The organism is Curtobacterium sp. VKM Ac-2889 (assembly GCF_015350855.1).
Classification (GTDB): Bacteria; Actinomycetota; Actinomycetes; order Actinomycetales; family Microbacteriaceae; genus Curtobacterium; species Curtobacterium poinsettiae.
On sequence record NZ_JADKSC010000006.1, the window covers coordinates 1 to 54,490 of the forward strand.

Annotated in this window: 59 protein-coding genes (1 of these 59 cut by a window edge); 35 read left to right on the plus strand and 24 right to left on the minus strand. The window is 72.0% G+C overall.

Annotation, left to right across the window (positions count from 1 at the left end):
- Positions 1 to 47: 47 nt before the first annotated feature.
- Positions 48 to 1,772 carry a ubiquinone-dependent pyruvate dehydrogenase gene (gene poxB / locus ITJ50_RS16600; RefSeq protein ID WP_194590964.1) on the minus strand — a complete coding sequence of 575 codons (1,725 nt, stop codon included), beginning with the start codon at positions 1,770 to 1,772 and terminating at the stop codon, positions 48 to 50.
- 98 nt (positions 1,773 to 1,870) lie between these two features.
- Here poxB and ITJ50_RS16605 point away from each other — a divergent pair, with 98 nt between their 5' ends.
- Positions 1,871 to 2,578, plus strand: coding sequence for a phosphatase PAP2 family protein (locus tag ITJ50_RS16605; protein WP_194590965.1), 708 nt, complete (start codon positions 1,871 to 1,873; stop codon positions 2,576 to 2,578).
- A gap of 12 nt (positions 2,579 to 2,590) precedes the next feature.
- On the opposite strand, the gene ITJ50_RS16610 is transcribed toward ITJ50_RS16605, so the two are convergent.
- Positions 2,591 to 3,835, minus strand: coding sequence for a multidrug effflux MFS transporter (locus ITJ50_RS16610; protein WP_194590966.1), 1,245 nt, complete (start codon positions 3,833 to 3,835; stop codon positions 2,591 to 2,593).
- Positions 3,836 to 3,881: 46 nt separating this feature from the next.
- Between ITJ50_RS16610 and ITJ50_RS16615 the strand changes: the two genes are divergently transcribed.
- Positions 3,882 to 4,322, plus strand: coding sequence for a MarR family winged helix-turn-helix transcriptional regulator (locus tag ITJ50_RS16615; protein ID WP_040419831.1), 441 nt, complete (start codon positions 3,882 to 3,884; stop codon positions 4,320 to 4,322).
- Here ITJ50_RS16615 and soxR read toward each other — a convergent pair.
- The 3 genes from soxR to ITJ50_RS16630 form a co-directional block, all read right to left on the minus strand.
- Positions 4,319 to 4,828, minus strand: coding sequence for a redox-sensitive transcriptional activator SoxR (gene soxR / locus ITJ50_RS16620; protein ID WP_071251755.1), 510 nt, complete (start codon positions 4,826 to 4,828; stop codon positions 4,319 to 4,321). The genes ITJ50_RS16615 and soxR overlap by 4 nt on opposite strands.
- 79 nt (positions 4,829 to 4,907) lie before the next feature.
- On the minus strand, positions 4,908 to 5,954 hold the full coding sequence (locus ITJ50_RS16625; protein WP_323749920.1) for a YdcF family protein: 1,047 nt from the start codon (positions 5,952 to 5,954) through the stop codon (positions 4,908 to 4,910).
- 2 nt (positions 5,955 to 5,956) lie between these two features.
- Positions 5,957 to 6,412 carry an iron chaperone gene (locus ITJ50_RS16630; protein WP_031259984.1) on the minus strand — a complete coding sequence of 152 codons (456 nt, stop codon included), beginning with the start codon at positions 6,410 to 6,412 and terminating at the stop codon, positions 5,957 to 5,959.
- A gap of 91 nt (positions 6,413 to 6,503) precedes the next feature.
- Here ITJ50_RS16630 and mgrA point away from each other — a divergent pair, with 91 nt between their 5' ends.
- Both mgrA and ITJ50_RS16640 read left to right on the plus strand, forming a co-directional pair.
- Complete coding sequence (gene mgrA / locus ITJ50_RS16635; RefSeq protein ID WP_194590968.1) at positions 6,504 to 7,547, plus strand: L-glyceraldehyde 3-phosphate reductase; 1,044 nt, start codon at positions 6,504 to 6,506, stop codon at positions 7,545 to 7,547.
- Between the two features lie 588 nt (positions 7,548 to 8,135).
- Positions 8,136 to 9,389: an MFS transporter gene (locus ITJ50_RS16640; RefSeq protein ID WP_071251758.1), complete on the plus strand. Its 1,254-nt coding sequence runs from the start codon at positions 8,136 to 8,138 to the stop codon at positions 9,387 to 9,389.
- A 77-nt stretch (positions 9,390 to 9,466) separates the two neighbouring features.
- Here ITJ50_RS16640 and mnhG read toward each other — a convergent pair whose 3' ends face one another.
- The 7 genes from mnhG to ITJ50_RS16675 form a co-directional block, all read right to left on the minus strand.
- Complete coding sequence (gene mnhG, locus ITJ50_RS16645) at positions 9,467 to 9,814, minus strand: monovalent cation/H(+) antiporter subunit G (protein WP_228499857.1); 348 nt, start codon at positions 9,812 to 9,814, stop codon at positions 9,467 to 9,469.
- A 5-nt stretch (positions 9,815 to 9,819) separates the two neighbouring features.
- Positions 9,820 to 10,158 carry a hypothetical protein gene (locus tag ITJ50_RS16650; RefSeq protein WP_083389355.1) on the minus strand — a complete coding sequence of 113 codons (339 nt, stop codon included), beginning with the start codon at positions 10,156 to 10,158 and terminating at the stop codon, positions 9,820 to 9,822.
- Positions 10,155 to 10,736 (minus strand): Na+/H+ antiporter subunit E, encoded by a 582-nt coding sequence (locus tag ITJ50_RS16655; RefSeq protein WP_017887555.1) that lies wholly within the window; start codon positions 10,734 to 10,736, stop codon positions 10,155 to 10,157. Before ITJ50_RS16655 ends, ITJ50_RS16650 begins: the two co-directional genes overlap by 4 nt.
- A complete protein-coding gene (locus ITJ50_RS16660; protein ID WP_017887554.1) occupies positions 10,733 to 12,424 on the minus strand; it encodes a Na+/H+ antiporter subunit D in 1,692 nt (563 codons plus the stop codon). Before ITJ50_RS16660 ends, ITJ50_RS16655 begins: the two co-directional genes overlap by 4 nt.
- Positions 12,421 to 12,831, minus strand: coding sequence for a Na(+)/H(+) antiporter subunit C (locus ITJ50_RS16665; protein ID WP_017887553.1), 411 nt, complete (start codon positions 12,829 to 12,831; stop codon positions 12,421 to 12,423). The genes ITJ50_RS16660 and ITJ50_RS16665 overlap by 4 nt, the downstream gene beginning before the upstream one ends.
- The gene (locus tag ITJ50_RS16670; protein ID WP_194590969.1) at positions 12,828 to 15,740 is read right to left on the minus strand and encodes a Na+/H+ antiporter subunit A; all 2,913 of its coding nucleotides are present in this window, start codon (positions 15,738 to 15,740) and stop codon (positions 12,828 to 12,830) included. Before ITJ50_RS16670 ends, ITJ50_RS16665 begins: the two co-directional genes overlap by 4 nt.
- 101 nt (positions 15,741 to 15,841) lie before the next feature.
- Positions 15,842 to 16,594, minus strand: a complete 753-nt coding sequence (locus ITJ50_RS16675; RefSeq protein WP_042539867.1) for an SDR family NAD(P)-dependent oxidoreductase — start codon at positions 16,592 to 16,594, stop codon at positions 15,842 to 15,844.
- Between the two features lie 45 nt (positions 16,595 to 16,639).
- Between ITJ50_RS16675 and ITJ50_RS16680 the strand changes: the two genes are divergently transcribed.
- From ITJ50_RS16680 to ITJ50_RS16705, 6 genes are all read left to right on the plus strand, one after another.
- A complete protein-coding gene (locus ITJ50_RS16680; protein WP_056073227.1) occupies positions 16,640 to 17,362 on the plus strand; it encodes an SDR family oxidoreductase in 723 nt (240 codons plus the stop codon).
- Complete coding sequence (locus ITJ50_RS17975; RefSeq protein WP_140449187.1) at positions 17,359 to 18,018, plus strand: FadR/GntR family transcriptional regulator; 660 nt, start codon at positions 17,359 to 17,361, stop codon at positions 18,016 to 18,018. Before ITJ50_RS16680 ends, ITJ50_RS17975 begins: the two co-directional genes overlap by 4 nt.
- Before the next feature lie 68 nt (positions 18,019 to 18,086).
- Positions 18,087 to 18,707: a DedA family protein gene (locus ITJ50_RS16690; RefSeq protein WP_042539863.1), complete on the plus strand. Its 621-nt coding sequence runs from the start codon at positions 18,087 to 18,089 to the stop codon at positions 18,705 to 18,707.
- A gap of 10 nt (positions 18,708 to 18,717) precedes the next feature.
- On the plus strand, positions 18,718 to 19,614 hold the full coding sequence (locus ITJ50_RS16695; protein WP_140449188.1) for an SMP-30/gluconolactonase/LRE family protein: 897 nt from the start codon (positions 18,718 to 18,720) through the stop codon (positions 19,612 to 19,614).
- Between the two features lie 7 nt (positions 19,615 to 19,621).
- Positions 19,622 to 20,773 (plus strand): 23S rRNA (uracil(747)-C(5))-methyltransferase RlmC, encoded by a 1,152-nt coding sequence (gene rlmC, locus ITJ50_RS16700; RefSeq protein WP_017887546.1) that lies wholly within the window; start codon positions 19,622 to 19,624, stop codon positions 20,771 to 20,773.
- A gap of 302 nt (positions 20,774 to 21,075) precedes the next feature.
- On the plus strand, positions 21,076 to 21,780 hold the full coding sequence (locus tag ITJ50_RS16705; protein WP_140449189.1) for a transglycosylase family protein: 705 nt from the start codon (positions 21,076 to 21,078) through the stop codon (positions 21,778 to 21,780).
- 73 nt (positions 21,781 to 21,853) lie between these two features.
- On the opposite strand, the gene ITJ50_RS16710 is transcribed toward ITJ50_RS16705, so the two are convergent.
- Positions 21,854 to 22,897: an LCP family protein gene (locus ITJ50_RS16710; protein ID WP_194590970.1), complete on the minus strand. Its 1,044-nt coding sequence runs from the start codon at positions 22,895 to 22,897 to the stop codon at positions 21,854 to 21,856.
- Positions 22,898 to 22,977: 80 nt separating this feature from the next.
- A complete protein-coding gene (locus tag ITJ50_RS16715) occupies positions 22,978 to 23,385 on the minus strand; it encodes a MarR family winged helix-turn-helix transcriptional regulator (protein WP_194590971.1) in 408 nt (135 codons plus the stop codon).
- Positions 23,386 to 23,461: 76 nt separating this feature from the next.
- Between ITJ50_RS16715 and ITJ50_RS16720 the strand changes: the two genes are divergently transcribed.
- From ITJ50_RS16720 to ITJ50_RS16735, 4 genes are all read left to right on the plus strand, one after another.
- Entirely contained in the window at positions 23,462 to 25,576 is a 2,115-nt protein-coding gene (locus ITJ50_RS16720; protein WP_194590972.1) for an MMPL family transporter, read from the plus strand.
- A gap of 12 nt (positions 25,577 to 25,588) precedes the next feature.
- Entirely contained in the window at positions 25,589 to 26,239 is a 651-nt protein-coding gene (locus ITJ50_RS16725; RefSeq protein ID WP_017887541.1) for a GntR family transcriptional regulator, read from the plus strand.
- A 145-nt stretch (positions 26,240 to 26,384) separates the two neighbouring features.
- Complete coding sequence (locus tag ITJ50_RS16730) at positions 26,385 to 27,881, plus strand: LCP family protein (RefSeq protein ID WP_017887540.1); 1,497 nt, start codon at positions 26,385 to 26,387, stop codon at positions 27,879 to 27,881.
- A gap of 38 nt (positions 27,882 to 27,919) precedes the next feature.
- Positions 27,920 to 28,702 (plus strand): endonuclease/exonuclease/phosphatase family protein, encoded by a 783-nt coding sequence (locus ITJ50_RS16735; RefSeq protein WP_052481908.1) that lies wholly within the window; start codon positions 27,920 to 27,922, stop codon positions 28,700 to 28,702.
- Between the two features lie 30 nt (positions 28,703 to 28,732).
- On the opposite strand, the gene ITJ50_RS16740 is transcribed toward ITJ50_RS16735, so the two are convergent.
- The gene (locus ITJ50_RS16740; protein WP_071251763.1) at positions 28,733 to 29,482 is read right to left on the minus strand and encodes a hypothetical protein; all 750 of its coding nucleotides are present in this window, start codon (positions 29,480 to 29,482) and stop codon (positions 28,733 to 28,735) included.
- Between the two features lie 198 nt (positions 29,483 to 29,680).
- On the opposite strand from ITJ50_RS16740, the gene ITJ50_RS16745 reads away from it, so the two are divergent.
- Positions 29,681 to 30,607 carry an SDR family oxidoreductase gene (locus tag ITJ50_RS16745; RefSeq protein ID WP_042540542.1) on the plus strand — a complete coding sequence of 309 codons (927 nt, stop codon included), beginning with the start codon at positions 29,681 to 29,683 and terminating at the stop codon, positions 30,605 to 30,607.
- A gap of 97 nt (positions 30,608 to 30,704) precedes the next feature.
- Here ITJ50_RS16745 and ITJ50_RS16750 read toward each other — a convergent pair whose 3' ends face one another.
- Entirely contained in the window at positions 30,705 to 31,022 is a 318-nt protein-coding gene (locus ITJ50_RS16750) for a hypothetical protein (protein ID WP_017887536.1), read from the minus strand.
- A gap of 85 nt (positions 31,023 to 31,107) precedes the next feature.
- On the opposite strand from ITJ50_RS16750, the gene ITJ50_RS16755 reads away from it, so the two are divergent.
- Positions 31,108 to 31,326: a hypothetical protein gene (locus tag ITJ50_RS16755; protein WP_194590973.1), complete on the plus strand. Its 219-nt coding sequence runs from the start codon at positions 31,108 to 31,110 to the stop codon at positions 31,324 to 31,326.
- A gap of 91 nt (positions 31,327 to 31,417) precedes the next feature.
- Positions 31,418 to 31,612: a DUF2795 domain-containing protein gene (locus ITJ50_RS16760; RefSeq protein ID WP_027467172.1), complete on the plus strand. Its 195-nt coding sequence runs from the start codon at positions 31,418 to 31,420 to the stop codon at positions 31,610 to 31,612.
- Between the two features lie 119 nt (positions 31,613 to 31,731).
- On the opposite strand, the gene ITJ50_RS16765 is transcribed toward ITJ50_RS16760, so the two are convergent.
- From ITJ50_RS16765 to ITJ50_RS16775, 3 genes are all read right to left on the minus strand, one after another.
- Positions 31,732 to 33,258: a threonine/serine ThrE exporter family protein gene (locus ITJ50_RS16765; protein WP_017887533.1), complete on the minus strand. Its 1,527-nt coding sequence runs from the start codon at positions 33,256 to 33,258 to the stop codon at positions 31,732 to 31,734.
- A 58-nt stretch (positions 33,259 to 33,316) separates the two neighbouring features.
- A complete protein-coding gene (locus ITJ50_RS16770; protein ID WP_042540548.1) occupies positions 33,317 to 33,571 on the minus strand; it encodes a hypothetical protein in 255 nt (84 codons plus the stop codon).
- A 96-nt stretch (positions 33,572 to 33,667) separates the two neighbouring features.
- Complete coding sequence (locus tag ITJ50_RS16775; RefSeq protein WP_042541027.1) at positions 33,668 to 34,108, minus strand: OsmC family peroxiredoxin; 441 nt, start codon at positions 34,106 to 34,108, stop codon at positions 33,668 to 33,670.
- A 123-nt stretch (positions 34,109 to 34,231) separates the two neighbouring features.
- On the opposite strand from ITJ50_RS16775, the gene ITJ50_RS16780 reads away from it, so the two are divergent.
- Positions 34,232 to 34,846, plus strand: coding sequence for a DUF805 domain-containing protein (locus ITJ50_RS16780; RefSeq protein WP_194590974.1), 615 nt, complete (start codon positions 34,232 to 34,234; stop codon positions 34,844 to 34,846).
- A 22-nt stretch (positions 34,847 to 34,868) separates the two neighbouring features.
- Positions 34,869 to 35,912 (plus strand): NAD(P)-dependent alcohol dehydrogenase, encoded by a 1,044-nt coding sequence (locus ITJ50_RS16785; protein ID WP_194590975.1) that lies wholly within the window; start codon positions 34,869 to 34,871, stop codon positions 35,910 to 35,912.
- A 69-nt stretch (positions 35,913 to 35,981) separates the two neighbouring features.
- On the opposite strand, the gene ITJ50_RS16790 is transcribed toward ITJ50_RS16785, so the two are convergent.
- A complete protein-coding gene (locus tag ITJ50_RS16790; RefSeq protein ID WP_194590976.1) occupies positions 35,982 to 37,856 on the minus strand; it encodes a gamma-glutamyltransferase in 1,875 nt (624 codons plus the stop codon).
- Positions 37,857 to 38,014: 158 nt separating this feature from the next.
- Here ITJ50_RS16790 and ITJ50_RS17980 point away from each other — a divergent pair, with 158 nt between their 5' ends.
- The 9 genes from ITJ50_RS17980 (at position 38,015) to ITJ50_RS16835 (ending at position 45,407) form a co-directional block, all read left to right on the plus strand.
- Entirely contained in the window at positions 38,015 to 39,211 is a 1,197-nt protein-coding gene (locus tag ITJ50_RS17980; protein ID WP_017887527.1) for a peptidoglycan DD-metalloendopeptidase family protein, read from the plus strand.
- A 320-nt stretch (positions 39,212 to 39,531) separates the two neighbouring features.
- Positions 39,532 to 40,335 (plus strand): sulfite exporter TauE/SafE family protein, encoded by an 804-nt coding sequence (locus ITJ50_RS16800; RefSeq protein WP_194590977.1) that lies wholly within the window; start codon positions 39,532 to 39,534, stop codon positions 40,333 to 40,335.
- Positions 40,332 to 40,967, plus strand: coding sequence for a DNA alkylation repair protein (locus tag ITJ50_RS16805; RefSeq protein WP_194590978.1), 636 nt, complete (start codon positions 40,332 to 40,334; stop codon positions 40,965 to 40,967). Before ITJ50_RS16800 ends, ITJ50_RS16805 begins: the two co-directional genes overlap by 4 nt.
- Before the next feature lie 176 nt (positions 40,968 to 41,143).
- Positions 41,144 to 42,337: a zinc-dependent alcohol dehydrogenase gene (locus ITJ50_RS16810; protein ID WP_017887523.1), complete on the plus strand. Its 1,194-nt coding sequence runs from the start codon at positions 41,144 to 41,146 to the stop codon at positions 42,335 to 42,337.
- On the plus strand, positions 42,337 to 43,446 hold the full coding sequence (locus tag ITJ50_RS16815; protein WP_194590979.1) for an NAD-dependent epimerase/dehydratase family protein: 1,110 nt from the start codon (positions 42,337 to 42,339) through the stop codon (positions 43,444 to 43,446). Before ITJ50_RS16810 ends, ITJ50_RS16815 begins: the two co-directional genes overlap by 1 nt.
- Before the next feature lie 274 nt (positions 43,447 to 43,720).
- On the plus strand, positions 43,721 to 44,023 hold the full coding sequence (locus ITJ50_RS16820) for an SHOCT domain-containing protein (RefSeq protein WP_156463926.1): 303 nt from the start codon (positions 43,721 to 43,723) through the stop codon (positions 44,021 to 44,023).
- The gene (locus ITJ50_RS16825; RefSeq protein ID WP_017887520.1) at positions 44,020 to 44,274 is read left to right on the plus strand and encodes a hypothetical protein; all 255 of its coding nucleotides are present in this window, start codon (positions 44,020 to 44,022) and stop codon (positions 44,272 to 44,274) included. The genes ITJ50_RS16820 and ITJ50_RS16825 overlap by 4 nt, the downstream gene beginning before the upstream one ends.
- Before the next feature lie 9 nt (positions 44,275 to 44,283).
- Positions 44,284 to 44,694 carry a DUF6314 family protein gene (locus tag ITJ50_RS16830; protein ID WP_056073193.1) on the plus strand — a complete coding sequence of 137 codons (411 nt, stop codon included), beginning with the start codon at positions 44,284 to 44,286 and terminating at the stop codon, positions 44,692 to 44,694.
- A gap of 47 nt (positions 44,695 to 44,741) precedes the next feature.
- A complete protein-coding gene (locus ITJ50_RS16835) occupies positions 44,742 to 45,407 on the plus strand; it encodes a pentapeptide repeat-containing protein (RefSeq protein ID WP_017887518.1) in 666 nt (221 codons plus the stop codon).
- Between the two features lie 60 nt (positions 45,408 to 45,467).
- Here ITJ50_RS16835 and ITJ50_RS16840 read toward each other — a convergent pair whose 3' ends face one another.
- On the minus strand, positions 45,468 to 46,463 hold the full coding sequence (locus tag ITJ50_RS16840; RefSeq protein WP_042541015.1) for an NAD(P)/FAD-dependent oxidoreductase: 996 nt from the start codon (positions 46,461 to 46,463) through the stop codon (positions 45,468 to 45,470).
- A gap of 58 nt (positions 46,464 to 46,521) precedes the next feature.
- On the opposite strand from ITJ50_RS16840, the gene ITJ50_RS16845 reads away from it, so the two are divergent.
- Positions 46,522 to 47,139 carry a helix-turn-helix domain-containing protein gene (locus ITJ50_RS16845; RefSeq protein ID WP_052481942.1) on the plus strand — a complete coding sequence of 206 codons (618 nt, stop codon included), beginning with the start codon at positions 46,522 to 46,524 and terminating at the stop codon, positions 47,137 to 47,139.
- 9 nt (positions 47,140 to 47,148) lie between these two features.
- On the opposite strand, the gene ITJ50_RS16850 is transcribed toward ITJ50_RS16845, so the two are convergent.
- Both ITJ50_RS16850 and ITJ50_RS16855 read right to left on the minus strand, forming a co-directional pair.
- Positions 47,149 to 47,778, minus strand: coding sequence for a hypothetical protein (locus ITJ50_RS16850; protein WP_140449202.1), 630 nt, complete (start codon positions 47,776 to 47,778; stop codon positions 47,149 to 47,151).
- Positions 47,779 to 47,889: 111 nt separating this feature from the next.
- A complete protein-coding gene (locus tag ITJ50_RS16855) occupies positions 47,890 to 48,645 on the minus strand; it encodes a glycosyltransferase (RefSeq protein ID WP_042538311.1) in 756 nt (251 codons plus the stop codon).
- Between the two features lie 93 nt (positions 48,646 to 48,738).
- On the opposite strand from ITJ50_RS16855, the gene ITJ50_RS16860 reads away from it, so the two are divergent.
- From ITJ50_RS16860 to ITJ50_RS16885, 6 genes are all read left to right on the plus strand, one after another.
- Complete coding sequence (locus ITJ50_RS16860) at positions 48,739 to 49,164, plus strand: MarR family winged helix-turn-helix transcriptional regulator (protein WP_194590980.1); 426 nt, start codon at positions 48,739 to 48,741, stop codon at positions 49,162 to 49,164.
- A gap of 58 nt (positions 49,165 to 49,222) precedes the next feature.
- On the plus strand, positions 49,223 to 49,864 hold the full coding sequence (locus tag ITJ50_RS16865) for an MBL fold metallo-hydrolase (RefSeq protein WP_042538315.1): 642 nt from the start codon (positions 49,223 to 49,225) through the stop codon (positions 49,862 to 49,864).
- Between the two features lie 54 nt (positions 49,865 to 49,918).
- Positions 49,919 to 50,608: an HAD family hydrolase gene (locus ITJ50_RS16870; RefSeq protein WP_071251776.1), complete on the plus strand. Its 690-nt coding sequence runs from the start codon at positions 49,919 to 49,921 to the stop codon at positions 50,606 to 50,608.
- Between the two features lie 91 nt (positions 50,609 to 50,699).
- Complete coding sequence (locus ITJ50_RS16875) at positions 50,700 to 51,182, plus strand: GNAT family N-acetyltransferase (RefSeq protein ID WP_231564055.1); 483 nt, start codon at positions 50,700 to 50,702, stop codon at positions 51,180 to 51,182.
- A 51-nt stretch (positions 51,183 to 51,233) separates the two neighbouring features.
- Positions 51,234 to 51,854 (plus strand): TetR/AcrR family transcriptional regulator, encoded by a 621-nt coding sequence (locus ITJ50_RS16880; protein WP_017887509.1) that lies wholly within the window; start codon positions 51,234 to 51,236, stop codon positions 51,852 to 51,854.
- The gene (locus tag ITJ50_RS16885; RefSeq protein ID WP_017887508.1) at positions 51,851 to 53,548 is read left to right on the plus strand and encodes an MDR family MFS transporter; all 1,698 of its coding nucleotides are present in this window, start codon (positions 51,851 to 51,853) and stop codon (positions 53,546 to 53,548) included. The genes ITJ50_RS16880 and ITJ50_RS16885 overlap by 4 nt, the downstream gene beginning before the upstream one ends.
- Before the next feature lie 220 nt (positions 53,549 to 53,768).
- On the opposite strand, the gene ITJ50_RS16890 is transcribed toward ITJ50_RS16885, so the two are convergent.
- On the minus strand, positions 53,769 to 54,490 hold the 3' portion of the coding sequence (locus tag ITJ50_RS16890; protein ID WP_040419828.1) for a LacI family DNA-binding transcriptional regulator. The gene runs 277 nt beyond the window's last position; only the last 722 of its 999 coding nucleotides appear in the window; its start codon lies off the right edge, out of view — the gene reads right to left on this strand; the stop codon is at positions 53,769 to 53,771.

Here is a 54,490-nt window from a genome sequence, read left to right on the forward strand (position 1 = left end):
CGCGGTGCCAGCTGGCACCGCGCCTCCAGTCCGTCGTCCGCTCGCGTCTACAGCAGCTGGCGCGCGTTGGTGGACGCGAGGTCCAGCAGCTCGTCGCCGCGACCCGACAGCACCGTGCGGATGGCGTAGAGCGTGAAGCCCTTCGCCTGCTCGAGCGTGACCGCCGGGGGCATGGAGAGCTCCTGGCGGTTCGCGCGGACCGACACGAGCGCGGGGCCGTCGTGCGCGAGCGCGGCGGCCATCGCGTCCTCGAAGTCGTCGGACACGTCGACCTGGAAGCCCTTGATGCCGATCGCCTCGGCGACCGCGGCGAAGTCCGGATTCTGCAGCTCGGTGCCGTAGTTCACGAAGCCGGCGGCCTTCATCTCGAGCTCGACGAAGTTGAGCGACGAGTTGTCGAAGACCACGATCTTCACGGGCAGCTTGTTCTGCACGATCGTGATGAGCTCGCCGAGGAGCATCGTCAGCCCGCCGTCGCCGGCCAGCGCGATCACCTGCCGGTCCGGGAAGGCGGTCTGCGCACCGATCGCCTGCGGGACGGCGTTCGCCATCGTGCCGTGCACGAACGAGCCGATCAGCCGACGCTTGCCGTTCATCGTGAGGTAGCGCGACGCCCACACGACGGGGGAGCCGACGTCGGGGATGAAGACGGCGTCCTCGGCGGCGAGCCGGTCGAGCACCCGGGCGACGTACTGCGGGTGCAGGGGCTTCTTCTTCCCGGCGGGGACCGCCAGGTCGTCGAGCTTCTCGCGGGTCTTCCGGTAGTGCTTCAGGGAGTCCTCGAGGTGCTTCGTCGGGTGCGAGCCGGTCAGCAGCGGGACGAGTGCGAGGGCGGTGTCCTTGACGGTGCCGACCAGGCCGATGTCGACCGGGTGCCGACGGCCGAGTTGCGAGCCGCGGATGTCGACCTGCACGTGCTTCGCCTTGGCCGGGAAGAACTGCTGGTACGGGAAGTCGGTGCCGAGCATGAGCACGACGTCGGCGTCCTCCATCGCGCGGTACCCGGAGGCGAAGCCGAGGAGCCCGGTCATCCCGACGTCGTACGGGTTGTCGTGCTCGATGTACTCCTTGCCGCGCAGTGCGTGCACGATCGGGGCCTGCAGGCGCTCGGCCAGGGCGACGACCTCGTCGTGGGCGTCCGCGACGCCGGCTCCGGCCAGGATCGTGATCCGGTCGGCACCGTTCAGCAGGTCGGCGGTGCGCTGCAGCTCGGCCTCGCTCGGCACGATCCGCGGGGTGGTCCGCTCGATGCGGGTGACGCGGTCGTCCTCCGCCTCGGCGAGCAGGACGTCGCCGGGGATCACGAGCACCGCGACGCCGCGCTTCTCGATCGCCTCGCGCATCGCGATCTCGAGCAGGCGGGGCATCTGCACCGGGTCGGCGACGTACTCGACGTAGACGGAGCACTCGCGGAAGAGCTCCTGCGGGTGGGTCTCCTGGAAGTAGCCGGAGCCGATCTCCGCCGTGGGGATGTGCGCGGCGATCGCCAGGACCGGTACCCGAGAACGGTTCGCGTCGTACAGGCCGTTGATCAGGTGCAGGTTGCCGGGGCCGCAGCTGCCGGCGCAGACGGTCAGGTCACCGGTCAGGGCAGCTTCGGCCGAGGCGGCGAACGCAGCAGCCTCCTCGTGACGGACGTGCTCCCACCGCATCGTGCCGTCCTTGCGCAGGGCGTCGGTGAAGCCGTTCAGGGAGTCCCCGGGCAGGCCGTAGACCCGGTGGATGTCGTTGGCGCGGAGGGTGGCGACGATGTTCTCGGCAACGGTTGGCATGCGTCCTGTCTACTCCCGACCGCTGCGCTGAACGCTTTCGGATGATCGTGAGGCTCGCTCGACCCCAGATGCCGAGGTCGGGCTGTCACGATGGTCTGATGACCGACGACGCGCCGCTCCTCCGTCCCCGCCGACGGGAGCCCGCCGCGTACGGGATCCTCGAGCGCTCGCCGTACCCGCTCGTCTCGGTGGCGATCGCCGTCGTCGCGGTCGTCGTCATCACGATCGTCGGGTTCACCCTGGGCACGGTGGACCTCGGGCTGTCCACGGCCCTCAACGCGTTGCACACCGGGTTCACCGGGGTGTTCACCACGGCGGTCTACCACGTGATCAGTCCGGCCCCGGCGATCGGGATCACGGTCGTCGTCGTCGCCGTGATCTGGTGGCGCACGCGCGACCTGCGCCCGGCGCTGGCGTTCGGCGGCACGATCGCGATCACGTGGGTGCCGTCCGCCGTCGTGAAGGAGATCGTGCACCGTGCCCGGCCCGACGTCGCCGTGCTGCCGCACCCGTTCCCGGTGCAGCCCGACCCCGGGTACCCGAGCGGGCACACGGTCTACATCACGGCGTTCGTCATCGCCCTGATCTGGCTGCTCCGCGAGACCCGGTGGCACCGACTGGCGTTGACGCTGGGAGTCGTGGCCATCGTGATCGTGTTCTTCGCGGTGTCGATCGACGCGGTGCACTACCCGACCGACGCCGCTGCCTCGATCCTGTGGGCGCTCGCCGTGGCGCCGGGGGTGCGGGTGGTGTGGGTCGACTGGCTCATGCCGCGGGTGCCGTTCCTGCGGCCGCGGCGGGGCTGACGCCGGGCTGGGTCAGCGGGCCGTGCTGGTCCGGCCCCGCGCCGCGAGCAGCGCCACGACGGCCACCACCGAGGCGGCGAGCATCACGATCGCCAACGGTGCCGCGGTGTCCGAGCCGCCGATGCTGACGAGCGGGGACACGAGCGCCGCGAGCCCGAACTGCAGCGCACCGAGCACGGCCGAGGCGCTGCCGGCGGCCGACGGAACCGCACCGAGGGCGAGCGCCGTGGCGTTGCCGAGCACCAGGCCGAGCGAGCCCACCGCGGTGAACAGCGGCACGGCGAGCCAGATGACCGGCGCCCCGGAGGCGACGAGCAGCGCGAACGCGACGGTCGACGCGAGCACGAGCACGATGCCGAGCGACAGCACCCCGGTGACCGAACGGGTCGCGGTGAGCTTGGCGGACAGGATGCTGACGCCCATCAGCGCCAGGGCGTTCAGCCCGAAGGCCAGGCCGTAGCCGACCGTGCCGAAGCCGATCATGTCCTGGTACAGGAACGGTGATGCGGAGATGTAGGCCATCATCACGGCGAACGCGAAGCCGAACACGGCCGTGTAGCCGAGGAACGTGCGGGAGCGCAGGGCTCGGAGTGCGGAGCCCGAGCCGCGGCGTTCCGCGCGCAGGGTGTCGCGGTGTTCCTTCAGGTGGGTCTCGCGGATCACGGCGAGGACCGCGACGAGCATGACGACCGACAGGCCGAGCACGATCGAGAGCAGGCCGCGCCAGCCGATCGGGCCCGTGAGCAGACCGCCGAGCAACGGTGCGACGACCGGGGCGACCCCGCCGACGATCATCATGAGCGAGAACGCCCGGGCGGCGGACTTGCCCGTGGCCAGGTCGGAGATGACCGCACGGCTGATCACCATGCCGGCCGCACCGCCGAGGCCCTGCAGCAGGCGGGCGGCGATGAGCACGCCGATGTTCGGCGCCAGCACCGCGGCGATGCTGGCGAGCACGCACACGGCGGCACCGGCGATGAGCGGCGGCACGCGGCCGAACCGGTCGGACAGCGGGCCGAACACGAGCTGGCCCGCGGTCACGCCCACCAGGAACGCGGTCAGGGTGAGCTGCACGGCGGTGGCGCTCGCCCCGAGCTCGGTGGTCATCTGCGGGAACGCCGGCAGGTACAGGTCGGTGGCGAAGGGGGCGACGGCGCTGAGCAGGCCGAGCACCAGGAGCAGCGCGGTCGTGATGCCCTGCTGCTTGGTCGTGGGTGTCGCGATCGTCGCGCGGATGGTTCCGGTGTCCGTGGTCATTGTTATGAAAGCATAACTCATCGCCGGAGATCGGTACAGTACGGACATGCACTCCGCCGTGTCCGACCACGTCCTCGCCGAGTTCGCGGATGTCCTGCTCAGGATCGCGCGTGACATCGATCCACACGGCTCCGAGACGCTCGACATCGTGCCGCTGACCGGCACCGAGGCGCTCGTGATGCGCTGGATCAACCGCAACCCGGGCACCTCGCCCAGCGCCACCGCCGAGGCCACCGCCCTGCAGCGCAGCAACCTCAGCGTCGCGCTCCGGTCGCTCGTGGCCAAGGGGATGGTCGAGCGGCGCCAGGACCCCGCCGACGCCCGTACCGTGCAGCTGCACTCGACCGCGCTGGCGCAGGAGAGCGTCGACCGGCTCTACCGGCACTGGTCCGGCAAGCTCCGGACGGCACTCGGCGGCGACGAGCGGGGCACGGCCGAGGCGCTCGCGCTGCTGCAGCGGATCGACGACGGACTGCGCGCGGGTTAGGCGACAGCGTCCTCGGCAGCGCCGGCAGCGCCGGCCGCGTCGTCCTCGATCGGCAGCAGTCGGCGTGCGCCGTGCCCCTCGTCGCCCAGGGTGTCGCCCGGGTTCACGACCGAGCAGGCCCCGAGCGAGACGCAGCCGCAGCCGATGCACTGCGTCATCTCCTGCTGCAGGCGCTCGAGCTCCAGCTGGCGGGCCCGCAGTCGTGCGCGCCACCGCTCGTTCAGCCGGTTCCAGTCGCGCAGCGAGGGCATGCGGTCGGCGGGCAGCGCCTCGAACTGCTCGGCGACCTCGCTGAGCGGGATGCCGAGGCGCTTGGCCACCTGGATGATCGCGATCCGCCGTTCGACGTGCCGCGGGTACATCCGCGTGCCACCGTCGGTGCGCTCCGGGTGGATCAGCCCCTTGCGCTCGTAGAAGTGCAGGGCCGAGGCGGCCACGCCCGTGCGGCGCACGATCTCGCCGATGGGCAGCAGGTCGGTGGGACGTGGCGGCTGGATCTCGACCATGGTCGAGATCTTACGGCGGCTCGGACCGGAGGCGCGTGGCGGGCCCGCCACGGGCCTCCAGTCCGTCCGTGGGTCGCGTCTACCGCTGCTGGAACGACTCCCAGAGCAGGAACCCGGTGAACAGCACGAACGGCGTGCAGGCGACGACGTTGAGCCAGCGGTGCTCGACGATCACGGCCGCGAACTCCCGCAGGAACGCGCTCGGGACGTAGTACGCGGCCGTGCGCGCGCCGACGACCTGGGCCGGCAGGTCGAGGCGACGGGCCAGGGTCGCGGCCCGCAGCACGTGGTAGTTGTTCGTGACCACGACCATCTGGCCGTCCCGTCCGGCGGCCGTCTGCACGTCCCGCGAGAACCGCAGGTTCTCGCGGGTGTTCCGGGACGCGGTCTCCGGCACCACGTCGTCCGGGTCGGCGCCGTTCGCCACCAGGTACTCGGCCATCGCGGTGCCTTCGGGGCGGGGTTCGTCGTCGCCCTGCCCGCCGGACGGCACGAGGAGCGGCCGGCGTCCGGCGCTCCGTTCGGCCCGGTAGACGCCGAGCGCCCGGTCGAGCCGGCTCTGCAGCAGCGGTGGGACCTCGCCGTGCACGAGCCCGGAGCCGAGGACGACGATCGTGTCGGGGACGATGCCGTGCCGCGTCCGCCCGTAGACCACCGAGTACAGGGCGAAGGCGACCAGGGACAGGGCGAAGTACCCGCAGACGAACACCATCAGGACGGCGACCGCGATCTTCGTGCCGTCCCAGAGCGTGAAGCCCTCACCGCTCCCCGAGACGAGCAGGGCGATGGCGACCGCCGGCAGCACGAACACGGCCACCCCGGCGGCGAGCGACAGCAGGTTGCCGACGCTGCGGCCCTCGGCCCGGAGCATCTGCAGGCCGTTCGCGACCAGGGCGACCCCGAGCACCACCACGACGAGCGGCACGAGCAACAGCACCACGGCGACGAGCAGGCTGAACCCGGGGACCACCGCGGTCAGCACGGACACGACCGTCGCGAGCCCGAACAGCACGGCCGCGGTCAGGAACACCCCGTTGCGGAGCATCCGCGGGTCCCGGCGTCGTCCGAGCAGGTACAGCACCAGGAACAGCAGGGCGAAGACGGGAGCGGCCCCCAGCCCGAGCACCGTCACCCGACCGCGCGGCGGATCAGCTCGGCCACCCGTGCCTCGTCGGCCTCGGAGAACTCCGGGCTGATCGCCCACGACGTCGGCCAGAACGTGCCGTCGTCGAGCGCGGCCGAGTCCTGGAACCCGAGCGTCGCGTAGCGGGCCTTGAACTTCGCGGCGTCCTGGAAGAAGAACACGGCCTTGCCGTCGCGCGCGTAGGCGGGCATGCCGTACCAGAGCTTCGGCGCGAGTTCGGGTGCGACCTCGAGCGCGAGGCGGTGGATGCGCTCCGCCAGGCCGCGGTCCGGCTGGGGCATCTCGGCGATCTTCGCCTCGACCGCCGCGGCGTCGGCCGCTGCCTTCTCGGCCTTGGTGCCCTTCGTGCTGCGGGTGCGCTTGACCTCGGCGGCGTGCTCCTGCATCGCCGCGCGCTCCTCGTCGGTGAAGGTGGTCTCGGTCTTCGTCGTCCGTGCCATCGTCGTCTCCTCGTGGTCTGGTGCACCCATCATGGGTCCGCGAAGCGAAGCACGCGAGGCCGTGGCCGTCTTCGAGTGCCAGGCTCGTTGCATGACCTACATCGCCAGTGACGACCGCTACGACTCGATGACGTACCGCCGGACCGGCCGCTCGGGCCTCGACCTGCCGTTGCTCTCCCTGGGCTACTGGCACAACTTCGGGGACGACATGCCGTTCGAGAACCAGCGCGCCATCAGCCGTCGGGCCTTCGACCTCGGGATCACCCACCACGACCTCGCGAACAACTACGGCCCGCCGTACGGCGCCGCCGAGGTGAACTTCGGCCGCCTGATGCGTGAGGACTTCCGGCCGTACCGTGATGAGATGGTCGTCTCGACGAAGGCGGGCTGGGACATGTGGCCCGGACCGTACGGGCAGGGCGGCGGCTCGCGCAAGTACGTGCTCGCCTCGCTCGACCAGTCCCTGCAGCGCACGGGCCTGGACTACGTCGACGTCTTCTACTCGCACCGCCTCGACGCGTCGACCCCGCTCGAGGAGACGATGGGCGCCCTGCACACCGCGGTCCAGCAGGGCAAGGCGCTGTACGTCGGGATCTCGTCGTACGACGCCGAGCGCAGTCGGCAGGCAGCCGAGATCCTCCGCGACCTCGGCACCCCGCTCCTCATTCACCAGCCCTCGTACTCGATGCTCAACCGTTGGATCGAGACCGAGGGGCTGCTCGACACGGCCGGCGAACTCGGCTTCGGCGTCATCGGCTTTACCGCCCTCGCGCAGGGGCTGCTGACCGGCAAGTACCTGAACGGTGTGCCCGAGGACTCCCGAGCGGCGGCGGGCAAGTCCCTCGACGCGTCGAGCATCACGCCCGAGGTCGTCGAGCACCTCCGCGCCCTGCACGACGTCGCCGCCGCCCGCGGCCAGTCCCTCGCGCAGCTCGCGCTCGCCTGGGCACTCCGTGACGAGCGGGTGACGTCGCTCGTGATCGGTGCGTCGCGGGTGTCGCAGCTCGAGGACAACGTCGCCGCGCTGTCGAACACGTCGTTCACCGACGAGGAGCTCCGCGTCATCGACGAGCACTCCGTCGGCATCACCGACGTCGACCTGTGGGCGGGAGCCCGCGCGGGCGAGGTCTCCTGACCCGAGCGACCCGCCGCAGCAGTTCCTCGGCTGGTCGCATCTCGTTGCCCGGTCATCTCAGCTGACTGGTCGCGACACGTCGCGGGTCGCCTGCCGACTGGTCGCGAACTGTCGGCTGGCGGCGCCGCAGGCGACGGTCTGCGACCGCGCCGCGGCCGGCCGACGGGGTGTCGTGACCGCTGCGGGGCCCTGGGCGTGCGGCACGGCGGACGGGAGGCGCGGGGCACGCCGCCACGCGCCTCCCGTCCGCCGTCCGGTCGCGTTCCGTCGCGTTCCGTCGTGGGGCCGGCCCGCGCGGCCCGGTCACGACACGTCGCGGGTCACCTGCCGACTGGTCGCGAACTGTCGGCTGGCGGCGCCGCAGGCGACGGTCTGCGACCGCGCCGCGACCGGCCGACGGGGTGTCGTGACCGGCGGGACCAAGCCCGGCCCGAACTCCTCCGGGGCCCGGACGCCCGCTTGGTACGATGGGCGCTGTTCAGAACACGCAGTGTGTATCTACCGGCCGCCGGCTCCCCGGCGGACAACGGCGGCACCCGATGGGTCCGCCCCCGCCGAACCGGGTCGGGCCGAGAAGGCACAACCCCGATGCTCCAGACCCGTTCCACCAGCGACACCGGCACCACTCCGGCCGCAGCCGACGCCTCACTCGTCTCCCTCGCCGGCCGTTGGTACTTCCCCGTCGCGTTCATCGCCCGGCTCCCGTTCGCCATGATGGTCGTCGGCGTCCTGACACTGGTCGTCGCCACCCGTGACTCCGTCGCCCTCGGTGGCGTCAACTCCGCCGCCGTCGGCATCGGCTCGGCGATCTTCGGCCCGATGGTCGGCGCCGCGGCCGACCGCTTCGGCCAGCGGGCGGTGCTCGTCCCCGTCGGCCTGGTGAACGCGGCGCTGCTCGGGTTCTTCCCGTTCGTCGTCAGCGGCACCGCGCCCGACCTCGCGGTCCTCGCGGTCGCGTTCTGCATCGGTGCGTCGGCCCCGCAGGTCGCCCCGATGTCCCGCACGCGGCTCGTCGCGATCATCGGCCAGCGGATGGCCCCGGCACGGCGCGAGAAGACCCTCAGCGGCACCATGGCCTACGAGTCCGCCGCCGACGAGACCGTCTTCATCATCGGGCCGTTCCTGGTCGGCATCCTCGCCAGCGCGATCGCGCCGTGGGTGGCCGTCGCCGGCGCCTCGGTCCTGACGTTCGTGTTCGTCACCGCATTCGCGCTGCACCCGACCGGCAAGCTCGTGGTCGGCCAGCACGCGGAGCTGACGCAGGCACCCGCGCGGCAGCTCCTGCGCCCGCGACTCGTGGTGGTGGTGGTCGGCATCCTCGGTATCGGCCTGTTCTTCGGCTCGACGCTCACTTCGCTCACCGCGTTCATGGAGACCCACGGCGAGGCCTCGCAGGCCGGTCTGCTCTACGGCCTGATGGGCATCGGGTCCGCCGGGTTGGCGCTCGGGTCGGCGGCGTTCCCCCGGGCGTTCGGCCTCGGTTGGCGCTGGCTCGTCTTCGGTGTCGTGCTCCTCGGCGGTGCGATCGCGTTCGCCAGCGCCGACTCCGTCGTCGCCGCGGGCGTCATCCTCGCGGTCATGGGCATCGGGATCGGGCCGACCCTGGTCGCCCAGTACAGCCTCGGCTCGGACCGGTCACCCGTCGGCCGCTCCGCCACCACCATGACGATCCTCGGGTCCGCGGTCATCGTCGGCCAGTCGATCGCCTCCGCGATCGCGGGTGACGTCGCCGAGCAGCACGGCACCGCAGCGGCGATGCTGCTGCCGGCGGTCTCCGCCGCCATCGTCGTGGTCGCCGCGGTCGGCAACCTGCTGCTGCCCCGCCGGGTCGCGACCGCCTGACGGCGAACGTGACCACCTGACGGACGGGAGGCCCGTGGCGACGCCGCCACGGGCCTCCCGTCCGTCAAGTGCCTGCGTTAGGACTCCGTGTCGTCGACGAGCAGGTCCTCGTGCCGGTAGTCGTCGGCTCGCAGGCCGGCGCGGGCGATCATGTGCGTCGAGACCGGCACCAGGAACAGCTGGAACACCATGATCGGCAGGACGACCCAGAACGCCGTCCACGTCCACACCGCGACGACGATCGCGGCCAGCGCGAGGGCGAGCCCGAGCACCTGCGGCTTCGCCATCGCGTGCAGGCGGACGAGCGGGTCCGGGAACCGGACGATGCCGACCCCTGCCCCGAGCGACAGCAGGGACCCGACGAGCAACAGCCCGACGGCGATCCAGGCCCGGAGGCCGGCGTCGTCGACGAACGACTCGATCATCTCGATCACGACTGGTCCTCCTCGGCGCGCTCGGGTGTGGTGGCGGTCAGGCCCTCGTCGGACGGGTCCGCCGAGGGGGTGACGGCCCGGGCGACAGCGACGGTGGCGAACACGCTCGTGGCCGAGATCACCACGAGCACGGGGATGCCGGTCAGGTCCTGGCGGACGACCATCGCGGCGGCGATCACCACGAGCACGGTCGTCAGCACCATGTCGGAGCCGATCATGCGGTCGAGGATGGTCGGACCGCGCACGATGCGGAACACCGCGAGGGCGAACGTCGCCCCCAGGAGCGCGAGCACCAGCGCGACGGCGACGGCCATCACCACGACGGCGGGGCTCACCGGGTCACCTCCGGCAGCGGCTCGGACAGCTCGGAGACGTCCTGCTTCGACCCGAGTGCACGGATCACCATGGCCTCGATCCGGAGTGCCATCCGGCGTTCGTCGTCGACCTGTTCCAGGCGCTCGGTGTCGAGCACGTGGAGCAGCAGCCGGCGGCGCCGCAGGTCGACGTCGGCGACGTACGACCCGGGCACGAGCGAGACCGCGAGGGTGGCGAGCGTGAAGGTCATCTCGGACGTGGAGTGCAGCTGCACGAGCGTGATCGAGCTGCGCCGCACACCGCGCGGGCGGAACGCGACCCAGGCGACCCGGAACGACGCCACGATGACCAGCCCGGACCACACCACCAGGAACCGCAGCACGTGCACGATCGAGAACCGTGCGGACAACGGGACCGGCGGGAGCGGCAGCGCCTGGGTGACGATGAGCGCCACGACGATGCCGCAGAGCAGCGTCAGCGGGGTCCACGACCCCCAGAGCAGCGCCCACAGCACGGTGAGCCCCGCGACCAGGGGCACGTCGTAGCGCCACGCCAGTGCGATCCGCCTGGCGTTCGAGATGCGGCGGACGTCGGTCATCGCTCACCTCCGAGCACGGCCTGCACGTAGCGGTCGGGTGACTCCAGCGACTCCGCTGCGCGGGTCGCGTAGCCGTAGAGCGGGCCGGCGACGACGGTCAGGGCGACGGACCCGAGCACCGCGACGGTCGTCACGCCGACGAGCATGCGCGGCAGGCGCACCTTCTCGGGGGCCTCGCCGACCGCCTCGGTCGCGCCGGTGGTCGGACTGGAGGCGGTGGCCGCGTGCGGTGCGTCGGTGACCGTCACCGAGCCTCCCGGGTGGTACGCCTCGCCCGTCTCCTCGGAGACGGTGAGCGGCGCCGGTTCCGGCGACCGCAGGTGGGCGTGCGGTTCGGCGCTCGTCGCGTGCGGGGCCGCGGCCTCGGCCGCGGGCTTCGGCCGCCAGAAGGCGGCGTCCCAGACCCGCATCAGCGCGTACAGGGTGAGCAGCGAGGTGACGACGCCGGCGCCGATGGTGACGTACGCCATCGGGGACCCGTCCTCGGCGGCGGCGCGGAACAGGCCGAGCTTGCCGATGAAGCCGGAGAACGGCGGGATGCCACCCAGGTTGAACGCGGGGATCAGGTACAGGGCGGCCAGCAGTGGTGCGGCCTTCAGCAGTCCGCCGAGCGACCGGGTCGAGGTCGTCCCGCCGACGCGTTCCATCAGGCCGGACACCAGGAACAGCGTGGTCTGCACGACGATGTGGTGCACCGTGTAGAACACCGCGGCCGCCGTGCCCGCGACGGTGCCGAGGCCGACGCCCATCACCATGAAGCCGATGTGGCTGATCAGCGTGAAGGACAGCAGTCGTTTCACGTCCGTCTGCGACACCGCGCCGAGCACCCCGACCACCATCGTCAGCGCCGCGACCACCAGCAGCACCTCGTTGAGCTGTGGCCGCGGGAAGATCACCGTCTCGAGCCGGATGATCGCGTAGATGCCGACCTTCGTCAGCAGGCCCGCGAAGACCGCCGTGACCGGTGCCGGGGCCGTCGGGTACGAGTCCGGCAGCCAGAACGCCAGCGGGAACACCGCCGCCTTGATGCCGAACCCGATCAGCAGCATCGTGTGCAGGAGCAGCTGCACGTGCTCCGGCAGGTCGGCGACGCGTTCGCTGATCTGGGCGATGTTCACCGTGCCGGTGGCGCCGTAGACCAGGCCGATGGCGGCGAGGAAGATCGCCGACGCGATCAGGCTCGTGACGATGTACGTCGTGCCCGCCCGGACACGCTGTTCACTGCCGCCCAGGGTGATGAGCACGTAGCTCGCCACCAGCAGCATCTCGAACGCGACGTACAGGTTGAACAGGTCGCCGGCGATGAACGAGTCGAGCACACCCGCCGCGAGCACCAGGTAGGTCGGGTAGAAGATCGTGACCGGGGCGTCCTCGTCGTCGGCGGCCAGGCCCTGCCCGATCGAGAACAGCAGGACGAGCAGCAGGACGCTCGCACTGACGGTGAGCAGCAGGGCGCTCAGCCGGTCGACGACGAGCGAGATGCCGTACGGGGCGTCCCAGCCGCCGACCTGCACCACGATCGTGCCGTGCCGGTCGACCAGGACCATGAGCGTGGCGGCGACGGCCAGGGCCACGACGAGCACCACGACGGTGATCGCGCGCTGGAGCTTCTGGTGCCGGAGGAGTCCGAGCGCGACCGCGGCACCGAGCAGCGGGACGAGGACGAGGAGCGGGACGAGCCAGGTCATCGGGTCGCCTCCTGTTCTGCGTCGGTGGTGGTCTCCGGGTCCTCGTCGGCCGGCTCGTCGCGGTCGCGGCCGATCGCGGCGTCGGCCTCGTCGACCTCGACCTCGTCGGCACGGGACAGCTGCCACGACCGGTGGATCAGGGCGAGCAGGAACGCGCTGACGGCGAAGGTGATGACGATCGCGGTCAGGGCGAACGCCTGGGGGAGCGGGTCGGTGATGCCCTCGGCGCTCTTGCCGATCGGCGGGTCGCCCGCGGCACCGGACATCACCAGCAGCAGCAGGTTGAGCGAGTTGCCGAGCAGCAGGAAGCCGAGGAGCATCCGCGTCAGGGAGCGTTCGAGCAGCAGGTAGACGCCGCACGAGAACAGCACCGCCATGGCGATCACGAGGACGAGGGTGACGGTCACGTGGCGCTCCCTTCCGGGGTGGGGGCATCGAGGGTGTCGCCGACGGACTCCTCGGTGGTGTCGCGTGTCGGGGTCGAGGCGTCCTCGAGGCGCTGCCGGTCGACCTCGGCCCCGAGACTGCGGAGGACGTCGAGCACCAGGCCGACGACGACCAGGTACACGCCGATGTCGAAGAACGTGGCGGTGACGAACTCGACGTGGCCGAGGACCGGGACGGTGGCCTCGAAGAACTCGGAGTACAGGGCTTCGCGGCCGAAGAACAGCGGCACGATCGCGGTGATCGCGGCCGTCGCGACCCCCAGGCCGAGCAGGCGACCGGCGCGCACCGGGGCCGCGGCGCCGAGTTCGGCCGGTCCGCCGGCCAGGTAGCGGGCCGCGAGCGCGATGCCGGCGACCAGGCCACCGGCGAACCCGCCGCCGGCGGCGTTGTGCCCGGCGAACAGCAGGTAGACCGACAGGACGATCAGGCCGTGGAACAGCAACCGGACGACCACGTCGAGCAGGGCCGAACGCCCGGTCGGGATCGCGGCGCTCGTCGGCAGCCAGGCGCGGGGCTCACCGTCGGTGCGCTCGCCGTTCGCGGTCAGGGTCTCCGGCAGGTCGCGCAGCCGGGGCAGGGTGTCCTCGCGCGAGTTCACGAAGATCAGGCTCGCGACACCGGTGGCCGCGGCGACCACGACGGTGAGTTCACCGAGGGTGTCCCAGCCGCGCAGGTCGACGAGGGCGACGTTCACCACGTTGAGACCGTGCCCGAACGAGCTCGTCAGCGCGGGCAGGTCCGGCCAGAGGGGACGCGCGGTGCGGGCCGAGGCAGCGACGACGACGACGATCGCGAGCGTCAGCCCCGCCAGCCCGGCGAACAGGGCCCGCACGATGCGGAACCGCGACGGGTTCGTCGTCGCGATGCGCGGGGGCAGTCGGCGCAGGACCAGGACGAAGGCGATCAGCGTGACGGTCTCGACCACGAGCTGCGTCAGGGCGAGGTCGACCGCGCCGTGCAGGACGAACAGCACCGAGAGGCCGTAGCCGGTGACGCCGACCAGGACGGCGGCGGCGAACCGGGTCTTCGCCGTGAGCACCGCGATGCCGGCGATCGACATCACGATCATCACCGGGATCTGGCCCCACGAGTCGGCGAAGCGGACGTGGAACTCCCACGGACCACCGAGCACCAGGTTGGCGAGCGCCCCGGCGACGAACACCGACAGGATCACCGTCAGGTAGTAGGGGAGCGAGCCGCGCTGCAGGCTCGCGGTGAGCCCGGTCGCTCCGCGGTCGAGCAGCCGCATCCCGTGCCGGTACGTGCCCGCGGCGCTCGGGAACCCGGCGAGCCGGTGCTGGATCGCCTCGACCGGTCGGCGCAGGGCGAACAGTGCGAGGCCGCCGACCAGGGTGATCGCGGACAGGCCGAGCGCGGGCTCCAGGCCGTGCCAGAGCGCGAGGTGCGGGACCGCTTCGCCGCCGAGCGCCGCGGTCGTCGCAGCGGGCTCGATGCCGTGCGCGACCACCGGGGTGAGCAGGCCGAGGGCGAGGCCGGTGAGCGCGAGGACCGAGGGGACGACGGCGAGGCCGTGCAGGGCGTGCGGCTCGGCGGTCGCGACGCCGGGCTTCCGGGCGAAGGCGCCCCACAGGAAGCGCAGCGAGTACGCCACGGTGAGCACCGAGCCGACGGTCACGCCGATCAGGGCGAACCACGCCCAGCCGGCGTCGGGGCCGTGCAGCGACTCGGTGAAGCCGGTCAGCACGGCTTCCTTCGCGACGAACCCGATCGTGGGCGGGATCCCGGCCATCGACACCAGCGCGAGCACCGCGACGACCGCCAGCCACGGGCGGGCGCGGCCGAGCCCGCTGAGCCGACCGAGGTCGCGCGTGCCGGCGACGTGGTCGATCGCGCCGACGACCAGGAAGAGCGTGGACTTGAAGGCGGCGTGCGCCACGAGCAGCGCGACCCCGCCGAGGGCGACCGCGGGGGCGCCCCATCCGGCGGCGAGCACCAGGAACCCGAGCTGCGCCACGGTGCCGTAGGCGAGCAGGAGCTTCAGGTCGGTCTGGCGCAGCGCCCGGTACCCACCGACGAGCATCCCGGCGACACCGAGCAGCGTGATGGTCTCGCGCCAGCCGTCGAGCAGCGCGAACGCGGGGGCGAGCCGGGCCACCAGGTAGATGCCGGCCTTCACCATCGCCGCGGCGTGCAGGTACGCGCTGACCGGGGTGGGCGCGGCCATCGCGGCGGGCAGCCAGAAGTGGAACGGCACGATCGCCGACTTCGTCAGTGCTCCGAGCAGCACCAGGACCACCGACACCGAGACGACCGTGCCGCTCGGGGGGTCGGCGACGATCCCGGACAGCGACGTCGTACCCGCTGCGACCGAGAGCATCACGAGACCCGCGAGCATCGCCAGGCCGCCGGCGGTGGTCACCACGAGCGCCTGCATGGCGGCGGCACGGCTGGCGCGCTTCGCGGCGTCGTGCCCGATGAGCAGGTAGGAGAAGACCGTCGTGGCCTCCCACAGGACGAACAGCACGATGACGTCGTCGGCGATCACGAGCCCGTACATCGAGCCGGCGAAGGCGGTCAGGACCCCGGCGAACCGACCGAGCCCGGGTTCGTCCCGCTCGAAGTACGAGGCGCAGTAGACCAGCACCAACGCGCCGACGATCGACACCACGAGGGCGAGGACCCACGACAGGGCGTCCATCCGCAGCGTGACGTCGAGGTCGAGCTGGGGGACCCACTGGTGCCGTTCGACGACGCTGCCGTGCAGGGCGGCGTCGGTCTGGGCGATCGTCAGCACCGCGGCGGCGGCAGGGGCGAGGGCTGCGACGAAGAAGACGCGGCGCCCGAGGACGGGGGTCAGTGCGGGGACGATCAGGGCGACGATCGCGAACGCGACGAGGACGAAGACCATCGGGCACCTCCTCGGGGTCGGGCGGCAGTCCGGCTCACTGGGCTCTCACAGCTTACGAAGCGAGCCATGTGGAGAACCTGTGCGTCCGGACAGCAGTCCGCTCAGGTCCGACCGTGCGCGCGGGCGGGGATCTGGGTCGCGAGCTTGCCGCCGGAGACGTCGAGCAGGGTGCCCGTGATGTACCCCGAGGCGTCGCTCGCCAGGAAGACGAGCAGGTCGGCGACGTCGTCCGGAGTCTCCCACCGGCGGAGTGACAGCGTGTCCAGCAGACGGTCCTGTGCCTCGGTCGGCATCGTCGCGAAGCCGTTCATCGCCGTCGGCACCATGCCGGGTGCGTACGCGTTCACGGTGATCCCCCACGGGCCGAGCTCGGACGCCAGGACCCGGGTGAACGAGACGACCGCGGCCTTCGACGCCGCGTAGGCCGCGCTCCCGACGCTCGGCACGATCGCCGCGAACGACGCGGCGTTGACGATCCGACCGCGCCCGGCCGCCTGCATCACCGGTGCGACGGCCTGGCTCATCAGGAACGTGCCACCGAGGTTGACGTCCATGCAGCGGCGCCAGGCGTCCCACTGCAGTTCGGCGACCGTGCCCGTGACGTTGATGCCGGCGTTGTTCACCAGGACGTCGATCGTGCCGTGCCGCCCGACGACCTCGTCCACGGCGTCGCGCACGGACGCCGGGTCGGCGACGTTGCACACGACGTGCTCGAGCGGGAAGTCCGGTTCGAAGGCCAGGTCGAGTGCGACGACGCGGCACCCTTCGTCGACGAAACGGTCGGCGAGCGTGCGGCCGATCCCGCGCGCTGCGCCGGTCACGACGACCACGCGGTCGGTCAGGTCGAGGTGCATCGTTGCTCCCGTCGTCGGTGCCTTGAATAGGCATACTATTCGAGCATGACGGATCAGCGTGTGCTCTGGGTCACGGGTGGGGGCAGCGGCATGGGGGCCGCGGGTGCCGAGGCGGCGGCACGGGACGGCTGGACCGTGGTGCTGAGCGGGCGTCGCGCGGACCGACTCGAGCAGGTCGCAGGCGCCATCCGGGCAACCGGCGGGACCGCGGACGTCCTGCCCCTCGACGCGAACGACCCCGCAGCCGTGGCCGCCGCACGTGACGTCGTGCTCGAGCGGCACGGCCGGCTCGACGGACTCCTGCTGGCGGCCGGGCTCAACGCCCCGCGACGCCGGTGGGACGACCAGTCGCTGACCGACTTCCGGGCGATCGTGGACACGAACCTCACCGCGGTCGTCACCGTCGTGGACGCCGCGCTGCCGGCACTCCGCTCGTCCGGCGGTGTCGTGGTCGTCGTGTCCTCGTACGCCGGGTGGTCCTTCCAGCCCGGGGCCGGCGTGGCGTACTCGGCGAGCAAGACCGCGCTCGGATCGGTCGTCCGGAGCCTGAACCAGCAGGAGGCCGAGCACGGCGTGCGTGCCACACACCTGTGCCCGGGCGACGTCGCGACGGACTTCCTGGACCAGCGGCCGGAGGTCCCCGACGCGGCCGCCCGCCAGCGCATGCTCCAGCCGGAGGACGTGGGGCGGACCGTCGCCTTCGTGCTCGGGGCGCCGGCTCACGTCCGCGTGGACGAGCTCGTGCTGTCGCCGGTCTCCCAGCGGTGACGAGCACCTTCGATCGGGTCCTCGACCAGGTCGGTGACGCCGTGGTCTCCGGCACCCTGGCCGCGGGGAGCCGCCGGAGCGTCGACGACATGGTGGCCTGGACGGGTGCCAGTCGCAGCATCGTCCGCGAGGCGGTGCGTGTCCTCGTCGCCCTCGGCCTGCTCACCGCCAGGCGCCGGGTCGGCGTCACCGTCCTCGATGCGGATCGGTGGGACGTCCTGGACCCGCGCGTGGTGCGGTGGCGCCTGCGGGGCCCGGACGGCGACCGGGTCGCGGTCGAACTCCGCGAGCTGCGCGCGGCGGTCGAACCCGCCGCGGCCGCCGCAGCAGCCCGGCGAGCGGCGCTCGACGCCTGTGCGGACCGACGGGAGGCGCTCCGCACCACCGCGGACGAGCTCGCGGCCGCCGCGACCCGCGACGACCGCCCCGACTTCGTGACCGCGGACGTGCGGCTCCACGCGCTCGTGCTCGACCTGTCCGGCAACACGCTGTACCGACGCCTGCACCGGGTCGTGGGCCAGGTCCTGCTGGAACGCGGGAGCATCCGTCCGGACCGGCACGACGTCGGCCTCCACCTCGCGCTCGCCGGTGCCGTGGTGGACGGACGGCCGGACGACGCGGCCGCGGCGATGCGGGCGATCGTCGACCGGACGTGAGCGGCGCGCCGCCGACCTGCGAAGATGGAGGCCGGTGCGCTCCCTCCGGTGCCCGTGGAGGGTGAGTCGTGGACGCAGCACAGGACCTGGTCGTCCAGCTCGTCGGCACCCCGTGGGCCTTCCTCGTGGTCGGCCTGGTGCTCGCCGTCGGCAGCGTGGCGGTCTTCCTCCCCAGCCAGGCACTCGTCGTCGCGATCGGCACGCTCCTGGTCGGTGGCGACGGTGGGCTCGTGCCGGTGCTCTTCCTCGTCGTCGCGGCGTCGATCGGCATGGTCCTCGGCGATCTCGGGCTGTACCACCTGGCGCGCTCCGTCGACCTCGGTTCGCGGTCCTGGTTCGCGCGTCCGAAGGTCCGCGCGGCCCGCGACGCCATCGACGGCCGCTACCGCGCCGCTCCCGGGCGCATCGCGGTGCTCGGACGCTTCATCCCGATGGGCCGGTTGACGACGAACCTGGTCGGCGCGGACAGCGGGCTCGACCTCCGGCGCTTCCTGGTCAGCTGCGTGCTCGCCGACGTCGTGTGGGCCGCGTACTGCGTCGGCATCGCCGCGGCCACCGGGCGCTGGAGCCGCGAGCAGCCCTTCCTCGTCACGACCGTCGCCGTCGTGGCGTCGATCCTGCTCGGCTTCGCGATCTCCGCGATCGAGAAGGCCGTTCGACGACGCAGTGAGGCCGCCGCCGCAGCCTGAGGAAAGTAGTGTGGGCACCCCGTTCGAAGGAGAACCCGTGCTGCTCGACGACCTCGTGCCGGACCCCGACGCGCTCGACCGCATCGCCACCGGCAGCACCTGGGCCGAGGGCCCCTGCTGGATCCCGACCACGCGGACGCTGCGGTGGTCCGACATCCCCGGCGACCGGATCCTGCAGTGGCACGCCGACTCCGGGGAGACCTCGGTGTACGCCGACGGTGTCGAGTTCACCAACGGCCGCACGCTCGATCGCGACGGCAGCGTCGTGCAGTGCTCGCACGGCCTGCGCCGGGTGGAGCGTGACCGCGACGGGGTCGTCACACCGATCGTCGACACGTGGAACGGCGTCCGGTTCAACTCCCCGAACGACGTCGTCGTCGCGCGGGACGGCGGTGTCTGGTTCACCGACCCCGCCTACGGCATCACCCAGCCGCGCGAGGGACACCCCGGCGTCCGCGAGTACGGCGACCACTGGGTGTTCCGGTGCGGACCGGCGGGCGAGGACCTGCGGCCCGTGGCGACCGACCTCGACGAGCCGAACGGCCTGGCGTTCGACCCGGACGAGCGGGTGCTGTACATCGCGAGCTCGTCGGGCGACGAGCCGGTCATCCGCGCGTACGACCGCCGGGGCGACCTGCTGAAGAACGGTCGGGTGTTCGCGCGGCTCGAGCCGGGCGAAGGCGCGCCGGACGGCATCCGGGTCGACGTGCACGGCAACGTCTGGTCGTCGTCCCACCGCGGCGTCGTCGTGTTCGACCCGGCCGGGGCACGCATCGGCGAGGTCGCCGTCCCCGAGGTCACGTCGAACCTGTGCTTCGGTGGCGACGACGGCACGACGCTCTTCCTGACGGCGACGACCTCGGTGTACCGGATCGCCACGACGACGCGGGACGCTGCCGTATCCTGACTCGGCCATGCAGTGCGACTACTTCGACCGCGGGGTGTGCCGGTCGTGCACGCTCATGGGCCAGCCCTACGCTGACCAGGTCCTCGACAAGGAACTCCGGACGCGCGAGCTCCTGCACGACGCCGTCGAGGCCGCCGGGGGTCCCGGTGCGGTCTCCTGGTCACCGGCGATCACGAGCCCGGAGTCGGGGTACCGGAACAAGGCGAAGATGGTCGTCGGCGGGTCCGTCGAGCACCCGACCGTCGGCATCCTCGACCACCGGCAGCGCGGGGTCGACCTGCGGCACTGCGGGATCTGCACCCCCGGCATCCGGCACGCGCTGCCCGTCCTGGCCGGGTTCGTCACCACCGCGGGGCTGATCCCGTACGACGTCGCCGCACGCCGCGGTGAGCTGAAGTACGTCCTGGTCACCGAGTCGCCCGACGGCGAGCTGATGATCCGGTTCGTGCTGCGTTCGGAGGGGCAGCTGCCGCGACTCCGACAGCACCTCGACACCCTGCGCGCCGCGCTGCCGAACGCGGTCGTCGTGACCGCCAACCTGCTGCCCGAGCACAAGGCCGTCACCGAGGGCGACCGCGAGGTCGTGCTGACCGAGCAGGAGACCCTGCCGATGCGCCTCGGCGGGATCACGATGCACCTGCGGCCGCAGAGCTTCTTCCAGACGAACACCGGCGTCGCGACCGAGCTGTACGCGCAGGCCTCGACCTGGATCGACGAACTCGATCCCGCGTCGATGTGGGACCTGTACTGCGGCGTCGGCGGGTTCGCGCTGCACGCCGCTCGTCCCGGCCGTGCGGTGACCGGCATCGAGTCGAGCGCCGAGGCGATCCGCTCGGCGAAGCAGTCGGCGCGTGAGGCCGGGCTCGAGGGCGTCCGGTTCGCCGCCGACGACGCCACGGAGCACGCCCTCCGGACCCGTCCGGATGCGGTGCCCGAACTCGTCGTGGTGAACCCGCCGCGTCGCGGGATCGGCGAGCGGTTGTCGACCTGGCTCGAGGAGTCGGACGTGCAGCACGTCGTCTACTCGAGCTGCAACCCGGTGACCCTGGCGAAGGACCTGGCCCGCATGCCGTCGTTCCGGCTCCGACGGGCCCGGGTGCTCGACATGTTCCCGCAGACCGGCCATCTCGAGGCCGTCACGCTCCTGTCGCGGGCGTGATCCGGGCCTCCCGGTCGTCATTGCCAGGGAATTGCCAAGGTGACGTACCCGGGTACGGGTCGATGACCATGGCCATGGGAATCGAGGCGTACAGGTTTCCGCCAGGGGTACATAGCATGAACGGGTAGAACCGTTTGTCTCAGTTTGATAACGGTGAAGAGTTTCCTATGGTTGCCGACCGAGGTGCCGCCGGCCCGATGACCACTGCCCCCGGTGGCGCACCCCACAACTGACCGCGATCGGTCGGGGTGGGCAGTGGATCCCGCAGCAGATGCGGCTCGTGACCCCGGTGGAGCAATCACATGAAGAAGCTTTCCCGTACCCGCACCATCGTCGGCGGCCTGGCGTTCGCCGGCATCGCCGCGACCGGTGTCGGCCTCGCGGCAACCCCCGCGAACGCAGCGTCCGGTTCGACCTGGGACCAGCTCGCGCAGTGCGAGTCCGGCGGCAACTGGGCCATCAACACCGGCAACGGCTACTACGGCGGCCTGCAGTTCAACCTCGGCACCTGGCAGGCGAACGGTGGCGCTGGCAACCCCGCCTCCGCCAGCCGCGAGGCCCAGATCGCCGTCGCCGAGCGCGTCCTCGCCTCGCAGGGCTGGGGTGCCTGGCCCGCATGCTCCGCCCAGCTCGGACTGAGCGGCACCAGCGGTGCGGCTCCCGCAGCGGCCGCTCCGGCGCCCGCGCCGGCTCCTGCTCCGGCCGAGCAGGCCGCCCCGCAGCCGGCGGCTCCGGCTCCGGCCCCCGCCGAGCAGGCTGCGCCGCAGCAGGCCGCGCCGAGCACCACCGAGTCGACGCCGGCCCCGGCAGCGACCGCGCCGAGCAAGCCGGCCCCGGTCAAGACGAGCGGCAAGACGTACACGATCGCCTCGGGTGACACGCTCGACACGATCGCGACGAAGCTCAAGATCGAGGGCGGCTGGAAGCAGCTCTGGGCCGCGAACACGTCGACCATCGACGACGCGAACCTGATCTACTCCGGCCAGGAGCTCCAGCTCCCCGCCTGATCTCTCCGCAGACCGAAAACGACGACGCCCCACGACCTCGAGTCGTGGGGCGTCGTCGTGCGCGAGGCGGGGGCTACTGCGGGTTGTCGGTGAGCCAGCCGGCGACGTCGTCGGAGCGGAGCGCCTGGGACAGCGAGGGGACCTCGAGCCCGTTCAGCCTGACGATCGACTGCCCGTCCGGCGAGGTGCCGGAGCCCGCGGTCGGCACCGTGAAGGTCACCAGGTCGTCTGCCCCGACACCTCGGAGCGACCAGCCCAGTCCGACCAGTCGTGAGAACGACAGGCCCGCGTCGACCGACAGGTGCTCGCTCGTCGCGGTGACGAAGTCCTGGATGCGCCCGGGGTTCGTGACGGTGTCGCGGGACAGCAGCCCGTCCACGACGCCGCGCATGAACGCCTGCTGGTTGCGGACGCGGGTGTGGTCGGCGTCGGCGAAGGCGTAGCGCTCCCGGACGAAGGCGAGCGCGGCGGCCCCGTCGAGCCGGTTCGCCCCGGTGGTGAAGTCGTGGCCCCGCGCCGAGAACGCCACGGGTGAGTCGACCGTGACACCGCCGAGGGCATCGGTCATGTCCTCGAACCCGGCGAAGTCGATCTCGGCAACGTGGTCGATCCGGACGTCCAGGAGCTGTTCGACGGTCTGGGTGGTGAGGGCGACCCCGCCCCAGGAGTACGCGGCGTTGATCTTCGCCCGCCCGTGTCCGGGGACCTCGACCCACGAGTCACGCATGATCGACATGAGGTACACGTGCTGTCGATCGGCGGGGACGTGCGCGAGCATCAGCGTGTCCGACCGCCCGCCGAGTTCGGGCTGTGCACCCTCGGGGCCGCCCTGTGCGCGGGCGTCGGACCCGATGAGCAGGATGTTCTCGCCGCCCGTGGCGCTGGGCCGCGCTCCGTCGGGGAACGGGTCGGCGATGGTGTCACGACCGGCGTCGAAGCTCCGCGCGAGCCCGCCGACGAAGACACTCGCGACGACGGCGACCACGACGGCGATGCCGACGAGTGAGCCGAGCGTCGCCACCAGGGCGACCAGGAAGGGCCGTCGCCGGCGCGTGCTGCGGATGGCGGTGCGGTGGGCGTGGTCAGCGGCCGCCCGGGCTGCGCGACGTTCGGACATGCGGGGGACTCCTGCGGGTTCGGGTCGGCGAGCAACCGACCCGAGGATCTTATCGCATGTGGTATTTCAAGTACAGCGTTTCAGTCCTGCGGTGGTTTCGCCAGGACCTCTCGAAGCGCGACCCGCAGGGCGGCGTCCTCGGGCAGGACCTCGCGCTCGATGTGCCGCGCGGTCTCCCAGGCCGACCGGCCGGCCGGCGTCACGCTGACCACGCGGCGGCGACGATCCGCGGCGTGCGGGGTGCGCTCGACCAGGCCGTCGCGCTCCATCCGCTCGAGGGTGCGGGACATCGTCTGCGGCTGGACCCGGGCCGTGCGGGCGATGGTGTCGGCGCCGGTCGGGCCGGTCCTGATGAGGATGTCGATCGCGACCACCGCGGCGTGCGAGAGCCCGATGGCCCGGAGTCGTTCGTCCCAGTCCCGCTCGACGGAGCGTGCGGCCGCGGACAGCAGTCGTCCGAGGGGCCACTGCTCGGTCGTGTCCTCCATGTCGTGATTCTACGGTGAGCGGTGCGCGCGATCGTCAAGTAATCAGCATGCTGACGATCGGTGTACGCTCGCCGACGTGTCCCGCTTCCTCCGCATCGTCCTCCCCGCGCTCGTCATCGTGGTCTGGCTCGGCATCGCCTCGGTCGGCGGTCCGTTCTTCGGCAAGATCTCCGAGGTCTCCACCAACGACCAGACCTCGTTCCTGCCCGCCTCCGCCGACGCCACGAAGGTGCAGGAGCGGTCCTCGGAGTTCCGCGACGAGTCCGGGGCACCCGCGATCATCGTCCTCGAGCGTGACGGGGGACTGACCTCGACCGACCTCGCCGACGCGAAGGCGCTCACCGCGACGCTGACCGACCGCGCGGACGTCGAGGCCGTCAGCCCGGTGATCCCGAGCAAGGACGGCGATGCGGTCGAGATCGTCGCGACGCTCACCCAGGACGCCGAGACCGGCGCCGCGGTCGAAGCCGTCCGGGCCGACGTGGACGATGCGCTGCCGTCCGGTCTGCGCGGGTACGTCACCGGTCCGGCCGGGTTCACCGCCGACCTGACCGAGGCCTTCGCCGGCATCGACGGGCTGCTGCTCGGGGTGGCGCTCGCCGCGGTCTTCGTGATCCTGATCATCGTCTACCGATCCCCCCTGCTCCCGGTCCTGGTGCTCGGGACCGCCACGTTCGCCCTCTGTGCCTCGATCCTCGTGGTCTGGTGGCTCGCCAAGGCCGACATCGTGACGGTCAACGGGCAGGTGCAGGGGATCCTGTCGATCCTGGTGATCGGTGCCGCGACCGACTACGCGCTCCTGTACACCGCGCGCTTCCGTGAGGCCCTGCGTGACCACCGCACCGGCTGGGACGCGACGAAGGCCGCGCTGCGCGGGAGCCTCGAGCCGATCCTGGCCTCGGGCGGCACGGTGATCGTCGGGGTGCTCTGCCTGCTGCTGTCCGACCTCAACTCGAACAAGGCGCTCGGCCCCGTCGCCGCCATCGGCATCGCGTTCAGCCTGCTCGCCGCCCTGACGCTCCTGCCCGCGCTGCTGCTCGCGTTCCGCCGTGCGGCGTTCTGGCCCCTCCGTCCCGTGCACGGCAGCGCCCACCCCGTGCTCACCGGCCCCGACGCCCGAGGTGTCTGGGCACGCGTCGGCCGGCTCGTCGCCCGTCGTTCGCGGGTGGTGTGGATCGTCTGCACGGTCGGACTGCTCGCGATGGGCGCCGGCCTGTTCGGGCTCAAGGCCGACGGTGTGCCGCAGAGCGACCTGATCATCGGGTCGTCCCAGGCACGCGACGGGCAGGACGTGCTGGCCGACCACTTCCCCGGCGGCTCCGGCAGCCCCGCGCAGGTGATCGGCGCCGAGCGGGACCTCGACCAGCTCGTCGACGCGATCACGGCGGTCGACGGGGTCGACGGTGTCGTGGCCGCGGCGAAGGACAGCCCCGCCGGCACCGTCCCGGTGACCGGGGACACCGCAGGCAGCGCCGCGCCGACCGTCTCCCGCGGCGACGTCCTGCTCGAGGCGACCCTGTCGGACGCCGCAGACTCCGACGCCGCCGAGCAGACCGTCCGCGACCTCCGCACCGCCGTCGAACGGGTCGACCCGGGCGCGATCGTCGGTGGCGTCACCGCGACGGCGGTCGACACGAACGACACCGGCATCCGCGACCGCACGCTCATCATCCCCGTGGTGCTCGTCGTGATCCTGCTGATCCTGATGCTCCTGCTCCGCAGTGTCGTCGCACCGCTCGTCCTGATCGGCAGCGTGATCGTCTCGTTCGCGGCGGCCCTCGGTGTCGGTGCTCTCGTCTTCGACCACGTGTTCCACTTCCCGGGCGCCGACCCGAGCGTGCCGCTGTACTCGTTCGTGTTCCTGGTGGCCCTGGGCGTCGACTACAACATCTTCCTCATGACCCGGGTGCGCGAAGAAGCACTGCGCCACGGTCCGCGCGAGGGCGTCCTGCGCGGCCTGGGGGTGACCGGCGGGGTGATCACGTCCGCCGGCGTCGTGCTGGCCGCCACGTTCGCGGCCCTCGGCGTCATCCCGATCCTGTTCCTCGCGCAGATCGCGTTCGTCGTCGCGTTCGGCGTGCTGCTCGACACGATCGTGGTCCGGTCGCTGCTCGTGCCGGCACTGGCGTACGACCTCGGGCACCGGGCCTGGTGGCCCTCGCGCCTCTCGCGCACGCGCCCTGACATGTGACACGCTAGGCCCATGCCAGTTCCCTCGACGCAGCCCGCCGCAGAGCGCAAGCTCCTCCGTGACACGGTGCAGGACAAGATCCGCGACGCCATCATGGACGGCACGCTCGAACCCGGGGAACGGCTCAACGACGACGACCTCATCGCGTGGCTCGGGGTGTCCCGCACACCGATCCGCGAAGCCCTCGCCGAACTCGCCCGTGCCGGCCTCATCGAGATGGCGCCGAACCGCTACACCCGGGTCGCGGCGCCGACGAAGGAAGAACTCCTCGACGCGTACCGCACCCTCGGCGTGATCTACGGCGGCGTCGTGCGGCTCGCGGTGCCCCGGTTCACGGACGCGCAGCGCAAGAAGATCGTGAAGATGCTCGACGACGTGCACGCGCGGGTGAGCGCCGACGAGCAGGACAAGGTCGCGCGCGACGGTGCCGGCATCTACGCGATGTGGGCCGACGCGTGCGGCAACCCGTCGCTCGTGCAGCTCTGCGCGTCGACCACGGACGGGCTCTCCTTCAAGCTCCGCGTGCCGGAGCTCGCCGAGCTCCTGCCGGCCGACGTGATCCTGCCCGAGCTGACGAAGCTCAAGGACGCCGTCGTCGCGAAGGACCCGATCGCCGCCGAGCTCGCCATGGAGGCGATCCACCTGCTCCCGTCGCGCGACTAGCGTCACGAGCGCGACCGGTGACGGACAGGAGGCCCGTGGCAGCACCGCGGACACCGTTCCGTCACTCAGGTGGTGACGGCCACTACGGGGTGACCTTCCAGGCGCATCCCATGTCGTCCGTCCACTCGCCGGTTATGGTTTCCCGGTGAGCAACGAACCCGAGCAGACGACCGAGCCCGCACGCCGCGGTGCCGCGACGCCGCGCCACGGGCGCCAGAAGCGTCGGGCGGGCGTGGTGTTCCCGGCCGTCGCGGGGGTGCTCACGATGGCCCTCCTGCTGGGCGTCGGGTACGCGGGCTACGCGTACAACCAGCTGTCCGACGGCGTCACGATCGTCAACGCGATCACCGGCAAGAAGGACACCAAGGACGACGTCGACGGCAAGGCGCAGAACATCCTGCTCGTCGGCGACGACCACCGTCCGGACAACGCCACCCCGGAGCAGCTCGCCGAACTCAGCACCCAGGACGACGGCGGTGCGACGAACACCGACACGATGATCGTGCTGCACATCAGCGCCGACGGCAGTCAGGCGACGATGATCTCGTTCCCCCGTGACTCGTACGTCGACATCCCCGACGTCGGCAAGGGCAAGCTCAACAGCGCCTTCTACTACGGCACGCTCAACGGCGGTGGGGACACCGGCGGTGCGAAGATGCTCATCAAGACCATCGAGAACCTGAGCGGCCTGCAGATCGACCACTACGTCCGCGTCTCGCTGCTCGGCTTCTACCAGGTGGTCAAGGAGCTCGGACCGGTCGAGGTCTGCCTGAACCAGGCGACGAACGACCCCTACTCCGGCGTCAACCTGCCCGCGGGCAAGTCCTCGCTGAACGCGAAGGAGGCGCTGTCCTTCGTGCGCCAGCGCCACGGCCTGCCGAACGGCGACCTGGACCGCAACGTGCGCCAGCAGTACTTCCTGTCGCAGGAGGCACGGAAGGTCACGTCGGCCGGCACGCTGCTCAACCCCGTGAAGATGGGCAACATCCTCAAGGCCGTCGGTGGATCGATCCAGACCGACACCGACCTGATCGACCTCGCCTCGCAGATGCGCAACCTGCGGCCCGGCAACATCCAGTCGGCCACGATCCCGACCCTCGGCACCCCGACCATCTACGTGAACGGCTCGCCGCTGTCCATCGTCGAGGTCGACACCGTCGGACTGCCCGCGTTCGTGCAGGGCCTGGTGGGGCAGCCCGAGGCGTACACGAAGGCCCGCCGCGCGCAGCCCGCGAACACCTCGGTCACCGTGCTGAACGGCAGCGGGGTCGAGGGTGCTGCGACCGCGGCCGGCCAGGTCCTGACCGCCCGCGGTTTCCAGGTCCCGCCGGCCGGCTCGTCCGCGACGACGAAGACGACGCAGGTGCAGTACCCCGCCGGCCAGGAGGCGCAGGCGAAGGCCGTCGTGTCCGCGGTCCCCGGCGCCGTCGCCGTCCGCACCGCCAGCGTGACCGGTGTCACCCTGGTGCTCGGCACCGACGGCAAGACCGCGAAGCCGGTCGCGACCGAGCCGAGCGCCGGGGCCTCGACGCCGGCGACCGGCGGCTCGGGCTCGAAGCCGACGAAGAAGCCCGCGAAGGAACCGACGCCCAAGTCGACCGACGTGCACAACTACGGCACCGAGGGCACCTGCATCAACTGATGGGAACCCGCCGGGGGACCGGTCGGTAGGTTCGTGGAGTGACCAGCGCCGCACGCCCGATCGTCCTGATGACCTACAACATCAAGAACCCGGACCCCGCGCACGACTGGCCGGCCCGACTACCGGTCGTGCTCGACGTCATCCGTCGACACGACCCCGACGTGCTGTGCGTGCAAGAGGCCTTCGCCCACCAGATGGACGACCTGCGTGCCGGTCTGCCGGACCACGCCGACGTCGGGCAGGGGCGCGAGGGCGGCGACGCCGGCGAGCACGCGGCCGTCTTCTACCGCCGCGACCGCTTCCGCCCGTCCGACGAGGGGTCGTTCTGGCTGTCGGACACCCCGGACGAGCCCGTCTCGAACACCTGGGGCAGCCTGTACCCGCGGATCGCGAACCACGCCCGGTTCCTCGACGCCGAGGGTCCCGCGTTCACCCTGCTCACCACACATCTGGACCACGAGCCCGGACCGCACGGTGACGAGGTCCGGGGCCGGAGCGCCGCGCTCATCGCCGAACGGTTGGCCGGCACCACCGGGCCGGTCGTGTTCGCCGGGGACTGCAACGAACCCGCGGGCACCGGCACGGCATCGCGGGTGTTCGCCGAAGCCGGGTTCGAAGACGCCTGGCTGGCTGCGGGTGACCCGTCCGACCGCACCGCCACGTTCAACGACTGGCAGCCGCCGGTCGACTCGGCCGAGCGGATCGACTGGGTGCTCACCCGGGGCATCAACGCCGTGGACCGCGTGGTGATCGACCACGACGGCCCCGAGACCTGGTTCGCCAGCGACCACTTCCCGGTGATCACGACCCTGCGGGTCTGAACCGGTTCAGCAGCTGCGCTCTGCTCGCTGTCAGCAGCTGCGCTGCGCGTGGACGGGCATCGGTGAACCGAGCACCGTGACGGTCGTCTCGTTCGTCAGCGCGGAGACCCCGTTGGTCCCGGCATCGTCGGTGCGCTTGCCCGACTCGTGGTCGTCACCGTCGTCGTGGTGCCGGTCCGCCCACCCTTCGCGGAGCAGGAGCTGCCAGGCACGCGAGTCGTCCGATCCGAAGGAGACGCGCTCGGAGCGGGGCGCGTCGGCGATCTCGTCCCCGATGTCGTCGCCCACCCGGACGCCGTCCGGGCCGGTCAGTTCGATCTGCCTGCCGAAGGTGCTGCGGACCGCGTCGCGCAACACCCGGATCTCGACGGCGTTGCCGGCCGCGGCGTCGGTCGTCAGGGCTGCCACGCGGACGGCGCCGCCCCAGGTGTACGTGGTGCCCGCGGGGAAGCACGCCCCGCCGTCGCCCTCGGCCGTCTGCGTCCGCGACGGGGTGCCGAGCAGCCGGTTCAGCACGCTCACGGTCAGGCCGGAGTCGCGCATCGAGGACTCGACGACGGTGTCGTCGCCGTCTCGGAGCACCAGGGCCTCGGCGTCGAGCTCGATCGAGTCCACACGGCGGAGGTCCGCGTTCGTCACGTGGACCGGAGCGGCGTCGTGCGAGGTCTCGGCAGCGACGGCCACGTCGACGCCGAGCCCGGTGGTGCCGTCGAACGCGAGCGCACCGGCCGAGAAGGCCAGCACGGCGGCGCCGAGCGCCAGCAGGGTCCGAGGAGTCACCGTTCGACGGTACGACCTCGGTCGGGGCAGAACGACAGGTGTTACCGAATCGGGGCCGGCCCGTCACCGGACCGTGACAAACGAGGATCACGCACCTGCGGCCCCGGACCGGAGCGGACGGCGGGCGCAGGCCGCTCCGCGCACCGGGGGACAGCCTCCTGGACGGCCCGCAGCGACCCCCTGCGTACCGTCGGCGGCATGACGGACCAGCAGAACGACCAGACCGGGCCTGACCAGTACGTGATGCAGGACCCCACGAAGATGTACGCCGACAAGAAGCCCGACGAGCAGTACCTCGAGGGTGCCGGCACCGACGCGGAGATGGCGCAGAACGTCCCCGCCGACCACGGTGAGGACACCTACCGGGGCTCGGGTCGTCTGACCGGCCGCAAGGCGCTCGTCACCGGTGGCGACTCCGGCATCGGTGCCGCCGTCGCCATCGCCTACGCCCGTGAGGGTGCGGACGTCGCGATCTCGTACCTGCCCGAGGAGCAGGAGGACGCCGACCGCATCGTCAGCCTGATCGAGGCAGCCGGCCGCAAGGCCGTCGCGCTGCCGGGCGACATCACCTCGCTCCAGGTCTGCGAGCAGCTCGTGGCCGACGCCGTCGAGCAGCTCGGCGGCCTCGACATCCTGGTGAACAACGCCGGCAAGCAGCAGAACGTCGACGACATCACCAAGATCTCCGACGAGGAGTTCGACGAGACCTTCAAGACGAACGCCTACGCGACGTTCCGGATCACGAAGGCAGCCGTGCCGCACCTGCAGCCCGGCTCCACGATCATCAACACGACGTCGATCCAGGCGTACGCTCCGTCGCCGCACCTGGTGCACTACGCGGCCACGAAGGCGACCGTGAACAACATGGCCAAGGGCCTGGCCGCGCAGCTCGCGCCGAAGGGGATCCGCGTGAACGCGGTCGCTCCCGGCCCGATCTGGACGCCGCTGCAGCCGGCCGGCGGCCAGCCGCCCGAGGCGCTGCCGAGCGCGGGCGAGCAGACCTACCTGGGTCGCTGGGGCCAGCCGGCAGAGCTCGCGCCGGCGTACGTGTTCCTGGCGAGCGGTGAGTCGTCGTACGTCGTGGGCGAGACGCTGCACGTCGACGGCGGGATGCCGACGCCGTAGGGCACCTGTTCTGACAGGACTCTGACGGGAGGCGCGGTGCCGGTGGGCACCGCGCCTCCCGTCGTCCGTGTGGTCGGGTCGACGGCGTCTGGTCGCGTCAGCAGGTGACGGAGCGCGCCATCCGCTCGAGGAGCTCGCGCGCGGACATCGCGGCGGCCAGCTCGACCTCGACGGGGTTGATGCCGATCGCCTGCTCGAAGGCGCGGCGCCGGGCCTGGTCGGCGATCGGTACCTCGGGGCGCTGGGGGAGCACCGCGATGGCCCGAGCCGCCGCCTCGAAGGCGCCGACGGGCCGGCCGAGCTGCTCCCACATGGCCCGGACGTCGTGCGCCACCTGGTCGGGATCGCCGCCGAACTCGAACCCGGCGGAGGCCATGGTGGCGAGTCCCTGGGCTGTGGGGTCGTTCGGGGTCATGCCCGCATGGTCGCACGGACGGCCGCGAACCGGCTCGACGTCCGGGTCTGTCCCCCCTCGTGCCGCCACCCGTACCGGGGTGCTGGTGCCCCGGCGTTGTGCGTTCGGCGGCGCCGAGCATCTCATCGCGCTGTACGAGGGGCTGCAGCTGCAGGCCCTGCTGCGTGCCGAGCTCGACCTCGTGGCGGCGTTCGACCGCGCCGTCGCCCGGTTCGAGCGCGGCTGGATGGATCGGTACGAGCCGCAGGCTGCCCGCCGTCTGGCGATGTGGGACGACGACGGCTCGGGCAGCTGGGAACTCTGACCGGCGGTTCGTCCACGGAGCGCGTTCCTTGCGTCGTCGTGCAGCGCACCGCGGGTACCCCGGGTGTCGTAACCCGACGGAAGGAACCGACATGGCAGCACCGAACCCCATCCAGGTCCAGAAGTACCTGAGCGGCATCGACTACCCGGCCTCGAAGGACGACGTGGTCTCCACCGCCGAGCAGGAGGGCGCTCCGGACGACGTCCTCGAGGCGCTCCGCGCGATCCCGGACGGCGAGTACGACGCCCCGACCGCGGTGTCGAGCGCGGTCTCGGACGCCGGCTGACGTCGACCGAGCCCGTTCAGTGAGCAGAAGACGTCGGGTGCGATGACCGCACCCGACGTCTTCTGCTCACCGAGCGCACCCCGCCGCGCTCACGACGCGCCGAGCGCACCCCGCCGCGCTCACGAAGCGCCGCCGGCACCACCGCTCCGCGACCCGCGCGGCACCGACCCGTCGCCGGGGTCGTACCCGGTGTCCCGGATGACCCGCAGTGCCCTGGTGTCGTTGTGGACGGAGTGCACGACGACCCGACGGGTGCGTCGGAGTGCTCGCCGGGCACCCGGTGTCGCGAAGAGCCCACCGAGCACCAGGCCCGCGCCGATCCCCAGCGCCACGGACACCGCCGCCACGAAGTCGAGGGCCGCGCTCGACGAACCGGACATGAAGTTCAGCAGGGCGTCGGACACGGCGACACCGGGCAGGAGCGCTCCGCAGAACGCCGGCACCGCGATCGCCGCCACGGCCGTCCGCATCCGGACCGCCGCGTAGGTCGACAGCACGCCGAGCAGGACCGCCGCCAGGAACGTCGCACCGAGCAGCGGCAGGCCGAGCTGCCGCAGCCCCCACAGTGACGCACCCGCGGCGACCGAGAACACCACGGTGACGGGGATCACCCGCGCGCTGGCCTGCTGCACGAAGCAGTTCGCCCCGGCCGACACCACGGTGAGCGAGAGCGAGGCCCACAACGGCAGCGTCTGCGTGACGATGCCGGACGGGTCGACCTCGAGGTGCAGCCACTTCGTCATCGCGATCCCGGCGGGCACCCCCACCACGATCGCCGCGATGACCAGCCCGATGTAGAACGCGCGGGCGACCGCCATCGCCCGGAACCCGGAGATCGCGTCCTGGGCCCAGGTCACGAGCGCGACGTGCGGCAGGAGCAGGACCACCAGCGCCGCCACCATGGTCGCGGCGCCGGCCGGGTGCAGCACACCCGCGCCGATCGCGAGGGTGCCGATCACGGACGCCACCGCCCCCTGCGCCCCGGACACGAAGAACTGCGGGTAGCCGCGGCCGGTCAGCCAGCGCCCCGACAGGATGATCCCGAACATCAGCACGAACGCTCCGATGCCCGCTCGCCACCCGCCGCCGGCCTGCATCGCGATCGAGGTGCCCAGGATCGACAGCCCCACGTCGGCGAGCCACGTGGGCCAGCGCGGCGGCATCCGCAGCACCGCGACGAGGGCGCTCACCGCCGAGGTCATGTCGCGCTCGTCGTGGATCAGGTCGTCGACGATCTGGTTCGCCCGCGCCAACCGGTCGAGGTCGGAGCCGTCGGAGCTGACCGTCCGGACCTTGACGAGCGGCGGGACGTCGGCCGGGGCGTACTGGATGGTCACCGAGCTGCCGGAGAAGTCCAGGTCGAGCGGGGCGAGGTTCCACTTCGTCGAGACCGCGACGACGGCCGTCTCGACGCTGCGGGTGTCGGCACCGGAGGCGAGCATGACCTCGGCCAGGTCGAGGCAGAAGTCGACGATCTGCGTCGCCGTGTACTGGTCGCGCCCCTTGGCGTCGGGCTCGACGTGCTCGTAGATCGTGCCGCGCAGCCGGGCCCGTGCGTCGCGCAGGTCGTGCTGCGCGAGACTGCGCCGGCGTGGCCGGGGCGGGCGGCCCGGCTTGTGCGGGCCCGGGGGGTGCTGCTCGGCCATCCCGCCATGGTGCCAGTCGACGGCAGCTGAGTCCGGACGTCCGCTGGACGCGTCCGGATCAGCTCCGGCGGCGCGCGCTGAGTCTGCCGAGGGCGAACGCCGCGACGACCGCGCCCACCAGCACGAGGACCGGTCCGACCGTCAGCTGCCACGGGCGCACGCTCGGGACGAACGTGACGTGGGCCAGGGGCGCGTACGCGAACCATTCCGCCGAGGCCGACGGCGCCGTCAACACGAACACGACCCCGACCACGACGGCCAGCAGGCCGAGCCAGAGGGCGACGAGGGTCGGGGTGGCGAGGAATCGGGGCACGGCACCCAGCGTAGGTGGGCGACGGACGGGAGGCCCGGTGCCAGCTGGCACCGGGCCTCCCGTCCGTCACGTCGTGACGGTTCCTGCTTCGCGCGCCTACTGCTCGAAGGTCGCGTGCAGCGTGATCTCGACGCCGGTCAGTGCCTTGCTGACGGGGCAGGTCGCCTTGGCGTCCTCGGCGGCCTTGAGGAAGGCGGCCTCGTCGATGCCGGAGACCTCGCCGCTGACGGTCAGGACGATGCCGGTGAGGCGGAAGCCGCCGTCCGGGTCCGGGCCGAGCGAGACGTCGGCCTTGACGTCGAGGGCCTCGACCGTGCCGCCGGCCTCGCCGAGGACGGCGGAGAACTGCATGGCGTAGCAGGCCGAGTGGGCGGCGGCGATGAGCTCCTCGGGGCTCGTGGTGCCGCCGGCGTCCTCGGCGGTGCGCTTCGGGAACGAGACGTCGTACGTGCCGACCTTCGAGCTCGAGAGTTCGACCTGGCCGGAACCGTCCTCGAGGCCGCCGTTCCAGGCGGTGCGTGCGGTGCGAGTGGGCATGCCCGCTCCTTTCGTGTGGGGGAGTGGTCCCGAGTGGGACCACCGCTCCCGAGTCAATCCGAGAACGCTCGTTCTCGCAACCGGCTCACGGTGAAGACGCAGGTCTGCCCTACGATCGGGCGCATGGGGGACAGTGAGGCCGTGAACTTCCGCAGGTCCGTGCTCGAACAGGGTCCGGCCGACGTGACGAACCCGGTGGTCGCCTGGCTGCGGTTCTGGACGCAGGGATGGCGGTTCCACGGACGGGCGAGCCGTTCGGAGTTCTGGTGGGTGATCGCGCTCGAGCTCGCGCTGGCCGGGGTCGCGCTCTGGGGCGTCGGTGTGCACGGGACCGGAGGGCGGTGGGAGCTGTACGTCGACCCGTTCGGAGCCGTCCCCTCACCGCAGGTCTCGTTCGACCTGGTCGACCGCGGGCGGGACGGGTCGTTCGGTTGGGGGGCCGGCAACCGGGAGGTCTGGCCGGACGGGTGGGACCTGGTGCTGCTCGTCCCGACGATCCTGACCATCGTGCCCCGGTGGTCGCTGCTCGTGCGGCGGCTGCACGACCGGGACCACACCGGGCTGTGGATCCTGCTCCTCGTGTTCACCGGACCGATCGGCTGGCTCGTGGTGATGGGTATGGCCGCGAGCCGGTCGCGCCCGGGCGGGGCGCGGTTCGACCGCGGTCTGTTCGGCGGCGGACGCGGCCTCGAGGCAACTGGACGACACATGTCGTCCACGACGACAGGTGTAGCGTGAAGGGCGATCAAAGGAGACACCCATGCGCGCCGTCGTGTTCGAGCAGTACCAGACCTTCCCGTCCCTGACCGAGGTCCCGAAGCCCGCACCCGGACCCGGTGAGGTCCTGCTCAAGGTCGCCGGCGCCGGTGCCTGCCACTCCGACGTCGCCGTGTACCGCGAGTTCCAGCAGGGGCAGCCGGGAGCCCAGGCCCCCGCCTTCGTGCTCGGCCACGAGAACTCCGGCTGGGTCGAGGCTGTCGGCGACGGGGTGACGGGCTTCGCCGAGGGTGACGCCTACCTGGTCTACGGACCGGTCGGCTGCGGGCACTGCTCGTACTGCTCGAAGGGCCAGGACACCTACTGCGAGAACGCCGCCACGAACCCCTACATGGGCATCGGCCTCGGGCGCGACGGGGGCATGGCGGAGTACGTGAGCGTCCCCGCGCGGAACCTCGTGCCGCTCGGCGACGCCGACCCGGTCGCCGCCGCACCGCTCAGCGACGCCGCCCTCACGCCGTACCACGCGATCAAGAACTCCCTGCCGAACCTGGCCGGGGGCGGTCGCTTCGCACTCGTCGTCGGGCTCGGTGGCCTCGGGCAGATCGCCGTGCAGATCCTGACGGCGCTCACCGGCGCCACGGTCATCGCGACCGACATGAAGCAGGACGCGATGGACCGCGCGGCCGCCCGCGGCGCGATCACCGTCCCCGGTGGCCGGGACCAGGCGGAGCGCATCCGCGAGATCACCGGCGGACGCGGTGTCGATGCGGCGTTCGACTTCGTCGGAGCCACTCCCACGATCGGGGTCGCGCAGGCCTCGATGGCGGTCGGCGGCCGGTTCACCGTCGTCGGGATCGCGGGCGGCACCACCGAGTGGAACTTCTTCGCGACGCCGTACGAGTCGACGATCACGAACACCTACTGGGGCACCATCGAGGACCTGCACGAGGTCGTCGCGATGTACCGCGCCGCGCAGATCGTGCCCGACGTCGAGCGGTACGCGCTGTCCGACGCGCTCGAGGCGTACCGGAAGCTCGAGGCCGGCGAGCTCTCGGGCCGCGCGGTCGTCGTCCCGACGCTCTGAGCCGGGCTCGGGCGTCCCTGGTCGATCCCACTTTCCAGCGCGGGTGTCCTGGGAAGGAACGAGCGCCGGTCAGCGTCCCGCGGCGTACCCCTGGTTGCCGCGGGGGTTCGCGGCGGCGCCGAGGACACCGGTGTCCGGGTCGCGCGTGACGCACGTCAACCGGCCGAGGCTCCAGTCGCCACCACGCGTGACGACGTGTCCGCGGGCCTCGAGCGCGGCGATCACCTCGTCGCCCAGGCGGTCCTCGACCACCAGGCCCGCGGGCTCCCAGGTGCGCGGCCAGAACGACCCCGGGAACGACGTGGTGTGCAGGGCCGGGGCGTCGATGGCCTGCTGCGGGGAGTACCCGCCGACGATCCAGCGCAGCAGGAACAGCAGCTGCCACTGGTCCTGCTGGTCACCGCCGGGGGAGCCGAGCGCCGCAACCGGCTGCCCGTCGCGGAGCACCAGGGTCGGCGTCAGCGTGGTGCGGGGGCGCTCGCCGGGGCGCAGGGTCGAGGCCGTGTCCGGTTCGAGCCACGTCATCTGCAGGCGGGTGCCGAGGCAGAACCCGAGCTCCGGGATCGTCGGTGAGGACTGCAGCCAGCCGCCGGACGGGGTCGCGCTGACGATGTTGCCCCAGCGGTCCACGACGTCGATGTGGCACGTGTCGCCGCGGGTCTCGCCGTCGGGGGTCACGAACGGCTCACCGCGGTCCTCGACCGGAGCAGCCGGGGGGACGTCGCCGTCACGGTCGCGGGCGACCTGCACGGTCGGTTCGCCCACGCCCGCCGCCGCGGCGGAGCCGGAGGACATGCGGATCGGCGGCAGGGCGTGTTCGACCCCGGCGATCGTGCCGGGCCGGAGTTCGGCCGACGCACGCTCGCCGATGAGGGCGCGGCGTTCGTCGGCGTAGGCGTCGGAGAGCAGGACGTCGAGCGGGACCTCGCCGTCGCCGTAGAAGGCCTCGCGGTCGGCGAGCGCGAGCTTCTGCGCCTCGACGATCGTGTGCGCACCGAGCTCGGTGGAAGGGTCGAGCAGGGCGTCGTCGAGCGGTTCGAGCAGCCGCAGGGTCTGGAGCAGTGCCGGGCCCTGGCCCCACGCGCCGGTCTTGGCGATCGTGCAGTCCCGGAACGCCACGGTGGTCGCGGGTTCGTACGAGGCCCGGAACGCGGCCAGGTCGGACGCGCGGATGACGCCGGCGTGGTCGGTGCCCGACGCGTGCCGGTGCGGTTCGCGGACGAACCGGTCGATCGCCTCGGCGACGAACCCCTCCGCCCACTCGGACCGAGCCGCGTCGATGCGGCCGGTCCGGCTGCCGGCGCCGGAACCGGCGTCGACCAGTCGGTCGAGCACGGTGGCGAGCGCCTCGTTGCGCACCAGGTCCCCGGGGACCGGCACCGCGCCTCCCGGCAGCCACTGCGTGGCGGAGGTGGGCCAGTGCTCCTCGAACAGGTCCCGCACGGTCGTGATCGTCCGGACCACCGCCGGTGTGACCGGGTGGCCGTCGCGGGCGTACTCGACGGCCGGTGCGAGGACGTCGGCCAGCTCCCAGGTGCCGTGGTCACGGAGCAGCAGGAGCCAGGCGTCGACCGCGCCGGGGACGGCCGCGGCCAGCGCGCCGGAGCCGGGGACCAGGTCGAGCCCCTCGGCGCGGTAGTGCTCCGGTGTCGCACCCTCGGGAGCCGGACCCTGCCCGACCAGCACCGTCGGCTCGGGGTTCGTGGCCGTCGCGAAGACCGCCGTCAGGTCACCGCCCGGGCCGTTGAGGTGCGGCTCCACGACGTGCAGGACGAAGGCCCCGGCGACGGCCGCGTCGAACGCGTTGCCACCACGTTCGAGCACGGACTGGGCGGTCGCCGTCGCGATCCAGTGCGTCGAGGCCGCCATCCCGAACGTGCCCCGCAGGTCAGGTCGAGTGGTCTGCGCAGGGGGCTGGACGAAGGCAGGATTCGGCGTCGGCATGCCCCCATCCTGTCCCGCGGTGACCGGTCCGGTGCTGGAGACCCCCCGTCCGCGGGGTTGTGCACCCCGTGCAGAAAAGCGAACATCGTTCGGCGACTCGTGCAGGACGAGCGCCGAACGGCCGCGCGCTCGTGTGGTCGGCCCGAGGCAGGGGATCCATGACCACCACTCCGTCGACCGTCGCTCGTGCGCGCCGACTCCCACGCATCGCCGGCGCCGTGATGGCACTGGCCCTGGCGGCCGGGGCAGTCGTCGCGACGGCCGAGCCGGCAGCGGCCTCTGCCGTCTGGGTCGGCTCGGTCCCCGCCGGCACGAAGATCCTGCCCGGCGACCAGGTCACGTCGCCGAACGGCCAGTTCAAGCTCATCATGCAGGGCGACGGCAACCTGGTCGAGTACGGCATCGGCAACCGCGTGCTGTGGGCGTCGAACACCGCCGGCAACTCCGGGGCGATCGCCGTCGTGCGCAAGGACCGCGCCCTCGACATCACCCGGAACGGCAAGCGCCTGGTGCGCTGGACATCGGCGGGCACCGCGAGCTCCACGGCGTTCAAGGTCCGCGCCGACGGCACGATGGCCCTGCTCGCCGGCAAGGCCGTCGTCGTGGGCTGGACCGGGTTCCAGGACCGCGTCGCGTCGGGCAACAGGATCCTCGGCGGGACGGTCCTGCGCTCCGACACCTCGAACACGCGGATCCTCAACATGCGCACCGACGGCAACCTGGTGCAGAAGGTCAGCGGACGGGTCGTCTGGCAGTCGCGGACCGGCGGCCACCCGGGCGCCTGGGCCGAGCTGCAGACCAAGGGCAACTTCGTCATCTGGACCCGAGACGCGTCGCGCAAGAAGGTCGCGATCTGGAGCTCCCGCACCAGCACCGCCGGATCGGGCAACCTGCTCGTGCAGGTCGACGGCAACGTGGTGCTCTACGGGGCGAAGGACACCCGTGTCTGGTCGAGCCGACCGGTCACCGGCCTGGCCTGGCCCGTCAACGGCACGAAGATCACCGGGCGGTACGGCGACGACCGCGGCGCCGGGCACGTCCCGCGCTACCACCAGGGCACCGACGCCCCCGTGCCGGTCGGGACTCCCGTGTACGGCTCGGGGACGGGCACCGTGACGCGGACGGTCGCGAACGACGGGGCCTACGGCAACTACATCGTCGTGACGTACGGCATGACGACGGTCCTGACGGCGCACCTCAGCAAGATCGAGGTGAAGCAGGGGCAGATCGTGAAGCTCGGCACCGAGATCGCCAAGTCCGGCAACACCGGGCAGTCGACGGGGCCGCACGTGCACGTCGAGACGCGGCGGAACGGCGTGCTCGTCGACCCGCTGAAGAACATGCACTTCCGCTGACGCGGGCGGGGAGTCGTTCGTCGTTCGCACGTCGCGTGTGTCGCACGCGTCCTCGCCCCGCGCATCGAGTGAGCAGAAAAGGTCGGGTGGCTCGAGGGCACTCGACCTTTTCTGCTCACTCGATGAAGGGCCTCGCACGGTGCGAGGAGCCCGCTGTCCCGGATCGCCTTCGTCGCAGGGGTCGATCAGGACGACGGCCTGACCCTGCGGGACATCGCGGTCGTCCTCGGCGTCTCGTACCAGCGGGTGCACCAGCTCGTGCACGAGGACGAGCGGGCGCTGGCTGCGTCGTAGCCCGCGGCGCGGATAGCCTGGGCGGGATGAGGAAGCGTGGCGGGACCGGGATCGTGTTGGTGGCGATCGGGGTCCTTGCGGGGGTGCTGTCCGGACTGTTCGGCGTCGGCGGTGGGGTCATCGTGGTGCCCGCGCTGATGGCCTTCGTGCAGATGGACCAACGTCGGGCCTCGGCGACCTCGCTCGTGGCGATCGCCCCCGCGGCCGTCGTCGGGGCGATCGCGTACGCCGTGCAGGGCGAGGTGCACTGGTTCGCGGCCCTGACCCTGGCGATCGGCAGCGTCATCGGCGCCCCGATCGGCGCACGGCTGCTCCGTGCCCTGCCGCTCCGCGTGCTGCCGTGGATCTTCGTGGGGTTCATCGCCGTCGTGCTCGTCTCGCTGTTCACCACGGTGCCGACCCGCGGTGGCGAGGTGCACTTCGGGGTCGTCGAGGCGATCGTCCTGCTGTTGCTCGGGCTGCTGTCGGGTGTGCTGTCCGGGCTGGTCGGGGTCGGCGGCGGGGTCGTCATCGTGCCGGGCCTCGAGGTCGTGCTCGGCGCCGGTGACCTGCTGGCGAAGGGCACGTCGCTGCTCACGATGGTGCCGACGTCGGTGTCCGGGACGGTCGCGAACCTGCGGCGCCGCGCGGTCGACCTGCGCGTCGGGTTGACGGTCGGCATCACCGCCGCCGTCTGTTCACCGGGCGGCGCGGTCCTGGCACGCCTGGTCGATCCACAGGTCGGCACCTGGTTGTTCGCGGCGTTCCTGGTGGTCGTCGCGGTCATCGTGCTCAGCCGCGGGCGCCCGAGGGAACCGCAGGCCGACGTGAGCGACGGGGCGGCCGCGTGACGGGCCTCCAGGCAGGGCGTGACGCGGAGGCCGTGCTGGCGGCGTTCGCCCGGACCACCGGCGACGTCGCCGCGGCCCGCAGGGTCGCCCGGCAGTTCCACGACCTCGACGAGGGGGAACGCTCGGCGCTGCTCTGGAGCGAGGACGACGGCGCGAAGCTCGTCGCGGTCCTGCTGCTCGTGCAGGCGATGCGGGCGTACCCGGACCCGGAGCTCACCGACGAGTACCTGTCGGCGGCGAAGGCCGAACGGTTCGAGGACCCGGTGCTCGTCGACCTGGCGGCCGAGGAACTCGTCGGCGCACCGTTGCTGGGCGCCTCGACCGGCCCGCTGTTCGCGCTGGCGAAGTCCGACGTGGCGATGGTCCGGCGGATCGCGGTCGTGGCGACCCTGGCATTCGTGAAGCAGGGCGACGCCGAGGTGCCGCTCGGGATCGCCGGACGCCTGGTGCGGGAGCGCAGCGAGACGGTGCAGACGGCGCTCGGGTTGGTGCTGCGCGAGACGGGGAAGCGGGCGTCCGAGGCGGCGCTGGTGGCGTTCCTGGAGCAGAGCGGCCGGTTCCTCAGCCCGGCGGCCCGCCGGACGGCGACCGAGCACCTGCCACCGACGGAGCGGGACCGGCTGCGGGGCTGACCGGCGTTCGCCGAGCGGCGCGCCGGCGTCTGCCGAGCGACGCGCCGCCGTCCGCGCGCCGACCCGCGCGAGGGGGACCCGGGGCTGGGAGCGTCCACGGGTCGGACGCGTACCGAGGAGGGGAACGCGAGTCGTGCCTCCAGGCCGGCTCGAAGCGACCACGAGAGGAACGCAACGTGCGCGCACTGACCTACCAGGGCACCGAGAAGGTGTCCGTCGAGACCGTCCCCGACCCGACCATCCAGGAGCCGACCGACGCGATCGTGCGGATCACCTCCTCGGCGATCTGCGGCTCCGACCTGCACCTGTACCGCGTGCTCGGCCCGTACATCGACCGCGGCGACGTCCTCGGCCACGAGCCGATGGGCGTCGTGGAGGAAGTCGGGTCCGGCGTCACCAACCTGAAGGTCGGCGACCGCGTCGTCATCCCCTTCAACATCTCCTGCGGCCACTGCTGGATGTGCCAGCACGGCCTGCAGTCCCAGTGCGAGACCACCCAGGTGACCGAGTACGGCACCGGGGCCTCGCTGTTCGGCTACACGAAGATGTACGGCCAGGTCCCCGGTGGCCAGGCCGAGTACCTGCGCGTGCCGCACGCCGACTACGGCCCCATCGTCGTGCCGGACGACGGCACCCCCGACGACCGCTGGCTGTTCCTGAGCGACATCCTGCCCACCGCGTGGCAGGCCGTGCAGTACGCCCAGGTGCCCGAGGGCGGCACGCTCGCCGTGCTCGGCCTCGGCCCGGTCGGCCAGTTCGCCGCCCGCATCGGCAAGCACCTCGGTTACCGCGTGCTCGCCGTCGACCCCGAGCAGGTCCGCCGTGACCTGGGGGCGAAGCACGGCGCCGAGGTGTTCGACCTGACGAAGGACATGGTCCCCGAGCTCGTCGACCTGACCGACGGCCGCGGCCCCGACGGTGTCGTCGACGCGGTCGGTATGGAGGCCCACGGCAACCCGATGGCGGGCTTCGCGCAGCGCGCCGCCGGCCTGCTGCCGGACAAGCTCGCGCAGAAGGCGATCGAGACCGCCGGTGTCGACCGCCTGGCGGCCGTGCACGCGGCGATCGACCTGGTCCGTCGTGGCGGCACCGTCTCGCTGAGCGGTGTCTACGGCGGCATGGCCGACCCGATGCCGATGATGACGCTCTTCGACAAGCAGATCACCATCCGCGAGGGCCAGTGCAACGTGAAGCGCTGGATCGACGACATCATGCCGCTCGTCTCGGACCCGTCGGACCCGCTCGGTACGCTCGACCTGACGTCGCACCGTGTCTCGCTCGAGGACGCCCCGCACATGTACGAGGTCTTCCAGAAGAAGCAGGACGACTGCGTCAAGGTCGTCCTCGACCCCGCGATGGCCGCAGCCTGATGCGGATCGTCGTCGTCGGCGCGACCGGCAACGTCGGGACGGCGGTGCTCCGTCGGCTCGCGGCGGTGCGCGCCGACGGCGACGGAGACGCCGGTGGCCGTGACGCGGTCGGGCCTGACGCCGCTGGCCGTGTTGTCGCCGGCCGTGACGCCACCGGCGTCCAGATCGTCGGCGTCGCCCGGCGGCTGCCGGACCTGCGTGCGGAGCCGTACGACGCCGCCGTCTGGCACGCCGTCGACGTCGGTGCCGCGGACGCCGTGGACCAGCTCGCCGCCGTGTTCCAGGGTGCCGACGCCGTCATCCACCTGGCGTGGGCGCTGCAACCGACGCACGACATCCCGGTGCAGTACCGCACGAACGTGACGGGCACGGCGAACGTCCTGGCTGCCGTCGCACGTGCCGAGGTGCCCCAGGTGGTGGTGGCGTCCTCGGTGGGTGCCTACCGCGGGGTGGACGTCGACGGCAAGCGGACTCCCGTGGACGAGAGCTGGCCGACGGACGGCATCCCGACGGCGACGTACTCGATCCACAAGGCCGCCAACGAGGCTGCGATGGACGCGTTCGAGGCCGACCACCCCGCCGTGACCGTCACCCGGCTGCGCCCGGGGCTGATCTTCCAGCGGGACGCCGCCGCCGAGATCCGCGGGCTGTTCCTCGGACACCTCGTGCCGATGTCGATCGTGCGGTGGATCCGCTGGCTCGTGCTGCCGCTGCCCTACCCGTTCGTGTTCCAGGCCGTGCACGCCGACGACGTCGCCGACGCCTACTGGCGCGCGGTCGACCGACGGGCAGCGGGGGCGTTCAACATCGCCGCGACGCCCGTGCTCAACCCGCCGAGACTGGCTCGGGCCTTCGGCATGCTCGGCGCCGTGCGGATCCCGTTGGGGCTGCTGCGCGGGATCGTGACGCTGACGTGGCGGCTGCGGTTGCAGCCGACGGACGCCGGGTGGATCGACATCGCGGCCGGTGTGCCGATCATGCGCACCGACCGTGCCCGGTCGGTGCTCGGATGGGAGGCCCGACACACCTCCGAAGAAGCGTTGCGTGCACTCGTGGCTGGCTTCGCGGACGGTGCGAACGTGCCGGGGTCGGGGCCGCTGCGCGGCTGAGCGGGGTCGGGCTGGCTGGGGTGGGGTGGTCGCCCTGGGTGCGGCTCGCGCTGCCGGGTCGGATCGGGCGTACCGGGTGCTTCCGGGCGTACCGGGTCGGGAGTTCCGACCAGGAACGCCCGTTTCCACCTTCCATCGCGGGCGTTCTGGGAAGGAACGGCCGCTCGTGTTCCCCGTCTCGCGCTACGCTTCGCTCGTCGTTGTGAGAAGGGGGAGCGCGATGGTGCTCAGTGGTTCAGCGTTCGGTGATATCGACGGGCCGGGTGGCTCGGGGATGCCCGATCTGTTCGACGGCTGGTTCGGCATCGCCTTCGGGGTCGTCGTCGCCCTGGCGATCCTCACGACCCTGACGATCGCCGTCCTGGCGCTCTACCGGGGCAAGCGGATGGCCGACCGCGGTCAGAACCCGCTCACCATGCAGGAGGACATCGCGTACCAGGCGATGCAGAGCCGCACGTTCGCACCGGACAAGCCGCTCGAACAGCGCCTCGCCGAACTCGACGACCTGCACGCCCGCGGCGTGATCTCCGACGAGGAACACCGCAGCGCCCGAGCGGAAGCCCTGCGCGGACGATGATCGCCTCGGAAGAACTCCGCAACCCCCTCATCCCGCCGGTCTACGACCTCGTCTGGACCCTGCTGATGGTGCTCGTCGTCGTGGCGGTCATCGCCGCCGTGTGCATCGCGGTCGTCCGCAGTCGGCGCCCGCACGGTGCGCGCCGGACCTCGCCGGAACAGCGGCTCCTCGAACTCGACGAGCTGCACGCCCGCGGGGTCATCAGCGAGGACGAGCGCCGAGCCGCGCGGGCGGAGGCCCTGCGCGGTTAGCCTGGGCGGGTGCTGCTGCCGACGGACCTGCTCGGGGTGTGGGAACTCCACCGCACCGTGCACGACCACCGCGCCGGTGCCGCGGGGACCGTCACCGGGACCACCACCCTGACCCGGGTCGGTGACGACGAGGTGCGCTGGGACGAGTCCGGCGTGATGACGTTCGACGGCCGGACGACCCCGGTCTCGCGCACCCTCGTCCTGCGGCGCGGCCCGGACGGCGGCTGGACCGTGCACTTCTCCGACGGTCGGGTCTTCCACGACTGGGTCTGGGGCACGAGCGTCGCCCACGCCTGCGCTCCGGACGACTACACCGGGGCCTTCGACGGCGACCAGGACCGCTGGAGCGTGCGGTGGGAAGCGCGCGGCCCCGCGAAGGACTACCGGCTGGACAGCGTCCTCACCCGACCCCGGTCCTGATCCCGGTCGGGGCCCGCGGGGTCGGCGGTCACCGACAGACTGGGTGCATGGCACGTTCCTCCGGCACCGACGCCCCGCGCATCACCCTGACCGAACCGATGAACCTGGAGGACTGGGCGCCAGCTCCCGGTGACGTCCTGACGGGCGACCGCATCGAGGGCAAGCGCATCGACGTCCTCGACCTGACCGGCGAGCGGCTGCCCGACCTGGAGATCGAGGAGTGCGTCATCGACACGCTCCGGGGGGACGATGCCGACTTCCGTGGGCTCCGCGTCCGTGACTCGATCATCGACTCGCTGGACGCCCCGATCCTGCGGGCATCGAGCAGTACGTGGCGCGAGGTCCGGGTTTCCGGCGGGCGGGTCGGGTCGGCGGAGTTGTACGACTCCGGGCTGAACGGCGTCGAGTTCGTCGGCATGAAGTTCGGGTTCGTGAACCTGCGTGGCTCGACGATCACCGACGTGGTGTTCCGCGACTGCGTCATCGACGAGCTCGACATCGCCGACGCGAAGCTGCTGCGGGTGTCGTTCGACGGCAGCAGCATCCGTGCCGCCGAGGGGTCGAACACCCGCATCGACCACGTCGACCTGCGCGGAGCCGACCTGGACCGGGTCGAACGGCTCGAGGGGTTCCGCGGGGCCACGATCGGCGCCGACCAGCTCTACACGCTCGCGCCGCTGCTGGCTGCACAGGCCGGCTACCGCGTCGACTGACCGAGCCCGGGTTTCGCGCTCACCGACACTGCACGCCCGCCAGGCCCCACGGACTGTCGCTCAGCGCGAAACATCGGCCGCACCGACGCCCGCACCGACCCCGGCCAGCGCCTCCGCCAGGTCGGCCTGCACCAGGTCGCCGTGCACCGCCGCGCCTGTCTGGGTGCCGGCAGCCGCCGACGCGATGACCGTCGCCATCGGGGCCGTCACGTTGCCGGCCGCGTAGACACCCCGAACCGCCGTCTGCCCGGTGGCGTCCACGGTCAGGGCCGTCCCGAACCGGAAGTCACCCATGAACTGGTCGGTGGCGGTGAGGCCCAGCCCGGACAGGAAGCCCACCCGTGCCTCGGGCCGGCTCGCCGTGGCCAGGGCATCGAGTTCGACCGACGAACCGTCGCCGAGCCGGATGCCGGTCAGCCGGTCACCCTCGGACACGACGGCGGCGACGGGGCCCTCGACGACCGAGATGCCGCGGGCGGCCAAACCGGCCAGGGCGGTGTCGTCCATCAGTGCCGGATCGGTCAGGAACACGGTCACCCGCTCGCTCAGCGCCCGGAACATGAGCGCGTGGTGTGCGCCGTTCGGCGTCGTGACCAGGACCCCGATCCGCTGGTCGCGGATCTCCCACCCGTGGCAGAACGGGCAGTGCACGACCCCGCGCCCCCACTGCTCGGCCAGGCCCGGGACCTCCGGCAGGACGTCCACGGCGCCGGAGGCGACGACCAGCCTGCGTGCGGTGACGACCGCGCCGGAGTCCAGCGTGACCGAGAAGCCGACCGTGTCGTGACCGTCACCGGTCGTGGCGGACGTGGCCACGATCCTCCCGGCCGTGACCCGGACGCCGTAGGCGGCGACCTCGTCGCGACCGATGCGGAGCAGCTCGGTGGGTGCGACGCCCTCGTGGCCGAGGTAGTTGTGCGCGCCGGTCGCCGGGGCGTTGCGGGGCTCGCCGGAGTCGACGACGAGCACCGAGCGCCGCGAGCGGCCGAGGATGAGGGCGGCGGACAGGCCGGCGGCCGAGCCGCCGATGACGATGACGTCGAAGTGTTCGGGCATGCGCTGATCATGCGGCGGGAGCGACTGCGACAGCAACGAAGTTTGCCGGTATGGCAACATGGGCGCCATGGGACACGGCAACCGGGACGCGACCGCCCCGCGCTCGACAGCCGAGGTCGTCGACGGGGTCGGCCCCCGACTCCGCGCGCTGCGCGTCCATCGCGACGTGACGCTCGCCGCGCTGTCCGAACAGACGGGGGTGTCGGTGAGCACCCTGTCGCGGCTCGAGTCCGGGCAGCGGAAGCCCACGCTGGAACTGCTGCTGCCCCTCGCCCGGGCCTACATGGTGCCCCTCGACGACCTGGTCGGCGCACCGCAGACGGGCGACCCTCGCGTGCACATGAAGCCCGAGGTGCACGGAGGCCGCGTCGTCGTGCCGCTGACGAAGCGCACCGGCGGGGTGCGCTCGTTCAAGCAGCTGTTCCCGCCGAACACCCCCGGTGGCGAACCGTCGCTCAAGACGCACGAGGGCTACGAGTGGCTCTACGTGCTGTCCGGACGGCTCCGGCTCGTGCTGGGGGAGCACGACCTCGACCTCGGGCCCGGCGAGGTCGCCGAGTTCGACACCCACACCCCGCACTGGATGGGCAACGTGACCGACTCCGTCACCGAGGTGTTGTGCCTGTACGGGCCGCAGGGCGAACGAGCCCACGTGCGGTCTCGTCCGGCCCGCTGACCGGTTGGGTCAGTCCGTGAAGACGTGCGCCACGACGTCGTCGAGCAGATCGGTCGTCTCGATGTTCGACTGCTGGATGTGGATGCCGATGTCGCCCCGCGCGAAGTACGTGTCGCCGTCCGTGACCGGGTACTGCGAGTTCTTCGAGACCTTCTGGCACAGGAACCCGTCGGACTCGTCGTCGCAGTCGTAGCCCTTCGTGGCGAGCTGCTCCAGCGCGTCGCGGGCGGCCGCGGGGTCGACGGCGTCGACCGCGATGGACAGGTACGAGGTGTCGGCCTGCGGCTCCCGCCACACGCAGTACAGGCGCTTGCCGTCGCCCTGCAGTGCCGGGGTGAACGAGCTCTTCGGGATCGCGATCGGGTCGCCGACGACCGACGGGTCGTTGAGCGGTGCCGAAGCGAACGCCTCGTCCCACTTGCCGGGTGTGATCAGGTCGGTGCAGCTGGCCGGGACGGTGGCCGTGTCGTCGTCGTCGTCCGCGTCCTCGGAACTCGTGGGGTCGGGACTCGGCGCCGTCGTCGGGTCGGCTGCGGAGGTCGCGGTGGCGCTCGCCGGTCCGGCCGGTCCGGCCTGGGCGCAGCCGGTCAGGGCGAGACCCGCAGCCACCAGGGCAGTGAGCACGATCGTGTGGCGCATGGTTCCCCTTCGTCCGGTCGCGTCAGGTGATGACCGTCGCTCACGAACGTACCGACCGGGGGCCGCGGTGGCTGAGACCGTCACCGATTCGTTGTCCCCCGACCCCGTCGGTCAGCGGCTGCGCCACCACTGCGGCGACCGCGACCGTGCACGCAGCCGTCGCGCCCACCGGCGCACCGGGTTCGCCCGTCGGCCGTTCACGCGGAACGTGTGGAAGGCACGTCGCGTCCGGACCCAGACGGACGGGAGGCCCGCCAACGGTCGCGCGGACACCTGCACCGTGAGCACGGGGTCGGCCACCACCCGCCAGGCCGGGTCGAGCTGCATGCTCAGGTCGACGTCGTCGTGCACCTCGGCGTCGCCGCGGTGCACCCTGCGGGCGACCGCGGCCCAGGTCGACCGGCGCATCGCCATGGCGGACCCGAACAGCGGCGGGCGCCCGAGCGCGCTCCACATCAGGACGAAGTACGGGCCCATGTACACGGCGTCCCACAGCCGTCGCACCACGGGGCCACCGCCACGAGGCCGGCCCGGCCCGGTCACCGCGACGACCTCGGGGTCGGCCACCAACCGGACCGCGTCGGCGATCCAGGACGGCGGTGGGACGGAGTCGGCGTCGAGCCGCACGATGACGTCCCCTGATGCACGGTCGTAGCCGCGCGCCGACGCCCGGGCGATCCCTCGCACCGGTTCCGTGAGGACGACCGCACCGGCGCCCCGGGCGACCGCCGCGCTGTCGTCGGTGCTGCCGTTGTCGACCACGACCACCTCGTCGGCGGGCCGGGTCTGGACCGCGAGGGCGGTGAGGCACCGGCGCAGGTGCACGGCGTCGTCCCGCACGGGGATCACGACCGAGACACGGGGCATCCATCGATCCAACCGGCTGTCAGCTGTGCGGATTGTCGGACCGCGTCCCCCACTGTCCCGGCCCGCCGATCACCGCGCGGTAGCGTTCCGGGCATGGACCCGATCGACGCGCTCGCCGCCGAACTGCGGCAGTCCATCGGACGCCTCGTGCGCGCCGCACGACGCGAGGCGGACGCGCTGCCGGCCACGCACGCCACCACCCTCGGGTTCCTGCAGCGTGAGGGCCCCATGACCATCGCGGAACTCGCGCGACGCCGTGGCGTGAAGCACCAGGGGCAGTCCCGCACGGTCGGCGAACTGGCCGGGCTCGGGTTCGTCGACCGGACCGCGTCGGACACCGACCGGCGGGCAACGGTGATCCGGATCACCGACGCCGGCCGGGCCGCGCTGCAGCACGACACGGACGCCCGGACGGACTGGCTGGCCGAGGCGCTCCGTCAGGAGACCGACGCCGAGGAGCGCGCCCTGCTCAGCCGCCTGCCCGAGCTGTTCGAGCGGGTCGCGCGCCGGGCGGGCTGAACGCGCCCGCACCTCCGGCACAGCAGGACTTCTACAACACCGCTGTACGGTCGACGGCATGGAGTTGACGAAGTACAACCACGCCACCGTCGTCCTCGAGCAGGACGGCGTCACCCTCGTCATCGACCCCGGGGTCTTCACGCCCGAGGCCGTCGACCTCGTCCGCGGTGCCGCGGGCGTCCTCGTCACGCACGACCACCCCGACCACTTCGACATCGACGCGCTCCGCGCGGGACTCGCCGCGGACCCCGACCTCGTCGTGCGCGGCCCGGAGACCGTCGTCGAGCAGCTCGGCGAACACCACGGACGCGTCGCAGCGGTGCACGCCGGTGACACGATCACCGTCGGATCGTTCTCCGTCCGGGTCTTCGGTGAGCAGCACGCGGTCATCCACCCCGACATCCCGTCCACCGCGAACGTCGGCTACCTGGTGGACGACGCGGTCTTCCACCCGGGCGACGCGTACCTCGAGCCCGGCGTCCCGGTGCCGACCCTGCTGCTGCCGACGAGCGGCCCCTGGACGAACACCGCCCAGGCCGTCGACTACGTCCGCGCCGTGGCACCCGAGCGGGCGGTGCAGATCCACGAGGCGATGCTGAGCGAGCTCGGTCAGCAGTCCGCCGCGCGCTTCCTCGGGCCAGACGGTCTCGGGCCGGTCCCGGTCCTGATCCTGCCCGCGGGGGAGACGATCACCCTCTGACGGACGCGGGTTGCCCCTGGGAGGCGATCCGGGCCTCCCGAGCAGCATGGAGGGATGGCCGACGCACCCACGACAGCAGTCCTCTTCGACATCGACGGCACCCTCGCCGACTCGAACTACGCGCACATCGACGCGTGGTGGCGAGCGTTCCTGGCGGCGGGGGAGTCCGTCGACGCCTGGCGCATCCACCGCGCCATCGGCATGGACTCGGCGAAGCTGCTCGAGACGCTGCTGCCGGACGCGTCCCAGGAGACCCGCGACACCGCGAAGCAGTTCCACACCGCCTACTACGCCGAGCAGATGCCGCGGCTCCGGCTGCTGCCGGGTGCGCGCGAGCTCCTGCAGGCCGTCGCCGAGGCCGGGCACGCCGTCGTCCTGGCGACCAGCGCCCCCGAGCACGAACTCGCCCGCCTGCGCGACCTGCTCGACGCGGGCGAGTGGGTCACCGCCGAGACCAGCTCCGAGGACGTCGAGCAGGCGAAGCCGGACCCCGGCATCATCCGGGTGGCGCTCGACAAGGTCGGGGTCTCCGCTGACGACGCTGTGATGGTCGGGGATGCCATGTGGGACGTCGAGTCCGCCGGCAAGGTGGGGGTGACGTGCGTCGGCGTGATGACCGGTGGCATCGGCGGTGACGAACTCCGCGATGCCGGAGCGGCCGAGGTGTACGACGACGCTGCGGCCGTGCTCGCGGCGTTCCGCGCCGGCGAGGGTCCGCTCGCGGCACTCGGTCGGCGCGCCTGACGGGCGGCGCGCCTGACGGGTGGCGCCGGTCGTGCTCGACGGCCGTCCTCGGTTTCTGCGACGTCGGTCGCCCGTGCCAGGATCGACGCTCGTGATCACGATCGAACGCGTGTCCTGGGACGACCCCCGCAGCGTGGTGCTCCGCGCCCGCATGGACGACGAGATGCACGAGCGCTACGGGTCGGCGAACGCCGGCGAGGACCCGGCGGTCACCGCCGAGCGCAGCCGTGCGCTGAGCGTCGATCCGTCGACGGTCGTCACGTCGATCCTGGCCGTCGACGAGTCCGGCGAACCGGTCGGGCACATCGCCGTCCGGCGTCTGGGGGACGAGGTCGAGCTGAAGCGCCTCATCGTGCTGGCGTCCGCGCGCGGCAAGGGTGCGGCCACCGCACTGCTCGACGAGTGCGAGCGCGTCGGTCGCGAACTCGGCGCCCCGCGGCTCATCCTGCAGACCGGTGACAAGCAGCCCGACGCCGTGGCGCTCTACCGCAAGACCGGCTGGGACCAGATCGACGTCTACGAGCCCTACGCCGCGACGATGCCGTGGTCGTTCTGCTTCGAGAAGACCCTGTAACTCGACCCGGTCCACATTGCACTTTCACCACGAGAGTGCAATTCTTGCTCGGTGAGCACCACCGAACGCACCCGAGCGCTCCGCCGACGCATGATCGGCGAGGCGCGTCGGGCGACGGTCGAGCACGGGCTGCACGGCTTCACGATCGAGCAGCTCTGCGAGACCGTCGGGGTGTCGCGCCGCACGTTCTTCAACCACTTCGGGTCGAAGGACGACGCCGTGCTCGGCATCGAGCTCAACGCTGACGTCGAGGCGATCGACGCCTACGCCGCGGGCGGCATCGTCCCCGCGGGACTCGACCCCCTCGACTCGATCGTGGCGCTGGCCATCGACCAGTTCCACCGGGTCGGCATCGCCCGCGCCGACGAAGCCCTGGTCCGCCGGGTGTTCGAGCGGGAGCCGGCGCTCGTCGCACGGTTCCTGTCGGCGACCGACGTGCAGCTCGCCCGGGTCACCGTGGCGCTCGGACGGCGGTTCGGGTGGGACGACCCCGCCGACCGCCGACCGCGTCTGGTCACCGAGACCGCGGCGGCGCTCCTCAAGGTCACCGCGACCGAGTACTTCGACGACGCGTTCGACGAGGCCACGGGGCCGACGTTCGACGCGCTGCTCACCGAGAACCTCCGCCTGCTCAGGGCGGTCACCACGACCGAACGGGAACACACCACATGAGCGCCACCGCGCCGGGCACCACCAAGCGTGCCCGCCCAGGCTCCGACGGACCGCTGCTCCTGACGCAGCGTCGCATCTGGATCATCTTCTCCGCCCTGATCGCGGGGATGCTGCTCTCCAGCCTCGACCAGACCATCGTCTCCACCGCGATGCCGACCATCGTCGGGGAGCTCGGCGGCGTCGCGCACCAGGCCTGGCTGACGACCGGGTACCTGCTGGCCTCGACGATCGTGATGCCCGTCTACGGCAAGTTCGGCGACGTCCTCGGCCGTCGCAACCTGTTCCTCATCGCGATCGCGCTGTTCACCATCGCGTCGGCCGGGTGCGCGTTCGCCACGGACTTCACGCAGCTCGTGGCGTTCCGTGCCATGCAGGGCCTCGGTGGCGGTGGCCTGATGATCCTGTCGCAGGCGATCATCGCGGACATCGTGCCGGCGTCGCAGCGCGGCAAGTACCTCGGCCCGCTCGGGGCGATCTTCGGTCTGTCCGCCATCGGCGGCCCGCTGCTCGGTGGCTTCTTCGTGGACCACCTCACCTGGAACTGGGCGTTCTACATCAACATCCCGGTCGGCATCGCGGCGTTCTTCGTGGCGTGGTTCGCGCTGACCCTGCCGAACAAGAAGGCCACGAAGCGCATCGACGTGCTCGGGGTGCTCTTCATGTCCGCGGCGACCACGTGCCTGGTGTTCTTCTCGGAGTTCGGCGGCAGCAAGGACCACGGCTGGGACGCCCCCGAGACCTGGGCCTGGTTCGCCGGTCTCGTCGTCTCGGCAGCACTCCTGGTGTTCGTCGAGTCCCGCGCGCAGGACCCGGTGCTGCCGCTGTCGTTCTTCCGCAACCGCACCTTCCTGCTGGCGACCGGCATCGGCCTGGTGCTCGGAATCGGCATGTTCGCGGCGATCGGGTTCGTCCCGACGTTCCTGCAGATGGCCTCGGGCACCTCGGCCGCGGTCTCCGGCCTGCTGATGCTGCCGATGATGGCCGGCCTGATCGGCACCTCGATCGCATCGGGTGTCCTGATCACCAAGACCGGCCGCTACCGGATGTTCCCGATCGTCGGCACGGTGCTGGTGGCCATCGCGATGCTCGCGATGACCCAGCTGGCGGCGGACACCCCGATCTGGCTCATCTGCGCCTACCTGTTCGTCTTCGGTGCGGGGCTCGGCCTGATCATGCAGGTGGTCGTCCTCGTCGCGCAGAACGCCGTTCCTGCCGAGCAGGTCGGGACCGCCACGTCGACGAACAACTACTTCCGCGAGGTCGGTGCCTCCCTCGGCACCGCCGTCTTCGGCGCGCTCTTCACCGCGCGGCTCACGACGTCGCTGACCGACGTGTTCCGCGGTGCCGGTGGCTCGGCGACCGATGCGGCGTCGTCGGCGGGCAGCATCGACCCGTCGACCGTCGCAGGGCTGCCGCCGGCGGTGCAGGACGGCGTCGTGAACGCCTACGCCGACTCGCTCGCACCGGTGTTCTGGTACCTGCTGCCGTTCATCGCGGTGGCGTTCCTGCTCGCGCTGTTCCTGCCGCAGATCACACTGTCCGACACGGCCGGCATGGTCGCCCGTGGCGAGGCCGTCGGCGGTGACGAGGCCGACGAGCTCGAGCGGGCCCAGCGCGCGGCCCGGACGGCGGGGTCGGAGTCCGTCTCGTCGGGTGGTGAGACGCCGGCGTCCCGCCGGGACGCCTCGGATTGAGCGAGACGCCGCCGGATCCGGCGGCGTCCAGCGGATCGCGGGGCGCGTTGTGGAGACGACGGCGTGCTGACGGGAGGCGCGGCGCCAGCTGGTGCCGCGCCTCCCGTCGGTCGTCCGGTCGCGCTCACTGCCGCAGCCGGCGTTTCGTGCCGAGCGACACCTCACGCGTTCCAGCGCGCGTGCGCCGTCGCTGAGCGCGTGAGGTCGCGGTCGCCCGGCGCTACGCGCCGGTGCTCGCGCGCGGGACGAGCCGTGTCGGCAGGGCCGCGGGCTCGGCGGCCGTGCCGTCGAGCGTCGCGAGGAGTCGCAGTGCCGCAGCCCGACCGAGGTCAGCGCCGGGCAGTGCCACGCTCGTCAACGCCGGCGCGGTGACCGACGACGACGGCAGGTCGTCGAAGCCCGCGACCGCGAGTGCGCCGGGGACGGCGATGCCGAGCGCGCCAGCGACCCGCAGGACCCCGTAGGCCAGGGTGTCCGCGGCCGCGACGACGGCGGTGACGTCGTCGTCCTGCCAGGCCTCGATGACGTGCTCGGTGGCCGAGGCCGCGGCCTCGACGGTCAGGTCGGCACGGGCGGTGACCTCGGAGACGGTGATGCCGGCGTCTGCGCAGGCCTGCTCGAACAGGTCGCGGCGCACGCCGAACGTCGCCGCCCGCGAGGTGCCGTCGAGGTAGCCCACGTGCCGGTGCCCCTGGTCGTGCAGGTGTGCGACGAGCTCGTGCACGCCGGTGGAGAGGTCGTAGTTGACGGCCTCGGGGCCACCGGGGGCGTCGAGCAGCACCACGGGGACGCTCGCCGACATCGGCTCGTCGGCGGCGGGGGCATCGACCAGGATGCCGGCGGGCCGGAGCCGTTCGAAGCGCCGGACGTCGGCCGCGACGGGCTGCGCGCCCCGTTCGGTGACGGAGAGCACGAGCTGGAACCGGTCGCCCAGGGTGTCGC

What these genes read in the sequence shown, in the direction of transcription:
- ITJ50_RS16760 (WP_027467172.1), top strand. Translation starts at nt 31,418, where the DNA reads ATGGCAGCACCGAACCCCATCCAGGTCCAGAAGTACCTGAGCGGCATC.
- ITJ50_RS16680 (WP_056073227.1), top strand. Translation starts at nt 16,640, where the DNA reads ATGACGGATCAGCGTGTGCTCTGGGTCACGGGTGGGGGCAGCGGCATG.
- ITJ50_RS16825 (WP_017887520.1), top strand. Translation starts at nt 44,020, where the DNA reads ATGATCGCCTCGGAAGAACTCCGCAACCCCCTCATCCCGCCGGTCTAC.
- ITJ50_RS16845 (WP_052481942.1), top strand. Translation starts at nt 46,522, where the DNA reads ATGGGCGCCATGGGACACGGCAACCGGGACGCGACCGCCCCGCGCTCG.
- ITJ50_RS16790 (WP_194590976.1), bottom strand. Translation starts at nt 37,856, where the DNA reads ATGCCGACGCCGAATCCTGCCTTCGTCCAGCCCCCTGCGCAGACCACT.
- ITJ50_RS16885 (WP_017887508.1), top strand. Translation starts at nt 51,851, where the DNA reads ATGAGCGCCACCGCGCCGGGCACCACCAAGCGTGCCCGCCCAGGCTCC.
- ITJ50_RS16765 (WP_017887533.1), bottom strand. Translation starts at nt 33,258, where the DNA reads ATGGCCGAGCAGCACCCCCCGGGCCCGCACAAGCCGGGCCGCCCGCCC.
- ITJ50_RS16630 (WP_031259984.1), bottom strand. Translation starts at nt 6,412, where the DNA reads ATGGCACGGACGACGAAGACCGAGACCACCTTCACCGACGAGGAGCGC.
- rlmC (WP_017887546.1), top strand. Translation starts at nt 19,622, where the DNA reads ATGCAGTGCGACTACTTCGACCGCGGGGTGTGCCGGTCGTGCACGCTC.
- ITJ50_RS16850 (WP_140449202.1), bottom strand. Translation starts at nt 47,778, where the DNA reads ATGCGCCACACGATCGTGCTCACTGCCCTGGTGGCTGCGGGTCTCGCC.
- ITJ50_RS16610 (WP_194590966.1), bottom strand. Translation starts at nt 3,835, where the DNA reads ATGACCACGGACACCGGAACCATCCGCGCGACGATCGCGACACCCACG.
- ITJ50_RS16775 (WP_042541027.1), bottom strand. Translation starts at nt 34,108, where the DNA reads ATGCCCACTCGCACCGCACGCACCGCCTGGAACGGCGGCCTCGAGGAC.
- ITJ50_RS16840 (WP_042541015.1), bottom strand. Translation starts at nt 46,463, where the DNA reads ATGCCCGAACACTTCGACGTCATCGTCATCGGCGGCTCGGCCGCCGGC.
- ITJ50_RS16655 (WP_017887555.1), bottom strand. Translation starts at nt 10,736, where the DNA reads ATGACCGACGTCCGCCGCATCTCGAACGCCAGGCGGATCGCACTGGCG.
- ITJ50_RS16710 (WP_194590970.1), bottom strand. Translation starts at nt 22,897, where the DNA reads ATGTCCGAACGTCGCGCAGCCCGGGCGGCCGCTGACCACGCCCACCGC.
- ITJ50_RS16855 (WP_042538311.1), bottom strand. Translation starts at nt 48,645, where the DNA reads ATGCCCCGTGTCTCGGTCGTGATCCCCGTGCGGGACGACGCCGTGCAC.
- ITJ50_RS16670 (WP_194590969.1), bottom strand. Translation starts at nt 15,740, where the DNA reads ATGGTCTTCGTCCTCGTCGCGTTCGCGATCGTCGCCCTGATCGTCCCC.
- ITJ50_RS16725 (WP_017887541.1), top strand. Translation starts at nt 25,589, where the DNA reads ATGCCAGTTCCCTCGACGCAGCCCGCCGCAGAGCGCAAGCTCCTCCGT.
- ITJ50_RS16815 (WP_194590979.1), top strand. Translation starts at nt 42,337, where the DNA reads ATGCGGATCGTCGTCGTCGGCGCGACCGGCAACGTCGGGACGGCGGTG.
- ITJ50_RS16745 (WP_042540542.1), top strand. Translation starts at nt 29,681, where the DNA reads ATGACGGACCAGCAGAACGACCAGACCGGGCCTGACCAGTACGTGATG.
- ITJ50_RS16605 (WP_194590965.1), top strand. Translation starts at nt 1,871, where the DNA reads ATGACCGACGACGCGCCGCTCCTCCGTCCCCGCCGACGGGAGCCCGCC.
- ITJ50_RS16660 (WP_017887554.1), bottom strand. Translation starts at nt 12,424, where the DNA reads ATGACCTGGCTCGTCCCGCTCCTCGTCCTCGTCCCGCTGCTCGGTGCC.
- mgrA (WP_194590968.1), top strand. Translation starts at nt 6,504, where the DNA reads ATGACCTACATCGCCAGTGACGACCGCTACGACTCGATGACGTACCGC.
- ITJ50_RS16615 (WP_040419831.1), top strand. Translation starts at nt 3,882, where the DNA reads ATGCACTCCGCCGTGTCCGACCACGTCCTCGCCGAGTTCGCGGATGTC.
- poxB (WP_194590964.1), bottom strand. Translation starts at nt 1,772, where the DNA reads ATGCCAACCGTTGCCGAGAACATCGTCGCCACCCTCCGCGCCAACGAC.
- ITJ50_RS16640 (WP_071251758.1), top strand. Translation starts at nt 8,136, where the DNA reads ATGCTCCAGACCCGTTCCACCAGCGACACCGGCACCACTCCGGCCGCA.
- ITJ50_RS16785 (WP_194590975.1), top strand. Translation starts at nt 34,869, where the DNA reads ATGCGCGCCGTCGTGTTCGAGCAGTACCAGACCTTCCCGTCCCTGACC.
- ITJ50_RS16870 (WP_071251776.1), top strand. Translation starts at nt 49,919, where the DNA reads ATGGCCGACGCACCCACGACAGCAGTCCTCTTCGACATCGACGGCACC.
- ITJ50_RS17980 (WP_017887527.1), top strand. Translation starts at nt 38,015, where the DNA reads ATGACCACCACTCCGTCGACCGTCGCTCGTGCGCGCCGACTCCCACGC.
- ITJ50_RS16865 (WP_042538315.1), top strand. Translation starts at nt 49,223, where the DNA reads ATGGAGTTGACGAAGTACAACCACGCCACCGTCGTCCTCGAGCAGGAC.
- mnhG (WP_228499857.1), bottom strand. Translation starts at nt 9,814, where the DNA reads ATGATCGAGTCGTTCGTCGACGACGCCGGCCTCCGGGCCTGGATCGCC.
- ITJ50_RS16780 (WP_194590974.1), top strand. Translation starts at nt 34,232, where the DNA reads ATGGGGGACAGTGAGGCCGTGAACTTCCGCAGGTCCGTGCTCGAACAG.
- ITJ50_RS16715 (WP_194590971.1), bottom strand. Translation starts at nt 23,385, where the DNA reads ATGGAGGACACGACCGAGCAGTGGCCCCTCGGACGACTGCTGTCCGCG.
- ITJ50_RS16675 (WP_042539867.1), bottom strand. Translation starts at nt 16,594, where the DNA reads ATGCACCTCGACCTGACCGACCGCGTGGTCGTCGTGACCGGCGCAGCG.
- ITJ50_RS16705 (WP_140449189.1), top strand. Translation starts at nt 21,076, where the DNA reads ATGAAGAAGCTTTCCCGTACCCGCACCATCGTCGGCGGCCTGGCGTTC.
- ITJ50_RS16820 (WP_156463926.1), top strand. Translation starts at nt 43,721, where the DNA reads ATGCCCGATCTGTTCGACGGCTGGTTCGGCATCGCCTTCGGGGTCGTC.
- ITJ50_RS16860 (WP_194590980.1), top strand. Translation starts at nt 48,739, where the DNA reads ATGGACCCGATCGACGCGCTCGCCGCCGAACTGCGGCAGTCCATCGGA.
- ITJ50_RS16750 (WP_017887536.1), bottom strand. Translation starts at nt 31,022, where the DNA reads ATGACCCCGAACGACCCCACAGCCCAGGGACTCGCCACCATGGCCTCC.
- ITJ50_RS16800 (WP_194590977.1), top strand. Translation starts at nt 39,532, where the DNA reads ATGAGGAAGCGTGGCGGGACCGGGATCGTGTTGGTGGCGATCGGGGTC.
- soxR (WP_071251755.1), bottom strand. Translation starts at nt 4,828, where the DNA reads ATGGTCGAGATCCAGCCGCCACGTCCCACCGACCTGCTGCCCATCGGC.
- ITJ50_RS16835 (WP_017887518.1), top strand. Translation starts at nt 44,742, where the DNA reads ATGGCACGTTCCTCCGGCACCGACGCCCCGCGCATCACCCTGACCGAA.